The organism is Methanoculleus sp. 10, from assembly GCF_913757945.1.
GTDB lineage: Archaea > Halobacteriota > Methanomicrobia > Methanomicrobiales > Methanoculleaceae > Methanoculleus.
In genome coordinates this window covers 169798-225449 of sequence record NZ_CAJYDP010000001.1, presented here as the reverse complement: position 1 = coordinate 225449, position 55652 = coordinate 169798, and the positions used below count along the sequence as shown (strand labels likewise).

The window sequence follows — 55652 nt, the reverse complement described above, 5'->3', positions numbered from 1 at the left end:
CGGGGTCTGCTGCATGTACGCGATGAAGAACGCCATGCTCATCCGCGAGAAGAACCCCGATATTGAGGTCACCGTCTTCTACAACGACATCCGGGCATACGGCAAAGGTTACGAGGAGTACTACGAACGGGCGAAGAGTCTCGGGGTCCGGTTCGTCCGCGGGTTCCCCGGCGAGGTGCTCGAGGAGAACGACCGCCTGGTGATGACGGCGGAGAACACCGAGACCGGTGAGGTGGAGACGTTCTACCCGGACCTTGTGGTGCTCTCCGTCGGGCTTGAGCCTGCCCATGGAGCGGAGGATGTCAGCCGGATGCTCGGCATCCCGCGGGACGAGTCCGGGTTCTTCGGGGTTGCCGACCAGAAACTCGGCCCCGTGCTCACGGTGAAACCCGGGATCTATGTGGCGGGGACGGCCACCGCGCCCCGGGACATACCGGATTCCGTCGCCATGGGCGAAGCGGCAGCGATGCGAGCGTATCTCGACACGGTCAGGGCGGGATGAAGATGCCGGAACGGGCTGAGCCCTGCACCATCGCGTGGGAGGAAGAGACCGCGAGCATTATATACATTGACCAGACTCTCCTCCCCGGCAGGTACGAGCAGATGCGATGCACCACCGTCGAGGACCTCGCCCGGGCGATCCGGCGGCTTGAGATCCGGGGAGCCCCGGCGCTCGGCATCGCCGGTGCGATGGGAGTGGCGCTCGCGGCCGCCCGGAGCACTGAGGCGGGGCTGGACCGGTTCCTCGCGGAGGTCGGCCGGGCCGCCGACCTCCTCAGGAGCACCCGCCCGACCGCGGTCAACCTCGCCTGGGGGATCGACCGCGTGGCAAGGAAGATCGCGATGGCCGCATCGGTCGGCGAGGCGAAGGCCATCGCCGTCGCCGAGGCGAACGCCGTCGCCGAAGAGGACGAACTGGTCTGCCGGAGGCTCGGTGCGTTCGGCGAAGAACTCTTCCCGGCCGAGTGCACGGTGCTCACCCACTGCAACGCGGGAGCGCTCGCCTGCCGGTGCTGGGGGACGGCTCTTGGGGTGATCCGGTCGGCGGTTGCGGCCGGAAAGAACGTGCGGGTGATCGCCTGCGAGACCCGGCCGCTGAACCAGGGGTCGAGGCTCACCTGCTGGGAGCTTCTCCGCGACGGGATCGACGTGACCCTCATCCCCGACTCATCGGCCGCATACCTGATGCGGAAGGGCGAGATAGACCTCGTCATCGTCGGCGCGGACCGGATCACGCAGGACGCGGTCTTCAACAAGATCGGGACCTACATGCACGCCGTCACCGCCCGCCACCATGGGATACCGTTCTATGTTGCGGCGCCGGTCTCCACGTTCGACCTCGCCCGGACGGAGGCGGAGATCACCGTCGAGGAGCGGGACCGCTCCGAGCTCGCGTACTGCGGGGACCGGCAGCTTGCGCCCGACGGGGTGAACGTGCTCAACTACGCCTTCGACGCCACCCCGCTCGACCTCGTCGACGCGATCATCACCGAGATCGGGGTGCTCCGGCCGCCGTACGCCGAATCGTTCCGGCTTGTCGGGAAAGGAAGGGAGGTCCGGCCACGATGACCTTCTTTGACTCCGGGGCCTGGGTCGGGCTGATGACCCTCATCGGGGAGGTTACGTTCTTCCTCATCCTCGGGATGGTGCTTGCGGCGGTGGCCCTCGCGATCATCGCGACCGCCTCGATCACCCGGGGAAAGTTCTACCTTCCCCGGATCCTGATACCCGGCATGGTCCTCCTCGAAGGGCTCGTGAAGGCGTTCTGCAAACTCCTCGGGCTGGACGATAAAGACCTCATCACGTTCTTCATAACGCTCAGGAACACCATGAACACAAAGGCCTTCGCCGGGACGCCGGTGGAGCAGCGGGCGGTCTTCCTGCCCCAGTGCCTGCGGTCGGCGGAGTGTCCGGCGCACCTGACGCCGGAAGGCCTCAAATGCCGGCGCTGCGGCCGCTGTGCGGTCGGGGAGAACTCGGCGTGGCTGGAGGGGCTCGGGTATCGCGTCTTCATCGTCCCGGGCTCGACGTTCATAAAAAGGATGGTCAAGAAGTATCGCCCGAAGGCGATCATCGGCGTCGGCTGCCTCATGGAGGTGAAAGACGGGATCGACATGTCCGACCGGATAGGGATCACCGCCATCGGCGTCGTGAACTTCAAGGACGGGTGCGTGGAGACGGTTGCAGACTGGGCCGGGGTGCGGGATGCCGCCCTGCTCGGTATCGAGCACCCGTCAGGTGCCGTAGACTTTCACAGCCCTGCCGAATAACCGCTCGCTCGTGACCTTGCCGTAGACGAAGATCGTCTCGGCGCTGTTGACGTCGCCGACCCTGACGCCGGGCCGTATGATGATGTTCCCGCCCGCCTGGACGGAGTGGAGGCAGGCGTTATCGCATATGGTGGCGGTCTCGAGGACCCGGAGCGGCCCTTTGATCCTGGCGTCGTGGCCGATGACGATGCTCTCCGCCTCGACGTAACCGCCGACCGTCGAGTACGGCCCGAGTTCGAGGCAGCCGGCGACGACGATGTTGCCCCAGATGTGCGTCTCCGGAGGGGCGATGAAGTTCCCGTCTATCTTCACGTTTCCGTCAAAAAAGGAACCTTTCGGTGCTATATACGTGTTCCCGTGCCGATAAACTTTCATCCAGATCTCCCGCGATAATAACTCTGCCCCGGGATAGATAAAATGATCACTGAAATTTTCCCGTGTGCCGCGGGGCAATATGGGTTTTTGCCGGCAAAATCCTCCTCGTGATCCCGAAGGGCAGGCCTATACCACCGCGGCGACCGCAAAGACCGCGAGCGCGGCGAACATCCCCATCCGCAGGATCGATGTCGCCCTGGACTTCCTGACGCAGTCCGGCGTCGTGCACCTGACCCCCCGGGCGGCCCCGGCGAGGATGATGATATCGACGACCGCGATGGCGGCGAGGTAGAAGGGGCCCCACCAGTCGCCGGAGGGAAGGAGGCTTGCCGCCACGGCGCCGCAGGCAGAGGCGAACGCGAGCAGCCCTGTCCGCCTGACCCCGATGAGCATGGGTAGCGTGCGTGCGCCCCCTGTAGCATCCCCGTCCACGTCCTCTGCGTCCTTCAGGACCTCCCGGGCGAGGGTCGCAAGGAACGCGATCGCCGCAAGCGACACGTTCTGGACGAGCCCCTCGATGCCCGCAAAGGCCCCGCCGAAGAGGAAGACGCTCGCCGTCAGGTAGGCGACGGCCACGTTGCCGACGCCCGGGGTCCGTTTCAGCCAGGCGGCGTATATGACCAGGATCAGAGAGTTCACGAGAGCGATCAGGAGACAGAGCGCCGTCGTCAGGGTGGCGAGGGCGATGCCCCCGGCAAAGAGCGCCGCCGCGTATGCCTTTGCGCCGGCAAGGCTGATCGCCCCGGACGGTATGGGCCTCTCAGGGCGGTTGATCCGGTCGATCTCGACGTCGTAGACGTCGTTGATCACGTTCCCCGCGGCGGTGATGAGCACGACGACCACGGCAGGCAGGAGGGAGGGGACCGTGAGGGTTCCCGTGGCGACGAGGTACCCGAGGAGGGCGGTAAGGCCGGCAACGACGGCGTTGTGCGGGCGGGTAATCCTGACGAGGGCGGCGGCGCTCATGCTCAACGGATCAGGTTCTCGGGCGGAAGATAAATAACCGGATGGTCTGGATTTCGGAGAAACGACGGGCTTGGGGGGATTCGGACCCCCGACATTCAGCTTAGGAGGCTGACGCCATATCCTGGCTAGGCCACAAGCCCATAGATCGGAGTATTAGTATTACTCATAAGAAGGTATAAGGGTATCGAGCATCCACCTTTTCCGGAAGCATGGATGTCGTTGAGGTTACGGAGGGAAAAACCCGGTTCTTTGCGCCGAGGCAGGATCCTCACCTCCAGTTCCCGCCGGGAAGCGGTCCGGTCTTCTATAACGCACGCATGGAACTGAACCGGGACGCCACCATCCTCCTGCTCTCCGTCCTGCGACCGGAGAGTTACCTCGACGCCATGGGGGCGTCCGGCGTCCGGGGGCTCCGGGTGGCCTGCGAGGTCGGGATCCCGGTGACGATCAACGACTGGAGCCAGCGGGCGGTCGACCTGATCCAGCAGAACGTCGAGGCCCTGGGTCTTGCCGCCGAGGTCACCCGGAGCGACGCAAACGCGCTGATGAGCGAAAGGAAGTTCGATGCCGTCGACCTCGACCCCTTCGGGACGCCGGCGCCCTTCGTCGATTCTTCGGCCCGGAGCGCCGGGAGGTATCTCTTCGTCACCGCCACCGACACCGCGCCTCTCTGCGGGGCGCACCTGAAAGCCGGCATGCGCCGTTACTTCTCCCGGCCGCGGAACACCGAGTACCACGCCGAGGTCGGCCTCCGGACGCTTCTTGGGTTTGTCGTGCGCGAGGTGATCAAGTACGACCGCGGGGTGGAACCGCTCTTCTGCTACGCGCACGAGCATTTCCACCGCCTGCACCTCGGGCTCCGGGAGGGGGCGGCGGCGGCCGACCGGACGCTATCGAGGATCGGCTACGTGATGCAGTGCCCACACTGCCTCTACCGGACGGAGCAGGCCGGGATGCTCCCCGAACCGGAGGAGTGCGCGCTCTGCGGCGCGGACCTCGTGCCGGTCGGCCCCCTCTGGACGGGGGGGATCAACGACGACCGGACGCTCTCTGCGATGCAGGAGGCGCTCGCCGGTGTCACAACCGGGACCGGGCCGCGGATCGCGCGGCTGCTCGATACCTGCCGGCAGGAACTGGATACGTCGAGCCATTACGACTACCACGTCATCGCAAAATCGCTCCGGGTCTCGCCCGGCGGCATCGGGACGGTCGTCGGGCGTCTTGTGGCCCTCGGCTACCGGGCGAGCCGCGCCCACTACTCGGGAACGGCCATAAAGACCGATGCCCCGCTCCCCGTCATCGAGGATGTGATCAGCGGCGGGTGACGACGGTGAGGATGTCCCCGTCCGCGAGTTGATGGGTGATCCCGACACGCTGCGCATCGTGTTTTGCCGATCTGCCCCAGACTTTCGCGTACCGGAACTTGTCCGCGAAGTCCCGGTGAAGGCGGTTGCAGACGTCCTCGACCGTCGCCGGGCTCCGGATGATCAGCGGTTCGTCCATATCCGCCGGGCCGCCGACCGGTTTTAAGTAGACCCGCATGAATCCCAGGTTATCGAATATCGCGTCTTTCAGGTCTTCGATGCGGTAGCCGCTGTGCGCCGATACCATGATGGGCGCTTCACCGAACCGCCCGGTCAACTCCCCCTCGATCTCCGCCCGCATCTTCTCGTCCACCAGGTCGACCTTGTTGACCGCGACGAACGCGGGGACGTAGACCCGGTTGCCGATCATCGCATCGATGAAGTCGTCCTGCGTGACGCCGTCGCGGATCAGGACGTCGGCGTTGACGATCTTGTTCTCCGCGAGGATTGAGCGGACCTCCTCGAGATCGAGGTCGACGGCGCCGACGGTGTTCAGCCGGATACCGCCGTTCCCGGTCTTTTTTATGGTGATATCAGGTTTCTGCTGGTTGACCCGGATGCCGGCGTCGTGGAGCTCGCGGAGGAGGACGTCCGTGTGCTGCTCGTTGAAGACGTCGACCAGGATGAGGATCAGGTCGGCGCTCCGCACCACGGCGATGACCTCTTTCCCGCGTCCTTTGCCCATGGCAGCGCCAGCGATGAGGCCGGGGATATCCAGGACCTGGATCTTTGCGCCCCGGTGCTCCATCGCGCCCGGGATGACGGAGACGGTCGTGAAGGCATAGGCCGCCGTCTCGCTGATGTCAGAGCCGGTGAGCCTGTTGAGCAGCGTGCTTTTACCGACGGACGGGAAACCGACCAGGACAACGGTGGCGTCTCCCGACTTCTTCACGGAGTATCCCTCGCTGCCTCCCGAGGAGGCTATGGCCCGGGCTACCGCTTCGTCGCGAATCTTCGCGAGTTTCGCCTTGAGGCGACCGATGTGCTTCGAGGTCGCCTTGTTGTACGGAGTATTCTTGATCTCGTCTTCAAGTTCCCGTATCTGCTCTTCGACACTGCTCATTGCTGCCGGTATAAGTACGCTGGGCAGCTACTTATTGGTGTCTGTGATGGAAATCGTTGGGTGACGGGGAGATCCCGGCCCGGATAGGGCTCCGATTACCAGGTTGCCGGCAGGGCCGGTGAGAGGCAGGCACGCGACATTTTTAAATAGTATCGGATCAAATTATGTAGAGCACATTGGTGCAATGCGCTGCTATAGTGTAGACCGGCCAATCATGCAGGACTCTCACTCCTGCGACTGGGGTTCGAATCCCCATAGCAGCATACTGTTCTGGGGTCAAGTGCCCTGAATCATTACCGTCGATCCGGCAATGCTCCGGTGGAGCATGCACGGGCTTTTTCATCAGGAGGAGAGCCTCTTCTAACCTGTCAAACCCTCCAAAAACGTGCGTCGCCGCGAGCGACGGGTTCATGCGCCCGTGCATCACGACCCCGGCCAGCCTCTCCGTCCGGACCCTTCCGCCGGGATTGTGGGAACGACCGGTTCTGTGAGCAGGTGTCCTGCCTGCGGCCCGGCTCTTCCGGTGTTTCCGGAAAAACCCCCGCTCTGGTCCCGGATGCAGCGAATACCCGCTGTCCCGGGGGTAGAGATGACCCCGGGGCCGGCCGGCAATCCCCGCCGGGGTGCCTCAACTGCGCAGCTTCGGGGAGTTGAACCAGAGCCCCTGGAGCTGGTGCGATTCGTCGTCCTTCTTGAAGACGAACCGGATGTCCACCCCGTCCTCCCGCTCGAACTTTGCTTTGTAGGTTACGGCGATGTAGTCGTTGGTCTGTGTGACGACAGGGGCCCTTCTGGATTCGTAGAGCCCGATCCGGGATATGATGTGTTCGCGGTTCTGCTCAAACGCGGCCTCATCAAGCGCCTGTCTCATCTCCCCGCTGAAGTCGCGGGAGTACTTCGTGTAGTTGTCTTCGTTGAAGCCGGCAAGGAGGTTGTCGGCGACCGGGTCTGCGTAGGCAAGCACCTGTGCCGCCTCCTCATCGGGGACGACTGATTCCCGGTCCATGCAGCCGCATGCAGAGACCACGAGAAGGAGCAGCAGGGCGGCGGGGAATGGAATTTTGGGGAGATTCATACTACGGAGTCGAACTGAGGAGTGATTAATATTACGGGTGGCATGTCGGGAGGGACGGCGGTATGAGAAGTGGTGTGGAGAGAGGCCTGGGAGAAGAAACTATCGCACGGGATGGGGAGATAGGGTTCGGGCCGATTACTGAAGAGCTGAGGCAATGCCTGTTTTCCCGAGCAATGGCGATGGATATATAACTATTTTGAATATAAGCCAGTATTAACTAAGCATTATGGAGAAATTTTTATGAAGAAACCTGATGTTAGCCAAATTGAAAAGACTATATCATCACTTTTGCCCGATGAAGAATATAGAAAGGTTTGCTTGTCGCTATTTGTAGAATCGCTCTTTAAGGCTAATACATATGGGAGCGACAAGTGGGGCGCATACTGCTATAGTGGAGGCGTTCGACTCTTAGTTGGCAGTCTGATTGTTTTTACCATTCACAAAGAGGGATTATGGCTATCTCTTGATAAACAACTGTTGGGCGAGAGGGAAGATGAGCAGAGCATGTTAGAAAAAAGTAAAGCATGGCGCTGGGAGAGGGGCAAATATTCTGAGTATGAACGAGTTCCATCAATGAATGGATATTATGTTCCTTCAAGGGAGAGTCTGGATATCTGGCCTATAATACGTGATTTTCATTTTGAGTACATAAAAAGAGCTGCAGATAAATACAATCAGTTGAGGAGTGACAGCCAGAAGAAGCACAATCCTGAATTATTAACATATATCAGCAATGAACTTGGACAAAGCATTCCCGGCCCAAATTACGGCAATATACCTGAAACTAATGTCTTTGAAGATGTTGAAGAATTTGAAAGAGCCAGCAAAGAGTTGCCTGAGACGGAACGCAAATCAATAATGCTGAGTCGTATTGGTCAGGGAGCGTTTCGTTCCGGTTTGATAGGTTATTGGAAGAGATGTGCTGTTACGGGGTGCGACTCACTCGATTTGTTAAAAGCATCGCATATCAAGCCCTGGAGAGATTCAGATAATGCAGAACGCCTGGACATCTACAATGGTCTGTTACTTATCCCTAACTTAGATAGTGCTTTTGATAAAGGGTATATTAGTTTTGACGATGGCGGGAAAATAATCATTAGTGATATGATAAAAGATGGGGGATAGAAATAAGCTTGGGATTCATTCAAAAATGAAACTAAGGAAAATAGAAAAGCGTCAGATCGAATATCTGGATTATCATCGGCGGGAGATATTGAAAAAATGAAAAAACGAGGGAAAATCGAGCGATCAGGGAGGAAGGGAAGAGATGCAGGACAATAGGAAGCTCACGATTATGGTTTCCTCTACGGTGTACGGCATCGAAGAGCTCCTGGATCGAATCTATACGCTTTTAACCGCGTTTGGCTATGAAGTCTGGATGTCTCACAAAGGAACCGTCCCGGTCTTTTCGAACCGCTCCGCTTTTGAGAACTGCATCACAGCGACAGAGAACTGCGACCTGTTTCTCGGGTTGATCACTCCTCTTTATGGCAGCGGGAGAGACGGGGACGGGCTATCTATTACACACCAGGAGTTGAAGAGGGCCATCGCGTTGAATAAGCCACGCTGGCTCCTTGTCCATGATCATGTGATTTTTGCCAGACAGCTCCTGAATCATATCGGCCATAAGGGGGAGGCGGGCCGGGATAGGCTCACTCTAGAGAAGAACCGGATCATGGATGATCTCCGGGTCATCGATATGTATGAAGAAGCCATCCTTTCCGAGAAACCTCTGCGGGAACGGAAGGGCAACTGGGTTCAGAAGTTCAGGTCAGACGATGACGCAGCCCTCTTCGCCACCGCACAATTTTCGCGCTACCAGGAAGTTGAAGCGTTTGTGCAGGAGAACTTCCGGGATACTGCCCGTGTCTCCCGGACTGTCCAGGATCGGAGGGGCCGTTCATGAGGACGAAAGCCATCCGAGAGTCCCTGTCGCTTGGAGAAAGGCAGAGCGTTGAGTTCATACCCAATTGTAGGGATATCAGTGCCATCGGCCGGGTAGTCTGCGGCTTTCTGAACACTTCCGGCGGCTATGTTGTCTGCGGCGTGGATGACCAGGGGACGGTTATCGGTATCAAGAACCCCGACGCTATGGTAAAGTGCCTCGAACAGAGGGTGCATCAAGGACTCTCTCCCGGGGCACTGGTTGCGGTTCGGGTACACGAGGTTGAAGGAAAAACCCTGCTCATCATTGAGGTGCCTGCTGGCAAGGATCTGCCATACGCGTTTGAGAATATCATCTATCTTCGCACAGGTCAGACCACCCAGAAAGCAGATATCGAGACCATCCGTGACATGGTGCTCCGCAAGCAGGTGGAGCCTGAGCGATGGGAGCGACGCTTTTCTTCCGCAGATATGAACGAAGATCTGGACCTCAATGAGGTTCGGTCCACTGTAAAGGCAGTGACTGCATCAGGGCGATTCTGGTTCCGGGATAGTGATAATCCAACTGCGATTCTTGAGGATCTCTCGGTCTCCAGATATGGCCGCCTGACCAACGGTGGTGATATCCTCTTCGGAGCCAATCCCGCCATCCGCTATCCGCAGATCCGGGTTCGGGCAGCGGTTTTCAGAACGGACAAAACAGGCGACACGTACCAGGACATGAAATCTTACGAAGGCCCGCTAGTGCCGGTACTGGAAGATGTGTACTCCTTTATTTTGAGGAATACCCCTACAGTATCGCGTTTCGGATCTGCCGATCTTAAACGTCAGGATGAACCCTTCTACCCATCGGACGCCATCCGAGAAGGGTTAGTCAACGCCTTTGCACATCGTGACTACAGCGATTTCTCCGGTGGAATTACCGTCCATATCTACCCCAATCGCCTGGAGATCTCAAATACTGGCAAATTTCCTGAGGGTGTGACACTTGCAAAACTTCAGAAGGGAACACTGTCCGTTCTGCGCAACCCGGACATTGCGCACGTGTTGTACCTGCGCGGGTATATGGAAAAAATTGGCCGGGGCAGCATATTGATCCAGAGGGCCTGCACCGAGCGTGGTCTACCTCTGCCGCAGTGGTCAGAGGACGACCGCGGCGTTACCCTGACCTTCTTTGCCACGGAAGTCACCACGGAAGTCACCACGGAAGTCACCACGGAAGTCATGCAGATCATCGAGGCTCTTGACGGTGAGATGTCGCGCCGGGAACTTCAGGATGTCCTCGGCCTGAGGAACGTCGAACACTTCAGGAAGGTCTACCTGCAGCCGGCAATCCGGGAAGGCCTGGTCGAGATGACCATCACCGACAAACCACGCAGCAGCAAGCAGCGATATCGCCTTACCCGGAGAGGGCATTCTGTGCTCCAAAAATCATAGTATGTGCGGAAATCGACGAACAATTAGTATCCTCCACTCGAATCCTGATGGGACGAGGTTTCCCCTCGTACAACATCGGATGAAACAGGGTTCGCTTCAACAATACTGTGGAGAGATTAGCCACCTGTAACGATCAGGGGTGAACTACCCCACCCTTCAGGCCGGGGGTCTTCCCGCTCATGCCGCCGACGAGCCCCGCAGAGAATAAACTGGTTCGTCCAGATCAGGAGAGCCCATCAAATCAGAGGGCATCATAACTTGGCGGCATGCTTCTCAGCATGGCTGCCTCCGTTACTCTATCAAGTCGCTCTTTCAGATTCTTTCCTCTTTTCCCGCTCTCTCATCTCATTTGGAAGGCGCTGTCCTGGCACTCGGGCGAACCGAGATCCGCCGCAAAAATTGGTTGCTCAGTTCATTCGGCCAGACTCGCCCGTTCTTGTAGCCCATAACGCCGTTGCGATTGCTTGCCTCCTGGTCTACTGCTTGGTCTCGCTTAGCCGTTCGCGAAGCTCCGCCTTTCAAGCACGCGATAGTCCCCCTCACCCCCCCGCCCGTGGCACCGGCTCCCGGGCAGAGAGCGCGAAGAACCCACAGACCGCCACTGCGATGAGGAAACTCGCGAAGAACCCGGGGCCGAACCCGGCGGCGGCAACAATGATCCCGGTGACGAGGGGGCCTGCCGAGTGCCCGATGTCCATGATGGACGACAACGCCCCCATCGAGGCGCCCATCTGTTCCTTCTCTGCAACGTCCGCGACATACGCGCTCGTCGCGACCGTGGAGAGTGACATGCCGAGAGCGAGGAGGGAACTTATGAGGAGGAACGTCGTGAACGCCGACGCGAACGGGATGGCGGCAACAGAACACCCCAGAACGAAGAGCCCGACGACGATCTGGACCCTCTTGTCGACCCGGTCGGAGATCCTGCCGAAGGAGGGTTTCGTCGCCGCGACGATCAGCGTCTGGGCGGCAAACAGGATCCCGGCCTGGTACGCACCCATCCCCCGCGAGAGCAGCACGAGCGGCAGGAACGTCTCAAACGCCCCGAAGGCAAAGTAGGTCGCCATATCCACGAATGCCGTCGCCAGGAGCCTCCTGTTCGTGAAGAACGTCACAAAACTTCTGCGGAATGCCGAGAACGGGAGGACCGTGAGGGGGGCCGGGGTCTCCTCCCGGAAGAGGAGGACCAGGACAACCACCGGCACCGCGGCGATTGCCGCGGCGAGGTACACCATCCGGTACGGGACGAGCCCGGGGTAAACGGCGAAGAACGATATGATGGCCCCGCCGGCGAGCGGGGCAAGGGTCCTCCCGATCAGGGTTGCGGAAGAGTACTGCCCGAGCACCTCCCCCTTCCGTTCCGGGAATCGCGTCGCGATCATCGCGGCGATCACCGGCCCGAGGATAGCGGTCGCCGTCCCGTGGAAGAACCGGACCGGGATCAGCCAGAGCGGATCGGTGATGACGAGGTAGAGCAGGGGGGCCGAGAGGAATACCGCCCCGGACGCGACGAGCAACCTCCGCCTGCCCAGGTGGTCCGAGAGAACCCCCACCGGGAACGAGAACAGGATCCCGGCGAGCGGGGAGACCGCTGCCACGAGGCCGATGACCGCGTCGCCGGCGCCCAGGGCCTGCGAGAAGAGGGGCAGCACCGGATTCTTCGAGACGGTCGTCGAGAAGATTGCAAAAAACCCGATTACGAAGAGGATATACACTGCCCGGCGGTCCGCTGCAGGGTGCTGCCCGATCATGGTTCTTCTCTCCGGTTCCCGGTTAACGTCAAGGACCCCGTATCTGCCGGGATACCGCCGGCGGTTCAATCAGTACAAAGATTGCTCGCAGGCGAGCCTTATACATGCCGGTCGCCGGGTACCCGGGGAATGGCGGAATCGCCGACCGCCTCTCCCGCGATGGTGGCCGCCCCTTCGCACCGGCCCATCGGGGTTCCGTACCGCCCCGCGGGAACCCGCGTTCACCGGGGGGGGCACGGACCTCCCGAACCGCGCCCGTACGGAAGACCCGGGGCCGTTCGTGAGCATGGGCCACCACCGGTTTGCCGCAGTCACCCGCCGTGAGCACGGCGAATTCCGGCGAAGACCCCGGCCTCCGTGGCCGGGCATCCACGGCGGGCACCGCCCGCGAGGCTCCCGGAAAAACGCCATTAATCTACGATATCGACTAACCGGGGGCAAACCGGAAGTATCCTGGACCCCGGTGATGTCCCCCGGATGGATTTGTCATGTAGAATCATTACAGAACCTATAAAACGAATATGAGACCACCCTGTACAGTTCATTCCGACCTGCTGGTCTGGCTTTCCGGGAGATGGGTCATCTGTCAGGAACATGAACTGCAGAATCACAGAGATGCTCGTTAAAGATACTCAAGATGTGAGGAGACAATCATGGCCAAAAGAATGCTGAGCGAGTTCGAATCATACGACCTCCTGAAACAGTATGGCGTACCGGTACCCGACCACATAGTCGTCAAGACCGCCGCCGAGGCAGGCAAGGCGGCAGAGAAGATCGGTTTCCCCGTCGTCATGAAGATCTACTCGCCCCAGATCGTCCACAAGAGCGATGCGGGCGGCGTGATCGTCAGTATTCCCTCGAAGCATGCCGCCGAGGAAGCGTTCGAGAAGATCGTCGGGAATGCGAAGGCCTACAACCCCGAGGCCGAGATCAAGGGCGTCATCGTCGAGCAGCAGGCGGCGCCGGGGCTTGAGTTGATCATCGGCGGGAAGACCGACCCGGCGTTCGGGAAGGTGCTCACCTTCGGCATGGGCGGCACGCTCGTCGAGCTGATGAAGGACGTCACCCTGCGGATCCTGCCGGTCTCCGAAGAGACGATCCGCGAGATGATCCGCGAGATCCACGGCTACCCGATGATCCAGGGCTACCGGGGGGCGAAACCCCGGGACGAGGAGGCGCTTGTCCAGGTCATGTGGGCGGTCAACCGCTTCTTCGCCGAGAACACCAACGTCGTGGAGTTCGACATCAACCCGGTCAGGCTGTATGAGTCCGGGGCCTGCATCGTCGACGCCCGCATCTTCGTCGACGACGAAGCCGTCGAGAAGGTGGCGAAAGAGCGGCCGTTCGTGCCGATCGAGTACTTCACGCCCCGCTCCATAGCGGTCATCGGGGCGTCGTCCGAACCCAAGAAGATGGGCTACGCCGTGATGCACAACCTCCTGCACTTCCCGGGTCAGCTCTACCCCGTGAACAACAAGCGCCCGGAGGTGCAGGGGCTCAAAGCGTATGCCTCCATCCTCGATATCCCAAATCCGGTCGATATGGCGGTCATCACCGTCCCCGCAAAGCACGTGCCCGGCGTGATCGAAGAGTGCGGGCAGAAGGGAGTCTCCATGGTGGTCGTCATCACGGCCGGGTTCAAAGAGACGGGCGATGGCGGAAAGGCGCTGGAAGACCGGATCCTCGAGATAGCAAAGGGTTACGGGACGCGGATCATAGGGCCGAACTGCCTCGGGCTGATCGTCCCCCCGAAGGGCATCGACACCACCTACGTCCACGAATCCCCGAAACCCGGCAACATCGCCTTCATCTCCCAGAGCGGCGCCATCGTCAATACCGTGGTCGACTGGAGCATCAAACATGACATCGGGTTCTCCGCCGTCGTCTCGGTCGGCAACCAGGCGGACCTCAACTTCATCGACTTCCTCAGGTTCGTGGAGCGTGACCCAAAGACCAAGGGCATCATCCTCTACATCGAGGAGATCCAGGACGGCAAGACCTTCATGAAGGTGGCGAGCGAGGTCGCAAAGACCAAACCCATCGTGGCGATCAAGTCCGGTTCGTCCGAGAAAGGCCAGGCGGCGGCCTCGTCCCACACGGGCTCGCTCTCGGGGTCGTACGACGTCTACATGGAAGCCTTCCGCGACGCCGGCGTCATCCCGGTCCACACCCTGACCGGTACGTTCCAGGTCGCGGAGATGCTCTCGCTCCCGAAAGGCTACCCCCGCGGCAAGCGTGCGGTCGTGATCACGAACGCCGGCGGGTTCGCCGTCCTCTCCTCCGACTACGCCGAACGCTACGGCATCGACCTGATCAGCCTGCCGCCGGCGGTCCTCAAGGAGCTCAACGACCTTCTCCCCGACTTCTGGAACAAGAACAACCCGATCGACCTCCTCGGCGACGCCAACGAGAAGAGGTTTGAGCAGACCTTCAGCGTGCTCGCCAAGTACCAGGACTGCTGGGACATCGCGTTCGTCGTCGGGTTCCCGAACCTTGTCATCGGGTCGGATCAGCTCGCAAACCAGATCATCCGGTTCTCGGAGAAGACCGATAACATGATCGTCGCGACGCTCCTCGGCGGCGGGTCCATGGACCGGGGCCGAAAGATCCTCAAAGAGAACGGCATCCCGCTCTTCGATGAGCTCGACTTCACCTTCCGGGTGATGGGGCGGATCCTCTGGCAGAGGTTCCGGTAGATCTCCTCCCTGAACAAATATTTTTCTCGTTATTGAGCCCGTACCGGAGCGGGCCGCAGGAGGGAGAACGCGCCCCACGCTCTTTGCGGCGACGGGAGCGACCGTGCCGCCTCTCGTGAAGGGGCGACCGCACCCGGAGGCACCGGGCAGTCCGAACGCCTCACGCATCCCGGTCCCGGGACAGGTGTCGGTCCGGGCGGTCCCCGGGCACCCGTCTCCCATCCCTCCACCAGACCACGATGAACGACGAGAGGACGAGCAGCGTGTAGCAGGCCCAGAAGAGCGGGATGGCCGTGCCGGAGTCCGGGCCCCGGGAGACAAGCCGCACGATGCCGGCAAGCATCGATACCAGGACGGCCGCAATCACGATGAGGACCGGCGCTATCCTGACGCGGGGGCTCCCCGGGGATGCCGGCACCCCTTTCGGCGTCACCACAAACGGCAGTCTCTTCCCGGAGACGGCGTACCAGACCGCCCGGGCGTATACGAAGGCGAGCGTGTTGAAGATCGCCTGCGAGAACGCGAGGTCGCGCAGGGGGTAGTGCCGCTCACGGATGCTGATAACGACCTGGATGGCGATCACCACGGCGATCACCACGGCAAAGATCGGGGGGAGCCAGACCGGCAGGATAGGGATGCCGAAGAGCAGCGTGGCGACAGGGAGGAGGAAGAGCGCGACGTTCACCCCGCCGAGCAGGTAGATCGAGACGATCACGGTAAACTCAAGCCACTGGACCGGGGCCAGGCTTGTGGGGTGCGTTACGAACTGTCTCATCATCGTCCCGAGGAGCCGGGTGTTCCCGTACGCCCAGCGGAGCTGCTGCGTGAAGTATGCCGCGAGGTTCGGGGGCGCCATGCCTTCTGCATACACGGCGTCGAGGTAGACCCCCCGGCATCCCCGGGTGTGGAACGCAAAGGCAGTGGCGATGTCTTCGGCGATGGAGGTCTCGTCCATCCCCCCGATAGCGAGAAGATGGCTGACGCGGAAGATGCAGTTTGAGCCGGTCAGCACGGTGGTCTGGTTGACGGAGAGCCCCCTGCAGACATGCTTGTTGTAGATGTGCTGCTGGTAGGAGAACGTGACGCTTATGGGGTCGTCCGGCTCCGACCGGAAGAACTGGGGGGTCTGGACGAACGAGACGGACGGGTCGGCCTCAAGGACCGGGATGAGGTCGGCGAGGATCGCCGGTTTTACCTTCTGGTCGGCGTCGATCACCAGAAGATACGGCGTATCGCCGTCAAGAAGCGAGAGGGCGTGGTTGATCGCTCCCGCCTTGAACCCCTTCCTGTGATCGCGGTGGACGTAACGGAGATGATGACGGCGGCTGATCTCTTCCATCGATGCGCGAAGACGCGGGTTGGTCGAGTCGTCGAGGAGGAAGACCGAGAAGTCCGGGTAGGCGACCGACGTGCATGCCCGGACGCAGGACTCGACCACCCGGGGCTCCTCGTTGTAGACGGGGATGAAGACCGCGACGCGGCTGGTGGGTGCAGCCTCCCGCCGCGGTGTTATGGGGCGTTCGGGGTAGGCGTAGAGCGACCGCAGGAGGTGATCGGCGTAACTCATGAACTGGATCACCCCGAACGCGGTGACGACGACGAGGAGGAGAGAGAGTGCTCTGGCAACGAGGCTCCATTCGGCCCCGGCGAGTATCAGGCGGATATCGCGGAAGAGGACGAACAGGAGCAGCGCCACGAGCGTGGCGGTAAAGAACGATATACGCGCTGCCGTCGTCATTGGAGTGTCCACCACTGTCGTGTGCAGGACGCCTCGCGGGTACACGGTACCGGGTGCCGGCACCGGACTCCCTACAACGGAGAGTGCACGAGGCAATTCAGCTACCACCCACTCTACCGGATTATTTAACTCTTATGGTCCCGATTGCCCCCGGGGCCAGAAAAGCCCCTCCCGCGAAGAGATATCCGCCAGCACGGGAGAACAGCCGTTCCGGTGCCGCACGGGGCCCTGGACGGCGGCATGGGTGCGCTCCGGTCTTCCTCCGGGACCCGGATCGTGCACGCGGCCGCCTGGAGTGAGGGAGAGGGATCGCGGCACGGCCGCCCGGCAACCGACACCATGAAATAGGTTGCTCTCCTTCTGTCAACTGATACTTATGGCTGTGAAGACGACAACTGCATCGTTGAAGAAGTACGAACTGCCGCCGCTGCCCTACGCGCCTGACGCCCTCGAGCCGTATATCTCCAAAGAGCAACTCGCCCTCCACCACGACAAGCACCACCAGGCGTACGTGACCGGGGCGAACGCCGACCTTGAGAAACTGGAGAAGGCGCGGCAGGAAGGAGCCGAGATCGATATGAAAGCGCTCTTAAAGGAGCTCTCGTTCAACATAGGCGGCCAGGTCCTGCACACCTTCTTCTGGTCGAACATGGCGCCGGCAGGCTCTGGCGGCGGCGGAAAGCCGGGCGGCGCTCTCGCAGACCGGATCGACCAGGAGTGGGGTTCCTTTGACCGGTTCAAGGCGGAGTTCACGAAGGCTGCCGCGAGCGTCGAGGGGTCCGGCTGGGCGGCACTGGCGCACTGCAGCATGACGGATCGCCTCATGATCATGCAGATCGAGAAACACAACAACAACGTCTACCCGGGGTTCGCGATCCTGATGGTGCTCGACGTATGGGAGCACGCCTACTACGTCGACTACAAGAACAACCGCGGCCAGTTCATCGACGCGTTCTGGAACGTCGTGAACTGGGATACGGTGAACAGGAGACTGGAGAACCTGTAACCTCCTCTCTTTTCCTCCCGGCGGGAGGCGCCTCTCGCCCGGATGGTTCTTTTCAGCCGCCCCGCGGCCGCAGCCGTCGGGCTATCTCACCTTATTTTGAGTCTGAGGAGGGGATCTCGCCGTTCGCGTCGCCGCAGAAGAGGTGCGAAACACCAGATGCAGCGGTGTGATGCCCTGCCTTCCCGCTTCAGGAGGCCGCAGCGGGGGCACGCCCGGGCACCGTCCCCGGCGAGGGCGATAGCCGCCACGGTTCATTCTCCGGAAATTGCCCGGGGAAAGGCCGTATGCATGCACTGCATGGTCACGTATCGGGTATCCCCACGAGGAGCGGACGTCCGGCGCCGCCGGGATGGGGGACGGGGAGGCCCGCGCATCCGGGGCCTGAACGGGGTACCGGGCAGGAACGGCCCGCAGGTGCCGGCCTCCCCATCTACCGTGGAGAAGGGGGACGGTCCATGCCCCGGGGGAGCCGGGTGCGGGATGCAGGAGGAACGGGTCGCCGGGAGGGCCGAAAACACGTTTGCGCGGCCCGCGAAACGGCGGAAAATCCGGCATCAGGCGGGCTGGAACCGCAAATCTCTTATCACCCGGAGCCTGATTTAATTATATAATCCCAATTTTATAATAAACACTGAGGGGGGAACAAGCCACATGAGCACAGCAGATCCGGTATCCATCCGACCAGAAGAGACGTTCCAGATCCTTGACGAGCCCGGCGTGGGTATCCTCGTGCTCGACCGCGACATGCGGGTGGCCTGGGTGAACGCCTATGCCGCGGAGATCCTCTCGGCCGGGAGCGAGATCCTCGGCGCCGATGCCCGCCGGGTCCTCGGCACCCGCCTGGCGCCGCTCCTGCAGGAGCGGGGAACCGCCCGTGAACTCCTCGCCGCCGTCGACGACGGGAGCGAGATACCCGGCCTCGACCTCCCGGTGCAGGACCCACGGGGAGGAGAACGGCGGTATCTCTACTCCAGCCGGAAGATGGAGCAGGGGCCGTATGCAGGGATGTGGGTGCTCCGGCTGCGGGACGTCACCGGCGGGGAGGCAGGCGCAGCATCCCCTCTTCCCCGGGTCCGCGAAGAGAAAGAACAGGTGCGGGGGCTTCGCACCCTGCACAGGATCTCGCGGCTGGCGGATAGGGATGAGACTCCACTAGAAGAGATCTTCCGGGGCGTCGCCCGGGCCCTTTCCGCCGGGTTCCGCCGTCCCGAACGGATCGGGGTCCGTATCACCCACGGCGATGCGGTGTACGCCCACCGTTACCGGGAGACGCCCCAGAGCATCGCAGCCGATATCCGGGTGGGCCGGCGGCGGGCAGGAAGGATCGAGGCCGTCTACCTTCCGGACACTCCGGGCGCCTTCCTCGCCGGCGAAGAGTACCTCCTGCAGGCCGTGGCGGAGATGCTCGGGCGGGCCGCCGAGAAACGGAGCAGCGAGGAGCGGTACCGCTCGTTCTTCCGGGACTTCCAGGGTATCGCCTACCGGACGACGGTGGAGTCTGACCCCGTCCTCTTCCACGGCGCGGTGGAGGCGATCACCGGGTATACCGGGGACGAGTTCCTTGCCGGGGCCGTACGCTGGGACGCGATCGTACACCCCGACGACCGTCCCGGCCTCCAGGAGAGCGCCGGCCAGCTCCGTGCGGTTCCGGGCCTCTCGACCGAGCGGGTCTACCGGATCGTGCGAAAGGACGGCACGACCCGGTGGGTCCGGGACTTCGCCCGGAACATCTGCAGCGAGGACGGCACGCCCGTTCTCATCCAGGGCACCATCCACGACGCCACCGAACGGAGAGCGACAAACGAAGGGCTGCTCTCCTCAAACAGGCAACTCTCGGTCCTGAACCGGATCATGGGCGTCTCCGCGTCGTCGCTCTCGCTTGACGAACTGCTCGAGGAATCGCTCTCGATGACGATCGACCTGCTCGGTTTCGACGTGGGCCTGGCCTACCTGCTCAACCCGGAGCGGACACTGGCGCTCACGCGCTACCACCACGCCGTCCCGAAGAGCTACCTCACCCGCAACAGGACGATCAAGGTCCACCACTGGCCCTGGAACTTCGTCTTTGTCGCCGGGCAGCCGCGTTACATCGAACGGCAGGGTGATCCGGGCACGGTCGAGGAGGAGATCCTCGCATCGCTCGATGTCTCCGCCCTCGCCTGCATCCCGGTCCTCGCGGAGTCGGTCGTGGTCGGGGCGCTGTTCCTTGGGAGACGGGATCAGCCGCTGGTCCGGGACGAGGAGCGTCGTCTCCTCGAAGCGATCGGGAGGGAGATCGGCTCGGGCGTCCTCCGGAGCATGCTCCACAAACGGCTGGAGGCAGCCCACCGCGAGACGAACCTCTACCTGGACGTCATGACCCACGACCTCAAGAACGCAGGAAACGTCGCGAACCTCTACTGCGACCTCCTCATCGAGGTGCTGGGAGGAGATGCTGCAGGCTACGCGAAGAAGCTCAGGGGGAGTATCCGGAAGAGCACCGGCATCCTCCAGAACGTCTCGACGATCCGCCGGATTCACCAGGAGCCGCCCGATCTCAGACCGGTCCACCTCAGCCACGTCATCCGTGCAGAGATCGAGCGTGTCCCCGAGGCGGCCGTCGCGTTTGAAGGGACGGCGGCGGAGGTCTGGGCGGACGACCTGCTCCCGGAGATCTTTGCAAACCTCATCGGGAACGCCGTCACGTTCGGCGGGCCGGACGCCGGGATAACGATCCGGGTGGAGGATTGTGCCGAAGAGGGCCGCATGGTGGTGGTGACCGTGGAGGACACCGGCCCCGGCATCCCCGACGGCATGAAAGAGACGCTCTTTCAACGGTTCAGCCGGATCGAGAACCAGGGGTGCGGGGAAGGGCTCGGCCTCTCCATCGTCGGGATGCTGGTCGAGCGCTACGGCGGCCGGGTCTGGGTCGAGGACCGGGTCTCCGGGAGGCCGGACCTCGGGGCGGCGTTTCGGTTCACGCTCCGCGAGGTTGCCCGCACACCGACCGGCGACGGCGATCCGGAGTGAAGAGGGCAGATCCCCCTCACGCCGCTGCCGCCGCTCCGGTCTGCCGGACCCTGAGCCCCGCCGTGTACCGGCGCGCCCAGACGTAGCCGAGCATCGCGCCGATTGCGTTCCCGGCGGCAACGCCCCACCAGACGCCGGAGAGGCCGAACCCGAGTTCCATCGCGAACACCCAGGCAAGCAGGGTCGAGAGGACGACGTTCTGCAGGACCGTGATGGTCAGGGAACGTGCCCCAAGCCCGGTCCCCTGGAAGAACGACGCCGAGAAGAGGCCGAACCCGACCACCGGGTAGACGAGGCTCATGACCCGGAGGTACGACGTCAGTTCCGGGGTGATCCCGGCAGCGTCGCCCGGCGCCGCGAAGAGCGCGGCGATCTGGGGGGCAAAGACGAACGTGGCTGCGGCAAGCCCGATCCCGATCCCGGTCCCGAGCCTGATGGCGAACCGGAGGGCGGACTCCATCCGGGCATACGCCCGCGCCCCGTAGGAGGCGCCGGTGACCGCGACCACCGCCGTCGCGATGGCGAGGATCGGGGTTAAGCCGATGCTCACGACGCGCCACCCGGTCGAGTAGACGGCGACGCCGTCGGTGCTCGATATGAGGACGATGATCCCGTTCAGGACCAGGGTCATCAGGGCAAGCGAGAGCTGTTCGGCGGCGGCCGGAAGGCCGACCCGCAGGATCTCCCGCGCGACGGCGGGATCGGGGGCAAACTTGCAGAGGGAGAGGGAGATGTAGGTGTCCCTCTTCACGAAGAGCCAGTAGACCATCGGGACGGCGGCGATGACCTCGGCGATGATGGTCGCAAAGGCAGCTCCCGCGATCCCCATGCCGAACGTGTAGATCAGGATCGGGTCGAGGATGATGTTCGCCACCGCTCCTGCAGCCATCGCGTACATCGTCCGCTTCGCGTCGCCCTCCCCGTGCATGAGCGCGTAGGCGACCTCGCCGAAGAGGAGGGCGAACGTCCCCATAAAGAGGATCCGGGCATACGCGGTGGCAAGGCCGACGGCGCTGCCCGCCCCCATGAGGGCGAATATCTCCCCGGTGAAGAGGGAGAGCGGGATGGTGACGACGACGGCAAGGGCGGTCATCATGAGGATGGTGTGCATGGCGACGCTGCTCGCGCCGTCGCGGTCGTGAGCGCCGATCATCCGCGCGAGCGCCGCTTCACCGCCGGTGCCAAGCCCGCTCGCTAATCCGATGGTGATGATGAAGAGCGGGAATGAGAACCCGACCGCAGCAAGAGCATCGGCACCGAGGCCCGCGACCCAGAACGCGTCGACGACGTTGTAGAGGGTCATGAGGGTCATCGCGACCATCATCGGCAGGGAGAGCCTGAGGATCGCGGTCTTCGGATCGGCAAGGAGTAACTTTGTTCCTTCTGTTTCGTTCTGGTTATTATTTGAGGGTATATCGTCTTCCAAGACGCCGATTGGCATACATATCGCCTGCTGGCGTGCCCGCGCCGCGGGTTCCCGGTTCAATCGGGACGACCTTTGAGTGCGGCTGGGGCATCGCACCTATCTGTGAATGCTGATCATCGAATGTGCCCAGGATATGAGGTTGGACTGAAAACGGCCTGTTATTGGCCTTCCCAATTCTTCGATTTCCGGGGTGCATAGGACAATACAGGACAGTTGTGAGCGCGGATTGTAAATATAGCTTCGCACGGGGAGGGGGAGCCGGCAAAAAAAGCGACGGGTCAGCGGGCGGGCAGCCCCGCGACCGCTGCCGCCCCGCGTTTCTTCACGGCGCGGTCATACATGAGCCAGTTCTCCTCCCAATCGGGGTTCCGGGCGCGGAGTTGCTCAAGCACCCGCTGCCGGATCTCGGCGGCCGGTATACCGTCGTAGGCGGCCCGTTCGACGGCCTCCCCGATCGCCCGCGCCTCCTCGAGCGGCGCACCCGCCTTCATCGCGCTCACGGTCACCTTCTCCCGCGCAAACGGCTCTCTCCTGCCATCGGCCTTGACTACATTGACCAGTTCGATCGCCTCCGGGCGACGGGAGGCGCCGGAGGGCTATAAGCTTTCCGGTCGCCGCCGGCGCCGGGGGAGGGGGGCCGTCAGGGTTCGCGCAGACCGCCGTAGACGATGACGTTTCTCATGCCCCGGCCCCCGAGAACCGCCATCGTCCGCTCGAGCAGGAAGTCGGAGCCGAGGATCCGGTCGGCCATCCTCTTCGTTCTCGCGGCGGCGAGGAGTTCGCGGCCCACCGCCGCCCGCCACGCCTGCTCGTAGGCGTGAAGGGGGTCGCCGTGCAGCAGGTGGCGGGCCGCCGCAAGCCCGGCGAGCCTCCCGCAGATCATCGCGGTCGCGATCCCCCCGCCGTTGGAGGCGACGACGTGGCCGGCGGCGTCGCCGACCGCGATGACGTTCTCCCTGACCGTCTCCGGGATGGGGCCGGAGACGGGGACGAACCCGGCCTGGACGTCCCGGCCGGTAAACCCCATCCGGGTAAGGAAGGCTTTCAGGAGAACCGGGACGGGGGTTTTCCGCCCCTGCACCCCGAGCCCGACGTTGGCGCACCCCTGCTTCGGGAAGACCCACGCATACCCGCCCGGTGCGACGCTGTTCCCGAAGAAGAGCCGGAGGCGGTCGCCGAACTCCCCGTCGACCCGGCAGGTGATGGCGGGGGCGAGGACGGCGCTCCGTTCCATCCCGGCGGAGCGGCAGACGGGGGAGAGCGGGCCGTCTGCGGCGACCACGACGCCGGCTTCGACGGTGCCACGGCCGGTGATGACCCGGCGGCCGTCCCGGCCGCGGAATGTCGTCTCCAGCGAGAGGACGGCGCCCGCGCGGACGGCGGCATCCGCGAGGTGCCGGTCGAACGCGTCCCGGTTGACGGTGTAGCCGGGAAGGTCGAACTCGTACTCCCGGCCGCCGGGGGAGATGGCGACGGCGCCCCGGATCGGCCGCTGGACGAGGCCGGGGTCGACAGGGAAGAGTTCGTCGAGCCCCGGGGCGCCGGGAAGCGCCTTCGCGAGGACCTCTCGCGATGCGTTGAACTCCCCGCAGCAGACGGGCAGGCCGATCTCCGTTCGTTTGTCGATCAGGAGGACGTCGAGCCCTGCCTCCGCCGCGTAGCGTGCGGCGGTGCTGCCGGCGGGGCCCGCACCGACGACGAGCACGTCACAGTGGTTCCGCATCACTGATCGGATGGAGAGCACAAAGTATAAAGGAGAGGGGTGGCGGCGGGCGGAGTTAGTGCAGTGATTCCAAACTAACGGACCATATCCGGCCTTCGCCCCATCTCGCCCGCCGCCCCCGCCGCAGGAAGGGGGGCAGTGCATGGGGATAAAGCCGTATCCGGTTCTCCTCCGGGAATCTCCCCACGGAGTGGACCGTAGTGACTATCGCCATGGGGGGAGGGGACCGGGGAGGGGGTTTCCCCCTTCCCGCAGGTGTGAACTCATACGTTCTTCTCCGGCACCCCCACTCCGCCCGGCCTTCGGCCTCCTCCCCCGCCCCCTCCTGGGGGCGAGGGCAGTCATGGCGATACCCGGTGGGAAGCCGTGCCGGGGATAGTGCTGGCGGCGGTTTCCCGAAAGGGCGGGCAGAAAAGAACCGGCAGTAGCCGGTTCGATCCCGGGAACTCCCCCTGGAGTGGACCGTGGAGATATCGCCATGGGGAGGGGGCGGGGGCAGTCATGGCGATATCCGGTGGGAAGCCGTATCAGGTTCTCCTCCGGGATCTCCCCGGCCCAACCTATTTGCCCCTGCCGGACAGAATGATGGTGTGATCGGCAGCCTCGACCCCGACCAGAACGAGCGCGAACAGCGAATTCTCGAAGAAACCCGGGTGCACGGGAACAGCCCGGAGGCCGTCCGCCTCTTTCGCGACCTCATCCTCTCGCACTTTCGCGCTTACGGCCGCGACCTTCCCTGGCGGCACACCACCGACCCCTACCGGATCCTCGTCTCCGAGATCATGCTCCAGCAGACGCAGGTCGAGCGGGTCGCGGTGAGGTACCGGGAGTTTCTCGACCGATTCCCGGACTTCGCGAGCCTCGCCCGCGCCTCGCAGAGCGAGGTGCTCCTCGCCTGGCAGGGGATGGGCTACAACCGCCGGGCGATCGCCCTCCAGAAGACCGCGCAACGGGTGACCGACGACTACGGGGGCCGGCTCCCGGCCGACGTTGAGACGCTCGCGACCTTCTCCGGCATCGGGAAGGCGACTGCGGCGGCCATCTGCGCCTACGCCTTCAACATGCCGGTCGTCTACATCGAGACGAACATCCGGCGCGTCTTCATCCACTTCTTCTTCCAGGACCGGGAGGGGGTCAGGGACGACGAGATCCTCCCGCTCGTCGAGCAGGCGCTCGACCGTGGAAACCCGCGGGAGTGGTATAGCGCACTGATGGACTACGGCACGGTCCTGAAGAAGCGGACGACGAACCCGAACCGGCGGAGCGCGTCCTACTCCCGGCAGAGCCGGTTCGAGGGCTCCGACCGGCAGGTCCGGGGGCGGATACTCGCGCTCGTCCTCGAGGAGGGCACCGTCACGGGGGAGGCGGCGGCGGCCCGGGTCGCTGAGGATCCCGGGCGGGTGAGGAGGATCCTCGGGGACCTCGTGCGGGAGGGGTTCATCGCGGAGACCGGGGGGACGTATACGTGCCGGTGAGGTGGGGAGGCCCAGGGGCAGGTTGATGCCGGCCCCGGACCACCTTACTGGAGCGATGAAGATCGGCTACCCCTGCATCAACCGAAGCATCGGCTGCTCCAGTGGCCGCACGTTCAGGCTCGCCTCCTACTCCGGCGAACGGCTGGAAGAGACCGTCCGGGAGAACCTCCGCTGCCTTCAGGAGATCCTCCGCTTCAACCTCCGTGAGTGCATCCTCTTCTTCCGGATCACCTCGGACCTCGTCCCGTTCGCATCGCACCCGGCCTGCACCGCCGCATGGGAGGAGACCTTCGCCGGGGCGTTTGCGGATCTCGGCCAGTTCATCAGGGGGCACGGGATGCGGATCTCCATGCACCCGGACCAGTTCGTCATCATCAACGCGAAAGACCCGGGTATCGTCGAGCGGAGCGTCGCGGAACTCCGCTATCACGCCGCGGTCCTTGACGCCATGCACCTTGACGGGACGGCAAAGATCCAGGTCCACGTCGGCGGCGTCTACGGAGACCGGGAGGCGAGCATGCAACGGTTCTGCCGCGAGTACTCCCGTCTCGACGAGAGCATCCTCCGCCGGCTGGTCATCGAGAACGACGACTCGCGCTACACCGTGGCCGACTGCCTCCGCATCCACGAGGAGACCGGCATCCCGGTGCTCTTTGATGCCTTCCACCACGAAGTCAACCCTTCGGGCACCGGGGTGGCCGAAGCGGCGGACCTGTGCAGCGCGACCTGGCGGGGAAAGGACGGTATCCTGATGACCGACTACAGCACCCCGTTCCCCGGCGGGCGGAAGGGTCGGCACGCAGAGAGCCTGGATGCCGCGCATTTCAGCGGATTCCTCGCCGAAACCGCACCGACGGATATGGACATCATGCTTGAGATCAAGGACAAAGAGGCGAGCGCTCGTTTAGCCGTCGGGATCGCCTGCCGGGACGGGCGGTTCCGCCCGCCGGCAGGGTGACGGAACGGGCCGCCCGCTCAAGCCGCGGCGATCTCTATCGCCGGGGGGACGAGTGCCGATGCGATCGCGTGACAGATCCCGTTTGTGCAGAACGCGTCGGCCTCGACGATCGGGACGCTGTTGACGGTGATGCCCCGGTCAGACGAGCGTATGACGAGATCCGTCCCGAGGCTCGACCTGACGGCGGCGATGCCCCGGAGGTCCTCCGAGGTGAGGTGCCCCGGCACGACGTGGTAACTCACGATGAGCAGGAGCTTATCCGCATCGTGCCTGATCTCGTCCATCCGCTCTTTCCTGACCCTCGAAAACGCCTCGTTTGTCGGGACGAAGACCGTGAACGGCCCCCGCTCACGGAGCATCGGCTCCATGCCTGCTATCCGGATCAGGTCGAGGAACACGGAGAGGTCCTCCGAGTCCTCCAGGGTCTCAATGATGTTCTTCATACCGTTCTCCCCACTGCATCTGCCGGGTTATGTATCTTTTGGGGTGAAGGCGGCACGAGCGGGAAGGCCCCCTGTGCACGCCGGGGAATGGGAGCGGCGTCCCTTTGCCGGATCCCCCGCACGGCAGAGGGGACCGGACACGATCAACGCGCCGCCGAGATTTGAGGGCCTTCCCCCCCCGGGAGGGCGGTTGGTTCACGCGTCCTCCCGGGGCTCATCCGCCCGGCTCTGGTGCATCGATTCCAAACGAACAGGCCATATCTGGCCTTCGTCCCATCCCCACCCGCCCGCGCTTCACCCGGGTGGCATACCCATGCGCTTCTCCGGCACCCCACCCCGCCTGCGCTGCGCCCTCCCCGCCTCCCGGGGGCGAGGGCAGTGCGTGGGGATACCCGGTGGGAAGCCGTATCCGGGAGCGGCGCTGACGCCGGTTTCCCGGAAGGGCAGGCAGGGGAGAGCGGGCTCGGACCCGGTACTCCTCTGAGATCCCCTATAGAGTGGACCGTGGGGATGCCGTCATGGGGACGGTGCAGGGAGGTATCCGGAAAACGCCGTCTCCCGGGGTGCAAACCCCTGGAGAGTGTGAAAAAGATCGATACTCTCCTCCGTTGAGCGTGCCGGTAATTGGGAATCGTTGCACCAGTGCTCCAGGGCATCCGAATGAGGTGCCCCGGACCGCTATGCGGCGACCTTCCGGGCGCCGGGAGGGAGGAGCAGCGCGTAGATCGCGTGGCAGATGCCGTTCGTGCACCACGCATCCGATTCCACGATCGGGACGTTGTTGATCAGCACTCCCTCCCGGGCTATCTCCACGGCCAGGTCTTCCCCCTGGAGCGACCGGAGGGCCCGTATGCCGAGGAGGTCTATCATGGAGTGCACCCCCGGGACGATATGATAATTGAGCACCTCAGCGAGCCGGTCGGCATCCTCCCGGATCGCGTCGAGCTCCCGCTGCGGCACCGCCCTGAACGCATCGTCGTCCGGGACGAAGAGCGTGTAGGGCCCTTCGACGCTCAACCGCTCCTCCATGGCGGCTGCCTGCACGAGGTCGAGGAACGTGGCAAACGATCCCGACTCTCGCAGGGTCGCGAGGATGTTCTTCATACCGCCCTCTTCACCCGCGCCTCGACCGCGCGCGGCAGGAGCACCCTGTCGATGATATGGTAGATGCCGTTTGTGCACCTGACGTCGGGCTCGATGACGGTAGCGTCGTTCAACCGCACCGCTGCCGGAGGCCCCGTGATGTCCAGGTGGTCCCCCTGCAGGGTCCTGATGGCCTCCATCTGCGCGAGCTCGTGCGTGGTGAGTTTGCCCTGGACCACGTGGTACCCGATCATGCCGGCAAGCTTCTCCCGGTCGCCCGCGATAGCGTCCAGCATCTCTCCGGGAAAGATAGAAAACGCTTCGTTCGTCGGTATAAAGGCCGTGAACTCCCCCTCTCCCCCGAGGGTCCCTGAGAACCCCCCGGCCTGTATCATCCGTACGGAGGTGCTCAACCGGTCGTCTTCCCGGGCAGTCTCAAATATACTCTTCATCGATGATCCTCCGGATGGCCGTCTGAATTATTTACTGTGCTATATAAAATTACGCCAATGCTCCGGGGACAATGGCCGGGTGCGGCGGCGCCGGATTGCGTTCTCCCTCCGCCGGCGGGGAGCGGGGGCCGCCCCGCACCCGGCGGCAACGCCCGTTCCCCGCCGGACCGTGGGGTCCCCGCCCGTCCGGGACTATCCCGCCGCGTAAGCCTCGAAGGCCTGCGAGAGCGTCACGAAGGGGACGCTGTCAAGGACGTGGACGATGCCGTTGTCCGCCTCCAGGTTCCCCTCGAGCACGACGGCCTCGTCGACCTGGGTGCCCCGCTCGGTCTTCCTGACCGCGATGGGGTTCCCCTCGACGGTCTCGACGACATTCTTTGCAAGCAGCGCATCGAGCGTGCACTTATGCCCGCCGATCGTGAAGAAGTCGATGAGGTGCGAGAGCATCTGTTTGTCATTCAAGATCATCGCCCGGTTCGGTTCGGGGATCGCGTCCCAGGCCGAGTCGACCGGGGCAAAGAACGTCATCGGCCCCTCGCCCTGCAGTGTCTTCTCCTCGCCGAGCGTCTGGATGATATCGATGAGCCGGCCAAACCTCCCATCGTTCTTCAACATGTCAAAGATCTTCGCCATACCGGATACCTCCTTGCAGGCGCCTTTCGTGGCATGTCATGGTATATATCGGTTATTATGCCGGGAAGAGAATGAAAATCTGGGAGAGAAAATAGGCGTCTCCAGTCCCGCAGGAGCGGGGGCACCCCGTCAATCGCGGGTCGGGTCGCCGATATACCGCCGGAGGAGGTCGAGCGCCTCCCACTCCCGGGGGCCGCCGCACTTCCGGGCGAGGCCGGCATGGTGCTCGATCAGCCGGCCGAGCCACGGGTCGCGGCTCCTCACGTAGCGGGTGGCGTGAACCGTAGCATCGATGATACTCGAGAACCCCCGGTTCACCGGGTGCAGCCGCAGGTCGAGCACCTCCTCCTTCAAGGGGGCGAGCCGGACGACGATCGACTCGTCGCCCGCCCGCTCCACGTCCGCGGCAAACGCGGCCCAGGCCTCAACGTCGCGGAGGCGGCAGACGGCCGTCCCGTCGATCTCCTCCCGGACGAAGGCCTCCCCCGGGAGGTCGTCAAAAGCGGTCCGGACGTAGAGGACCGGGTCAAAGACGAAGTTCGCCACCACCCAGCGGTCCCGCACGACGTTTTCGGCGGTATGGCTCCCCCGGAAGAGGACCATGTGCAGGGCGCCGCCCCGGTTGATGATCCCCATGGGGGCGGCGTTGCCGTCGGTGGTCGCGATCACCTCGTTGATCCCCTCGGTCAGGAGTCCCACTGCCACCCCTCTCCAAGGGCCACGTAGATCCCGGCGATGGTGATATCGGCGACCGAGCCCGGGTTGATGCCGCCCTCGATGCACTCGGCGTCGAAGGACCGGATGTCGCGCCCCCCGCGGCGCACCTCCGCGGCGCACCGCATCGTCCTCTCCGCGACCGCCGCCCCGTGCTTCTTCATGATGAAGGTGTCCGGCTCCGTCGCGAGGAGGTCGAGGAACGCCCCGGCGATCGCCTCCCGGCCGCGCCCGTGCGCGTGCAGCAGGTCCGCGCACCGGCGGGTCAGGCGAAATCCGTTCGTCCACTCCCGGGCGACCATGTCCCGGTCCGCCGAGTAGGCCATGATGTCGGCAAGGGTCATCCCCCGCTCCCGTATTGCGGCGATGGAGGCCGGATCGTTCACGTCCAGGTCGTCGCTCTCCCCCACCCTGACCCGGGTGAGGCCGAAGGCCGTATAGAACTCGACCGCGTCCTCAACGTCGGTCCCGGCGACGACCCTCTGCGCCCCCTCGATGTCTCCCCCGAGGACAAGGGGGATGAGCAGGATGAACGCCCCGAAATGGGTGTTCCCCCCGGAGTGACCGTTCGTCCGCATGACCGCCTCCCGGATCAGGCTGCCGACCCGGCCGCCTGGCCCCTCAGCCGCATCAAAGACCGGCCGCACGAGGATGGTCGAGGCGAGGAAGTGTTCGAGGCGTGTGTCGGCGTAGTCGTGGCACCGGTCCACGTTCCCGGGTTTCGGGTAGGCAGAAACCTCGAGCATCATCGCCATCTGCGCCCGTTCAGCTCGATTCATCGGCGGTCTCTTCCTCATCAAACAGCCTGTGCAGGATCTTCTCGGCCAGGCGGTGCTTGCACTGCATGTACTCCCGCGCCGAGAGGCCCTTCTTCTCAAGCGTCATGTTCCGGAACATGCAGGGGGAACTGATCTTGCAGCACCAGGCGAGGCTCCCGAAACAGGTGCTCTTCCCGTCGTCGAGCGGGGTGCCCTTCGCCGCCTCCTGCTTGAGTTTGAGGTACGCGTTCCGGGAGAGCCCGATCTTCTCGAGGGCCGGGATGAGCGGGCAGGCCTTCACCGGCATGCAGCAGAAGGCGAGCGCCCTGATGTCGCCGCCGCGGCAGAGCTGTTTTGGGGCGTTGTACCAGCCGCCTTCGTCGGCGAACCGGGTGATGGCGGCATCGAGGCCGGCGAGCGTCCAGGGGTCGGAACGCCGTGCGAGCGAGACGAGGTCCGCCCCGTGGGAGAAGGCGTCCATCGCCTTATCAAAGGTGTTGATGGAGTTGTTCGCGATCAGCGTCAGGGGAGAGGCGTTGCGGATCTGGCGGACCTTGGCGTGCCCGTAGTCCATCAGGTCCACGTGGAGGATGTCCGCTCCCGCCTTCCAGACGGCGCGGGCGAGGTCACGGTCGTCGGCGGCGACGCCGGCCCGGATCTTGACCGAGACGGTCACGTCCGCCGACTTTAAGGCGCGGACGATCTCCATGAGTTCTGCCGGGTGCTTGAGGAGGTGCTCACCGCACCCCGCCTCGATCATCGCCGGCTGCCGGCAGTGGGCGTCGATCTCGTAGACCACCCGGTCCTCAAGCGCCCGGGCGACCTCGACGTACGCGGCCGGCGTGCTCCCGCGGAGGTTGATGCCCAAAACGACGTCGCTTTCGCCCAGGGCGTCGACCTCTCTCTCCAGGGTTTCCAGGGGGTCGTCGTACAGGAATTCTTTGCGCCCCTCCTGCGCCATCCGCCGGCTTGCGTCAAGGGTTGGGCCGTCGATGGAATAGCCGCCGATGAAGGCGGCCCCCACGTGATCCGCCCGCTCAAGAACATAACCCGCATCCACGATCCCGGCCATGGATGCTATTGCCACCGGTGTTTTTACGATCCGATCGTTTATGAGGAGTTCAAAACGATCATAAGCTTCCATCATACTTCTCCATCCGTTGGCGGTGTGAAGGGATATTGATTTGTGTCGGGTCCGGGAAGGTCGCGCTCCCCGCCGGGGCGGGCGAGCGCACAGCAGGGCCGGATCTCGGCGATGAGGGCTCTCGCGACGGCCCCGGAGTGTCCGGGCGCCGTACGCCGGAGCCTTGCGGTGCGCCTCCCCCGCGCCGCCCCTTCATCCCCGGAGGTTGAGACAATCGGTAATTATTTTAATGTAGCATCGTAGTACCATGTAACATATGGGTAAAAAAGGAATGTTACTGGTCGGACACGGCAGCAAGCTCCCCTACAACAAAGAACTGATCGAGACGACCGCAGCAATCATCGCCAAAAAGACCGATGAGTACCTCGTCAAACCCGGTTTCATGAGCATCAACACCCCGACGGTCGAGGAACAGCTCGAGGCGTTCCGGAGAGAGGAGATCGATATGCTGGTTGTCGTCCCGCTCTTCCTTGCGCGGGGCGTCCATATCGAACAGGACATCCCCGAAATCCTCGGGCTCTCCCCCGGGGCCAGGAAAGGCGAGTTCCGGCTCAACGGGAAGATGGTGCCGCTCGTCTACGCAAACCCCATCGGGAGCGACCCGCTCCTTGCCGAACTGATGCTGAAGAACGCGTCCAACGCGGTCGCCGAACTGAACCACTGAGGCTATGCGAGTCCTGGTGCTGGATACCATCCACGGCGGGGCGGAACTCGCTATAGCGCTCCGGAATGCCGGCCACCAGGTGGACGAGGTGGACGTCTACCGCGGGAAGGCCGGCATCCCTGTTCCCGAGGCGCTCGTCCGCACCTACGACCTTGTCACCGCACCGGTCCACCTCGACCCGGACCACCCTCTCCTCCGGCGGCACGGGCCCGCGGTCTCCCACCACGAGATGGTGAAGTGGGTCCTCAGGGCCCATCCTCCCCGCCCGTTCATCGAGATCACCGGCGCACGGGGAAAGACCACCACGGCTCACGCGCTCGCCTCGCTGCTGCCGGGCCCGGGCGTCCTGCACACCTCGACCGGGACCTACCGCTACCCGGAACGAGACCTCCTCTGGAAGAGGAGCATCACGCCCGCCTCCCTGATCCCGGCGGCGCACGAGGCCTGGCGGATCGGGGGCTGGCTGGTCGCGGAAGAGTCGCTCGGGGTCACGGGGGCCGGGGATGTGGCGGTGCTGACCTCAACGGACGACTACCCGATCGCGGCGGGAAAGAAACACGCGATCGCCGAGAAGTGCCGGCTGCTCGTCCGGGCGCGGACGGTCGTGGTCCCGAGCAGGATCGACCTCCCGCGGTCGGCGGTCGCCGCCGACGGGATGGTCTCCTTCGACGGCCCGGTCTGCCGGTACGCGGGACGCGGGATCGCCGGCACCTTCACAAACCCGCTCTGCACCCTCGCCGGCTACCGGACGGCGCTTGCGCTTGCGGCCGCGACGGCCTGCGTGCTCGGTGTCGATCCCGCGCCGCTTGCGGAGTTCGCCGCTCTGCCCGGCCGGATGGCGGCCCGGCGGGAGGGCGGCCTCCTGATCCTCGACGACGCAAACAGCGGGACGAACACGGCCACCGCCATTGAGGCCGCCCGCTACGCGAGAGAACTCTCGGGGAACGGCGCCCTGACACTCGTCATCGGCGAGGAGGCGCGGGCTGTCTGCGAGGGGTTCTCCCCGGAGGACGTCCGGCGTGCGGTATCGGCCGTCGGGCCGACGGGGGTCGTCTACGTCGGGGAGGCGTGGCGCACGGCCGGAAAGGAGCATACGGCGGCCTCGCTCGACGCGGGGCTGGACCTCGCCCGGAGGATCACCCCGGCGGGCGCGATCGTCCTTGCGGTAAAGACGTGGAGATGACTATGCACTATATTCAACCAAGACCGAGTTCCATTGTAGCGGCGCTCTATACCGCCCGCGACCTGGGGGTGGACGTGGCAATCCTCCACGGCCCGTCAGGCTGTTCGTTCAAGCACGCCCGTCTCCTCGAGGAGGACGGCATGCGGGTGCTGACGACGTCGCTTGCCGACAACGAGTTCATCTTCGGCGGGCACGACCCCCTCATGCGGGTGCTCCGCTACGCGGAGAAGGAGTTTTGCCCCCGGCGGATGGCAGTCGTCGGGACGTGTGTTGCGATGATCATCGGCGAAGACCTCCAGTCCGCGATCCACGACGCCGGGACCGCGACGCCCGCGATCGCCGTGGACATCCACGCCGGGTTCCGCGAGAACATCGACGGAGTGCTCGCGACGCTTGAGCCGGCGGCTGCCGCGGGCTGGATCAGCGACGACGAGCTGGAGCGGCAGCGCTACCTCCTCCGGCAGGCAAACGAGGTGGAGCGGTTGCGCGGCGCGGCGTCCCGGAACTACATCGAGCCCTCCCGCGGCGACCTCAAGCACGTCGCGGCACGACGCCTCGTGGATCTCGCCGACGGCGGTGCCGCGGGCGTCGCGGTCATGAACGCGAAGAAGGAGACCGCGTATATGTTCGCCGACGAACTCATCGCCCTCCACGATACCTGCCCGGACGCCGCGGTCACCTACGTCGCGAACCTTGAAGATCGGGGTCTCCCGAAGGTCCGCGAGGACGCCGCCCGGATCCTTGCCGGTATGCGGGAGCGGGAGGTCGACCCGGAACTCCTCGGGGCGCTGGACGAGTACGGCGCAAACGGGACCGCGATCGGGGAGCGGATACGGGAACTCGCTCCCGACTTCGCCCTCCTTGTCGGGGTGCCGCACGCCGTCCCGCCGGAGTACACCGAAGGCATCGAGGTCTTCTCGATCACGAACGGGCCCCGGCAGGTGGCGCCGCTCCGCGAGATGGGGCACCGGCACGTCATGGTCGAGATCGACCTGCACCCAAAGACCCTCGGCGTCCGCGAGATCGTCGCAAGCGAGTTCGGGGCGGTCCTCCGGAGCATGCGATGAAGTCCTTCCTCGTCGCCGGCGACCGTTCCGGGAGCGGGAAGACGAGCATCACCCTCGCGCTCTCCGCCCTCCTCTCGGCCGACCGGGCCGTCCAGACCTTCAAGGTGGGGATGGACTACATCGACCCGTCCTACCTTGCGGGGGTGACGGGCCGGCCCTGCCGGAACCTGGACGGCTACGTGATGGACCCGGGCGTGGTCCGGGCGGTCTTTGCGCACGGGTGCCGGGGAGCGGATATCGCCGTCGTCGAGGGGGTCCGGGGGCTCTTTGAGGGCGCGGAGGCGCTCACCGACCTCGGGAGCACAGCCGCGATCGCAAAGCAGCTCGATCTGCCGGTAATCCTCGTCGTCAACGCCCGGAGCATCACCCGGAGCGCGGCGGCGATCGTGAAGGGTTTCCAGGCCTTCGACCCCGACGTCGCGATTCGGGGGGTCATCCTCAACCAGGTGACCGGGACCCGCCACCGGGAGAAGGCGGTCAGGGCAATCGAGCACTACTGCGGCATCCCGGTCGTCGGCGCCATCCCCCGGACGGCGGAGATGGAGCTTGCGATGCGCCACCTCGGCCTCGTCCCCTACCGGGAGGGGCAGGGGCACGGGGAGTTCCTCGCGCGGATCGAGGCGGTGAAGCGGATGATCGGCGAGCATGTCGACCTCGACGGACTGCTCGCGCTCGCCCGCGACTCCGCGCCGCCGGCGGGGGAGGGGTCCGTCTACGCGGCCGCCGGGGAGGCGGACGTCCGGATCGGCGTCGCGCTCGATGAGGCGTTCAACTTCTACTACGCCGACCTCTTCGACGTGCTCGCGTCGCTCGGGGCACGGGTGGTCCCGTTCTCCCCGGTTCATGACCGGCTGCCGGAGGCCGACGGCTACATCCTCGGCGGCGGCTACCCGGAGCTCTTCGGCGCGGAACTCGAGGCGAACACCGCGGTGCGGGAGGGGCTCCGGGAGGTCTCGCGGAACGGCACTCCGGTCTACGCGGAGTGCGGGGGGCTCATCTACCTCACCGAGAGGATGGTGCTCGCCCCCGGGTTTGCGGGCTCGAAGGGGGAGGAGGCCTACGACCTCGCCGGGGTCTTTGCCGGCGAAACCCGGATGCCCGGGCGGCGGATGCTCGGCTACGTCGTGGGGACGAGCGCGGGCGAAAGCCCCATGGGGGCGGCGACGTTCCGGGGCCACGAGTTCCACTACAGCAGCGTCCGTCTTCCCGCCGGGACCCGCTACGCCTACCGGCTGACCCGGGGGAGCGGGATCCGGGACGGGCTTGATGGTGCGGTCCGGGACCGGACGATCGGGAGTTACACGCACCTCCACCCGGTGACGAGCAAGGGGATGCTCGCGCACTTTGTGGCGAGTTGCCGGGGCTGACGGAGGGGAGCGCTCCGTGGGGATAGGACGAAGGCCGGATATGGTCTGTTCATTTGGAATCGATGCTGGAGAGTTGTCGGGCATCGAGGTGTGAACAAAAGCGAGCGTGAGCATCGCGGGGCTTTCGCTCGCGAAGTCTGCGCCGACTGCCGGTCGGCCCCGGCAGCCCGCGTTCCGGTAGTGCTCCAGCAGAGAACTGATAATCGATCTCGGTGGATCCGACCGAAAATTTCCGTTATCGGGCTCGGGTAAAGCTCACCCTATTCCGGCTGTCGTTCATCCCTGACAAGATTGGTGCCGGACCCGGCCTGTCCCTGAGTTCGACCTTTTCTCGCAAGCATGGCCTCATGCTGTGGACCGGGTGGCTATCGCCATGGGCTGACGGGAGGGTCTTCCCTCCCCTGTCTCCAACGCGTAAAGATCCGTGCCTGTCATCAACCCCACCCCACCCGCGCTTCGCGCTCCTCCCCGCCCCTCAAGGGGCGGGGGCAGTCATGGCGATACCCAGGGGAAAGCCGTGCCCCGGATTGCATGCAAGCGGGAACATCAGGATGGGATCTCAGATGACCAGTTGTTTCGTAGGGCACTACCCGCGTTCCCGGCCGTCTCAGGGCGCCCGGCGGCATGAAACGCAAAGCATACTAACGAACCGCTACCACACTAATTCCATGATCATTTATCTTGACGGCAGATACGTCCCGGAGGAGGAGGCGAAGGTCTCGGTCTTCGACCACGGCCTCCTCTACGGCGACGGCGTTTTCGAGGGGATCCGCGCCTACAACGGAAGGGTCTTCCGTCTTGACGAGCATCTCGCACGGCTCTACGACTCGGCAAAGACGATCGACCTTGCCGTCCCGATCTCAAAAGAGGAGATGGCCGAGGCCATCAAGGAGACGCTGCGGCGGAACAACTTAAAGGATGCCTACATCCGCCCGATCGTGACCCGGGGCAAGGGCGACCTCGGCCTCGATCCCCGGAAGTGCAAGACCCCGACGGTCATCGTCGTCGCCGTCACGTGGGGCGCGATGTACGGCGACCTCTACGAGAAGGGCCTCCGGGCGATCTGCGTCTCGGTCAGGCGCACCCCGGCGGAGTCGATGCCGCCGAACGTCAAGAGTCTCAACTACCTAAACAACATCCTCGCAAAGATCGAGGCGAACCACATGGGCGTCGATGAGGCGATCTTCTTTGACACCCACGGTTACATATCCGAGGGATCGGGGGACAACATCTTCGTCGTCAAGAACGGCGCCATCATCACCCCGCCGACCTTGAACAACCTGCGCGGGATCACGCGGGCCGTCGTGCTCGAGATCGCGCAGTCGATGGGGATCACCCTGCTTGAGCGGAACCTGGGCTACTACGACCTCTATGCGGCGGACGAGGTCTTCGTCACGGGGACCGCGGCGGAGGTCGCGCCGATCCGTGAGATCGATGGGCGCGTCATCGGGAACGGCAAGCCCGGCCCCATCACCCGGCAGCTGATGGCGGCCTTCAAGGCGGTCACCCAGAAGGAAGGGTCGCCGGTCTACGGGTGAGGACGGGAGTCTCCCGGCAGACATCTTTTTTCCGATCCTTTTTCGATCCTGCGGCTCCTCGCAGATGTATAAGTAGTATGCAGGGCAAGATCGGGATGTCCGCTTCCTGCCCCATGCGGTGAGGCCGGGGTCGGACCCAACCGATGAAGGGTATCTTATGAAGACCACCAGGGCAGTGAAGATCCCCCGGGCGACATGCAAACTCTTCGGTGCGATTAAGGCGCTCGCGACCATCAAACGGTGCGTGGTGCTCGTGCACGGGCCGAAGGGCTGCGTCTACCATATCAACTACATCCTCGGGATGCGGGGCGATCGCCCGTCCGAGATTTACTCGACGTGCCTTGACGAGCACGACGTCATATTCGGCGCCGAAGAGAAACTCAAAGAGGCGATCGAAGAACTGGATGCGAACCTGCGGCCCGACCTCATCGCGGTCCTCTCCTGTTGCGTCTCAAGTGTCATCGGCGAGGATATTGCCGCCGCGGTGAAGGCTGCTTCGACCGGTGCACGGGTCGTCGGGATCGAGGCCGGGGGGTTTGAGGGCGATTTCCGGACGGGCTACAGCGAGACCCTCTGCCGGCTCGTCGAGGAGTTCGTCCGGGAGCCGTGCGAGGTCACGGAGCGGTCCGTCAACCTGATAGGCCTTCTCCGGGGCGGACCGGACCTGCGGGAGCTCGTGCGCATCCTCGAGCTCGTCGGCGTCCGGGTCAACGCGGTGCTTACCGCCGACACAACGGTCGAAGACCTCGAACGCCTGGGCTCTGCGGCGCTCAACGTCGTCGTCTGCGAACCGGCGGGGAAGGCGGCCGCGGAGTTGCTCGAGCGGATCTGCGGCACCCCGTTCATCATCGCCGACATCCCCATCGGGGACGCCGCCACCGTCCGGTTTCTCGACCGCGTCGCCGCATCCCTCGGGCTTCCACGCTACGCGGAGGAGGGCCCCGGCACCGCCGGCGCCTGCCGCGCGGTCCTCGCCGGCCGGCGGGTGGCGATCGTCAGCGGGCCGACGCGGGCGATCTCCATGACCCTCTTCCTTGCGGAGCTCGGCCTTGCGCCGTCTCTCATCGTCGTGGACTTCGACTCGGATACCCTCAAACGGCTGCAGGACCTTGCCGGCCCGGAGTGCGAGATCCTGATCGAGCCGGAGCAGGAAGAGATCCGCGAGAGGCTCAAGGCCTGCCGGATCGACCTGGTCTTCGGCGGCATGCTTGAGAAGTCTCTCGCCGCATCGCTCGGGATCGAGCACCTGGACATGATGCACGGCAGCCAGAGGACGCTCGGGTTTGCCGGCGCAGAGCACCTCATCACGGCGCTCGGGAAGCAAAAACCCCGCCGCCCCGGCGGATAGACAGGGCTCCGGCATGCTCCCGGTCCGGGAGGACCCGCCGGCCGGCGCCGCCGCCGGCTGCCCGGGGGAACGGGGGGAGACGGGCCACGGACTGAATCCGCCCGGTTCCATCCGGCACAACTTTTTTATCCGCTCACGTCCAAGTTGTATGGCACATCGCATGGGCTGCTATAGTGTAGGGGCCAATCATGTCGGCCTTTCACGCCGACGACTGGGGTTCGAATCCCCATAGCAGCATCTTGTTTTCAGGCTCGAATCTGTCGCCAAATGTTTATATATCCCCGTTCCGACCTCCCTTGCATGGGAGCGTTCACAGCACCGACCCAAACCGACAGAGGGTTCCATCGCATCGATAGAACCTTTGCCAGCACAGCCGTCCAGAAAGCATTGGCCAAAGGCACACTCACTCGCGACGACGCCAACCTCATCAACGAGTTCGTGACCGAACTCCAGGCATCGCACGGGATCACCCTGAGCAGGGTGAACAAGATCGTATCGCACCTGATCAACTGGCGCCTCTACATCTGCCCGTACCGGACAGCGACCACCGGCGATCTCTTCTCGGCCATAGCTACCATCAAGGAAGCTAAAAACCAGCGTGGCAGACCGTTCAAACAGAACACCCTGCACGACTACGTCATGTTTCTCAAACGGTTCTACCTCTGGCTGATCGAAAACGGATATTCGGACGTTCCAGAAAAGAAAGTCCGGAAGATTCGGCCACCGCGGGTAGACCGCTGCACCAAACTCCCGGATCAGATGCTCACGCCGGAAGAGATCGAAGCGCTCCTGCGGGCCTGCCAGTCCTCACGCGACCGGGCGATCATCGCACTCCTCTACGAGTCCGGGTGCCGCATCGGCGAACTCGGCCGACTCACCTGGCAGCGCGTGCAGTTCGACGCCTACGGGATAGTGGTTTCCGTCGAGGACACCAAGTGCCACACCCAGCGCTATGTGCGGCTGGTCATGGCCACCCCCTATCTCGCGACCTGGAGAAACGACTACCCCTTTGAACCCGCCGGCGACGCCCTGGTCTTCATTACCTACCGGAAAAAGCCGCTTCAGCATGCCACCGTCTATCAGCAGTTTCATAAAATCGCAAAACGGGCCGGCATCACCAAGAAGATCACCCCGCACATCTTCCGGCACTCGCGGATCACGCACCTCATCAACCAGGGGATGAAGGAGTCGGTCATCAAGCTGATGATGTGGGGGAACCTGAACACCGATATGTTTGCAACCTACGCCCACCTCACCGGCCAGGACATCGACAGAGAAGTTCTCGGGAAGTACGGCCTCATCCAGCAGGAGGAAGCGGAGGAGCGGTACCTGGAACCGGTGCAGTGCCCCGATTGCAAGACCATCAACGCCCCACGTGCGAACTACTGCATCACCTGCGGTCGGTCGTTCACCGACGACAGGGAGGATGTGCAGGAGGCGATGGGCAAGGACGTGCTCGAGAACCCGGAGCTCGTGAGGAAACTGCTCAACGAGTTGATCGAGGAGAAGAAGCGGAAGGGTGAGCTCTGATGCTCACTTCTTATCCCTAGGGACAACCCTCACCATCTCCTCATTTATTAGGTATAATCAAAAGGCGATCTTGCCTGACAGTAGAAGAGTGGCAAGAACTCTGTGGAAGGAATATGTGAAGGTGATTCACAGAGGGAACCGAAATGTGAAGTGTTATATAAATGGATTTTCTCATTTAACGATATAGATCTCAATCGTTAAATGGCAGACTTCCTGCACTCCGAAGAGGTTTGATATGAGGATCGCTTTAGCATGCAATGAGGGTAATAGAATGCCCTTTAAAGCCACTTTTGCCTTCTATGAGAGATGCCTAGAAACTGGACCCAATGGAAGGATTCTATTGCAGGATGTAAAGTATGGAACTGAAGAACTAATTGCGGATCATATTTGGATTCATGATAATCCATCTATCAAAAAGATGGCTGATTTGGATGAAGGAGATATAATCCGGTTTACTGCATTGGTGTATAAATATAGTAGGGATTATCGGCAAAATAAAGAGGACGAAGAAAGTTCAGACTACGGACTTAAGGATATCCAGAATCTGGCCATCCTGACTAAAGGACAAAGAACGTCCTCTAGAATCCTTACTGAAGGACAAAGAACGTCCTCTAGAATATTTACCGAAGGACAAAGAACGTCCATTAGTGGGACCTACTTTGCGTATGAGGTAAACATAGATCTTGGGCCAAGTATCCTACTGAAAGATATAAGTGATACCCAAGGGAACCGAATCACATCTTACGGATCGATTCCTGGTACTATTAAAGATGTTTTCCCTGTGAAACAAGGGGATCAAATCCGGTTCACTGCAGTTGTTAGAAGACGCATAGATTATCCTTGGCTGAGAAATACTTCCAGAGAAAACTACGATTTTGAGGATGTAGAAGATCTAGAAAATCTGACAAATAAGCCCGGATGTTTATCATAACCGTTTGATATTCTCACATTACACCTTCGATAACGCACCCTGAAGTTCCCGCTTTCACTTTCACCCCGCCCGCGGCGCGGGTTCATATACCCCCGTTTCCTGATCGCTTACCTATGAGGCAGAGAGAAACCCTTCGCTACGACCAGACGCTCTTCCGGGACCACGAGGTCTTCGAGTTCACCTACATGCCCGACGAGCTCCACCACCGCGACGCCCAGATCCGTGAACTCGCCCTCCTCGCCCGGCCGGCCCTCCGGAGCGGCAGTCCGAGGAGCGCGATCCTCCGCGGACCGCCGGGGACGGGGAAGACCACCACCGTCCGCCGGCTGTTTGCCGAGATCGAGGAGACGACACAGCAGATCGCCCCGGTCTACATCAACTGCAAGCAGCAACGGACGCCGTTCGCCGTCTTCGCGTGCATCTTTGAGGCGGTCGTCGGCTACGCGCCCCCGGCGACCGGCAAGCACCTCGACGAGGTCGTGCGGGTGGCGGCAAAACGCCTCGGCGAACGGGAGGCCGCGTTGCTCGTCTGCCTGGACGACGCCAACTACCTGCACGAAGCCCGGCAGCTCAACGATCTCCTCTACCGGATCCTCCGCCTCTACGAGGCGTGGGATGTCAGGAAGCCCGGCGTCTTCGCCATCTCCAGCGACCTCCGCCTGAACCTCTACACCGCGGTCGACGAGCGTGTCCGGTCGGTCTTCCACCCGACCGAGGTCTTCTTCTCGCCGTACGCAAAGTCGGAGATCCAGGAGATCCTCGGCGACCGGATCCGGCAGGGGCTGTACCCGAACGTGGTGCCGAAGGCGAGCGCGAACCTCATCGCGGACCTCACCGCAAAGGAGCAGGACATCCGGGTCGGGATCGACCTCGTCCGGACGGCGGCCGAGAACGCGGAGGGCGCCGGGCGCCGGACCGTCACCCGAAAAGACGTGATGGACGCCTCCCGGTCGATCATCACGCCCACCCTGCAGAAGCGGGCCGCGGACCTGAACGAGGGCGAACGTGCCCTGCTCTACCGGATCGCGGAGATGGCGCAGAAGACCGATGCGACCATGACGTCAGGAGCGGTCTTCGAGGCGACGCAGGAGTATATCCCGAACGGAGTGACGACCTACCGGACACGGTTGAAGCGGCTCGAGGAAGCGGGTCTCGTCGACCTGCCGCTCCGCACCGACCGGGGACGGACCCGGGAGATCCTGCTCCGCTTCGCCCCCGATCAGGTGCTCGCCGCCTGCGAAAGGATCGGGAAAACCAGCGCGGCATAAGGTAGTGTCCTAATTAATCATACTTAATAACCGTATGAAAAAATACGCTCCACGTGATCCTCCGGTCAATAATGCCTTCAACCATTCCAGGTGTTGATTTTCCATCCATTTCCTTCATGAAGTTCCAGTAGAACTGGAATACTGCCACCGCTGCTTCTAACCGGCATTTCAGTTTTGAGAAACACTTTGTTTTTCGGACGAGGCGACCGATCCGTTCTCGGAAGATGCCATTTGAATTTTCGATATCAGTCGTTTCGATCTCAGAGAGATCCGGTGATCCGATGACTATGCGTTTCAGCTTCTCAATGACTTTACCCTGCTTCCGAATCTTTATACTTTGGCCATAATTCACACAGGGGGATGCATAACGGTCGTTTAGGGCCTCCTCGTATTGATTGTTCCCATCTGAGTAGATAACAAGTTTTTCGTCGGGATACGGCAACGCGATCCGTTCATAGAGTTGATCCATCATATGATCGCATGTTGTTTTCGCTCATTTAATTTTGATCCACTTGGCTCACCTAAAACTGATCCACCTTAGCTATCACTTTTGTCTTCTCGCTGATGAATCCTTTGGTGATCCCCGCTGGCGGAAACTGGTTCCTGTCATGTTCAGGACAAGGGCTCGATGCGTGATCCGGTCAAGCAAAGCAGCCGTCAGTGCCTTGTCATGAAAGATCTTCCCCCACTCAGAGAACACCAGGTTTGACGTTATCATCGTGCTCGCGGCCTCATACCGGGACGCAAGCAACTGGAAGAGCAGTTCCGCTCCTGCCAGGTCAAAGGTAATATACCCCAATTCATCCAGGATCAGGAGATCCACTCGTTTCAACTGCCGGAGAAGATACGTCAGCCGCCGCTCCTGTTTTGCTTCAACCAGTTCGTTGACGAGTCCCGCCGTCGTCTTGAACATCACCCGATACCCCTGTTCACAGGCCAGGACCCCCGTGGCGATCGCAAGATGGGTCTTTCCGGTTCCCGAGTTCCCGATCATCAGGATATTCTGATGCTCTTCGACGAACTGTAACTGGTTCAGAACCGAAAGATACGCTCGTCCATCGTCCGGCAACAGATCAACCACCACCTCATCAAATCGCTTCATTGTGGGAAACCCCGCTATTCGGATGGCATTCAACCGTTTTCGTGCTAATCTCAACTCGTATTCAGACTCCAGAGCACGAAGGAGAAACCCCAAAATCTCCTCGGAGCACGGACCCGGTTCAAGTTCCCGTACTGCCGCAGCAAGCCCCGAGAGACGCAGGGTATGACAGAGATCTTCAATTGCGGCAGGCATCAGAGAACACCCCGGAGATAGCCATCATAGTGAGAGAAATTCGGTTCCTCTATGATGATACGGTCCAGAGGAAGCGGGGTGTCCGGCAGCTGAGCGGCCTGGTGCATGATGACGCAGCGCAGGGTCTCATAGGTAGGAACCATGCCATGATCTTCCAGGAGTCGGATCGCGGCAACGAGTTCCTTTTCCGATGTTTCGCGGAACAGCGAGAGGATCGGCAGGAAGTCTTTGTGTCTCCCGGCATAGTGCTGATGGAGCAGGTGCTGAATTGCTTCGTCTAACTGCCGGAATACCCGGGAATGCTGGAGGACACCTGGTTTTCGTGAAAAGGTTTTGAGAAAGTGCATGAGGTCGTAGGCCAGTTCTCCTTTTCCGAATCGGCGTTTGTGGCGTGCAAGCAACTCATTGCCACCGACCAGCTCAACGGTGTCGGGAGAGTAGTTCAGGGTGACATAATTCCCGGGATACGTATCCGGCACCGAATAGTAGTTTGACTCGAAGACAACGTGCGAGTATTTTGAGATCCTGGCGGAACGGGATTGATACGTTGAAAATTCAAGAGCAGGCAGAGGAGCAAATGTTTCTTGCTCGTGAAGGAGTCCTTGACTGGGAGGCAACGAACGACGATACACGAAACCATCATTGATCTCGTTGACCGTTGCTGCCAGGTACTGGTTTGCTTCCTCCAGAGATGAGAACGCGGTTCGCTCACTGAACGCCCGCCGTCTCACGTAGCCAACCGTCTGTTCATCGGTTCCTTTCTCGTGCGGGGACCGGGCATTACAGGCATGTGATTCAAACCCATAATGGAGAGAAAAATCAAGAAACCGGGGATTCCACTCTTTGGTTCGGGGATTGATGATGGCAGCCATATTGTCATAGAAGATGGTCTCCGGTACGCCATCGATCTCGTTAAAGAACCGGATGTGAGCATCAATAATCTCAAGAAAGGTCTCACGATGGTAAAGATAGGAAAACCGATACAGAGAGTTGTTGAGCACCATGGAGGCCATGGGATACTTGCCCCAGCGGGCACTGATCTGGAGATCCGTTTTGCCAAAGTCAAATTCTGCGCGGCACCCGGGATCCGTTTCCTGAGCGATGTAGACATCACGATGGCCATACTGGCGTTTCCAGGAAGCGATCTCTCGCTTGACGGTGCTATAACTGATGGTATAGCCTTCGGTGACGAGATGATTCCAGATTTTCTGTCCGTTCCATCGTTGTTTCTTCGGGAGGTCAGCATTCTTCTCCAGGATCGAGTGGATCTGTTCTCGGATCTCGGGGGTGAGGGCAGTGCAGGGACGCTGAATCTGACGGTCCTTGGGAAGAATTGTCTCTTCGACGCCGTCCTTGACATCCTGAACCCGCTGGAGATACTGGGATACGGTATTCCTGGAGATCTTGAGTTCCCTGGCGACTCGTCGCTTGGATCCATGGAGATTATAGAGTTCTACAATGCGTTGGATATCGCTCATCGATTTCACCTACTGGGTCCCTCCAGATCCAAGAATGGAGCAGGAGGGGGTATAGGGTGGATCAATTTATGGTGAGCGTTTTGGGGAAAAGTGGATCAGTTTATGATGAGCGAAAACACATGTCTCCTGGGTGTGTTTCCCGACCGCAGCGGCAATGAGGAAATAGGTGCCTCGCTTTATGCTCGTGTAGACCCATGCATCACCTGCGAAATCTGATTCTGAGCCGTTGTTGACAACATGTTTTTCTTTTTTTTTACGAACGTCCAGAACTCATCACATTCAACCGGGGTCAATTCTAACTCCCGGATAAGGATGTCATTCATCTGGGTCGCATGTTCTGCAACGGCGGTCAGGAGGTTCCCGATGGTATCCCTGTGGTGGCCGGTAAGCCGTTCAATACTCCGAATGCCATTCTTTTCAACAAAGTGCTTACAAATCGTAAGGATCTCAGCCTCTGAAAGGTGCTTCCTGAAGAGGAGAGTGCCTTTCGTTTCCATAAAGAACTTCTTGCAATGCTTGCAATAGTAGCGTTGCCGGGACGTTTTTACGTCTTTCCCGCGTTTAACAATGTCTTTTCCTTCTTCCCGACGATAATAGTGACAGGCAGGGTTTTGACAGACGACATCGATACGTCCACGCGGTCTGGCCATCGAGATCACAAGAAGGTGATACGACGTGATCCAATATAAAGTATGCTATTTTAGGACATTACCAAATTTTTCTCTTTTGGCGACATATTACAGATCAGCAATACGGACAAAAACCAAATCGGAAGCAGAATCTATCTCCGATCGGGAAAACTCCTTAGCAGCATTCTGTTTTTGACTTATTCCATTATCTTCTTGGGCTCTTTTTGAATACACTGATTTCTGATTATGCGTTCATTGTGATTAAACTCTGTTAGTAAAGACAAGGTGAGATTGATAAATATATCCTAGACTTTTTATTTTCTATTATGTGATAACTCAAAAACGAAAAAGAGAAGATCATCTTCGTCGTTAGCACATAAGATCTAGTCAAAGAAAGCTTTATCGTAATATCAGGAAAATTTGAATTCAGGTGATTTGTTTATGGCGAATGGCTATGAATTTACTCCTGAGGAAATAGAACAGGCATTTAGGAAAGCTGGGGGTAGATGCGAATGTTGTGGGAAGCAACTTAGTTGGTCAAGCAGTCGAGTTAATGGGGGCCGCGGCCAGTGGGAAGCCCATCATGGTAGCCGATCCACACCAGTCATTCTATGTACCGGCGGGCCGGAAAATTGTCATCTCAATTGCGGGCATAATGGCAATTATCGGAATCGTGGCATCACACCTCGTGTTCATAAGGGCGGCTGACATCAGAGACCGGATGGATCCCATGTCATAGTGATTGTCCTAGGGGTAGTCCTAAAAACATGAGATCACTCAAATAAAATCTGAGAGTGGTGCATTTCAAGAAATCGAAGATGATCTCAGGGAGATTGTTCAGAAATCCCTCCCATCAATGAAGCCACATCTTGGCCGACGGCCGACCGCGGTGTGACCCAGTGGGCTGTTCAACGGTATCCTGTACGTTCTCACGACCGGGTGTACCTGGTTCGCTGTACCAGCGAACGAGGGTATGAAATCAACGGTTCGCCGGTACCACCTCAAACTCTGTGAGAAAGGAGTGTACCAGGCGATCTTCCTCGACCTACTCCGGCCCAGGTACGAGATAAAAAATCGATCTCTCCCGTTGTACTACGGATACGAAGGATATCTCGGCGAAAAAAAGGGATCGACAGGCCATGAGGCTATAAAAAGTAAATTGGAACAAATCGAGTGCTCTGATCAATCGAAACGGCCTTCCCCCTGCCTGTCAACTTCCCCTGCCAACGTCCACGATTCCCGACTCTATGAGCAAACCTTCGAAGCGTTTGAGATTCCCGAAATGCAAGAGCATCCTGCAATCATCTCCATAGATGCAGCTATGACACCCAAGAAATTCGCCAGTACAATTGGAAACGAAGAATAAAGAACAATCTCGGTCAATCAGAGATCCCGGAAACACCTGAAGCAAAGAAGACCTATCTAATTCGATCCGAAACTCTACAAACAAGAAGCACAGTGCAGTAGAACGGTTCTTCAGTTGGACTGAGGCGTTCAAGATGATCACTCACCGATAGGAGCGATATGAGCGCTCATTCACGGGATTGATTCACTTGGCATGTAGCGTCATGATCAGGAGAATATTGGGATGGCCTCAAGGTTGCTGGATATTAATTATATCAGTACTTTGATGTTGTATGGCGCAGATATTGCTTATTCTCTTCATACCATTCCCGATCCTGTAAATCCTTAGATTGATACCAATTCAGTCTTGAATGAAGATAGGTTATTTTCTCGACGAGGCTACGATCTGTCTCGAATATGCAACTTAATTCTTCGTTAAGCGTCTTTATCTTATCAAAAAGCACACCTACTATAACTATCGCATCATCGTTCATCGGTGTGCATTCTAATGTATATCGTATTTTTGAAATATCGGCTATAATCATTTTAGTTCGATCTTTAATCAGTTCTCTCGCCACCGCGTTTTCAATAACACCGCAATTGGTGATGAGATCTTTATACTCGTCCATATGAGTGCGACTAAAATTTATGCGGTGCACAGTACTTTGTTGAATCCTTCCCTTTACATATGTCTTAACAAATCTCGGAATTAAATCAAAAAGCCTCTCTTTCAATTGGTATAATTTGTTTTCGTATCGCTGGATCAGCGCATCATATAACTGACACAAAAATTGATACTCGTCAATCAAATCTTGCGCACAGATGAGTGGTTGGGCCTTTCGTTTTAAATCAGAAACCAACAAATCTCTAATCTGCTGTCCAATATCACTTTTTGCACAGCTTAGCGTTTCAATTCGCTTTTTGTTGGCGTTATGTTGATTGCTGTAATCCTCAAGTTGCCTCCTCCAATCGTCAATAGGCGGTCTCTCCAATTCCGATGTTATGTTACGTAGTAAGATCTGCTCTATTGATCGTTGAACTAACTGCAGGTACTTCCCAGCTTTTGCAATGCTTGATAAGGCTTCTATTGCAGTTATATCTCCAATTTCCCCAAGTGCATTAACGGCTAAACGTTGAGTACCGTGATCTTCGATACGTAACGCATCAATCAGTGGTTTGATCGCCCGATGTTCGTTTAGATCGACAATAGTCTTTATGGCTGCATTACGCTTGCGGAAGTCTGGATCATTCAATGCCTCAATTAACAATTCGAGCGATGCATCGTCCATCAAAATCTCCACATTCCTTGGGTGTCTTAGGGTGGATTACTGTTGCAACCTTCGGTAATTTCCACGTTCATATTGTGCAATGCCAAGCAGTTCAAATATACCGCCAATCGTTGTGAAGTTGCATCCGCCTTCTTTCATGCACGGTTCCATGTACTCATTGAACCACTCTCTGCCGAACGAACCCGTCTCCATCAATTCATAGAATGCTTGTTCCCATTCGGACACTGTGATTCCTTTTTGGTATGGCTTATTGGGGTTTTGATGATTGGGTATGTAGTAGATCAGAGCATCTTCACCACGACGTTTGCCCCAACCTTTGATAACGAAGTCTGACTTTGCATCTGGTTTTGGAATAACCGTACCGGGTTTCACCATCGACTTAATCTGGTGCACAATCATCCTTTCATGCCTCCCCGCATTGTGCATGATAAGTTAAATCCGAATATAAAGTCTTCTTTAATTGTTGGCACGACAAAGACTATTTCATTGGATAGTTAACGACCTAGTTTCGGAACGTGGCCGTTTAATGTGTTTTAACGCATAATAAACTATTATTATGCTCTTCTGTCCGGCAACCAAAATATCTCATCAACCCCATTCAGGGTTTGCAAAGTGAGTTATAAAGCTCGATCGAGCTCCCACACCGGCGTGACTAAATACAAACAGATCGGTCATGCGGATACGTTCTGGAGTCTGAAAGCATGCTTCAAAACAGTTATGGAAGTAATTATATCGAAATATTTAATTTTGTCCATTGTAAAGAGTAGCCTATGTGCTATAGATCAATTGCTTGTATTATATTGATTATCCTATTATTATCCGCAGGGTGCGCTTCCACAGCAGAAAAAGGTTCCATAGCGGAAAAAACAGACGGCAAAGATATTGCACCCCATTTCTCAATAAGTGATGCAGAGTATATATTGACATATGGGAAATGGGATGACGGTGTAACTATAGATGTTAATTTTAAAACAGCCGATCATAAGGAAATTCCCATTGAATCAACAGATTTTCCTTGGGCTGTGAAAATCTACAGAGTCGAAAAACGTGGAGAGGTTTTTGCAAAGTATAAAGGCCTTAATATAGGAGAATTTAAGGGCGAGAGTATGGCAAGTTGCGAAGGAAAACTATGTATTCGAATTGCAAAAAATATTATTGATGTTGATAAAATAAAATCAGAAAGCGGTAATCCTTATGAGCAGTTGGTACCGTTAGGATACGATTTGGAAGTATTCCTCCCAGATGGGAGAACAATGATAGATGAGGGTTTGTTCGCATTTTGGTTATCAGAAAAATAATAGTGATCACCGTCCCTGTGGAAAACCTCGATCACGATCTCCCCTTTTCAGGATCCCTATACTCCGATGATTCATAACGAGTCGTATTCAAAAATCGCCGTATCCAACTAAATTTTAAAACAGAATAAAAATCATTGATAGATACAACTATACTCGTTATGTGTTAACACATAGCGATGAACGAATCCAATATTTTGCTCTTCCCGACAGATCACTGAATTCACCGCCATGTCCTTTGTCCAATAATGAATCTAGGTTTGCATGTAGCACTATTTTCTAATTCCTAATATTTCTTTTGAGATTTTGGAGAAGTATCAACTAAAAAAAGGGATTATTCATTTATTCTACTGTTTATAAGCTTCGCGTATGGTTGTAATGTATAAATCGAATATGCTGGATATGTATTGGTATTCACCGAGACAATTATGTTTCGATTTCTAAACACAACAGAGGTATAGGCCGGTTCCTGGAAACCGAAACCTTCGTTACCAATCTTTAATGTATCCACTCTTACTTCAGTTACTTTGTTTTTCCTTAAATTGAGTTCCTCTTTTGCCGCATCAATGGTCGCATAGCGTTCCATTGAAACTGTTAGTAGGACAGCATTTGAGCTGGGATAGATAAATTCCGCTTCGTACTTAGTGTCGGTTACCACCGGAGTACCCTCTTTAATCCAACCGTGGGGCAGATCATTGATTGTTAAAGCCATTTTTTCAAAGTCTTTAGTCACAACAGTCTCAGTTTGAGATATAGTGGTTGTGGGTGATTGTGTCACAGGTGGAGAGTTTGGCGAGCTCGAATATGCCTCGCTTGATGAACTGCAACCACATACTAGTACTAACGTAAGGGCAACAAGGAAAACTAATATAGCGTTTAGTGCACGTCTCATTTGCATTTAAAGTTCCTCCCGCAACCCTAAAAGTCAATCTGGCTGCTTAGGTAAACCCTTATTTTATACGATCATAATAAGATTTCGAAACTTTCGCAGGGCAGTAAAGCAGGTTAGGATTAGTTACACTTATCTTCTGAGTAAATGAATTGTTTTACCGCTTTGCAGTGATCTATATCCCATATACAATAGCGGCAAGCATGAATGATGCGAAACCTGTGCCGAACAGTATCCCTGTTATTATTCTTAATATGTTATTGCTCTCGCGAAATCCAAAATTTTGGCTAAATCCATCCATCAACATTGGAAATAGCATAAATATTGACACTTGGGGGGAAATCCGAAAATTCAAAGTGAATATACTTGCGCCGAGCAAATATCCAAGCCAGATACCTGGAATTGTTGGAACGTTTATCGCAGCTGTTGCGTTAGCTTGGGTACTTGTAAGGTACACTCCGATTCCAGACGATTGGATTGGTGGAATAGTAATTGTGTTTCTAATATTGGGGATCGTGGCACAAGCTGTAAATTATTGGAAGCGGTTGAGACAGGGTTATTAAAATATGGGATCGTGCTCTAACATATGACTGATAATCGATCACAGGGGTCAAAACCAGATCGCAGCGAAAGTGCAGAGAGAACGGCTTTGAGGCGAGAGAATTTGTCGACTCAATCGGACAGGATTACATTCGCCTATACCGTGCCGGCGGTGGGGACAAAGTCATCAAACTTGAAAAGCCCGTGTGGGCGGATCAATGGATGACATACTACGACCTCGAAGTGCCCCATCACCGGCACTGGACCAAACTGAAAGAATAAATTCTGTATCAGAACATTTTTTTACCATCACTCACTACTGCTTACTACCAGTGAGAGCACCCATAGCGCTCCTGATGGGAGCACGGGTGCTGCAGTTGGAGGGATGATTATGTCAGGGAAGAAACTGCCGGAACTTCCTGGAGAACTCGAAGAATTCCTGGACAAACCGTATGGCGGCTTATTCGGGAATACCGTTCTCGCTCAGGTCGTCGAAGAGATCGTCGCCGATCCGACGATGGACTATCGACCCGGGTACCTTGAGGAGATGACAGGCAAAAAGGCCCCCAGCATCAGAGAGGCGCTCAGGGTGCTCGTCAGACTCGGACTGATCGAGAACGTGTCCAGTGACGCCCAGCATCCGGTCTATCGAGTCGTCGTCGAGTCGAAGAAGTTCATTGCTCTCTCCCTGCTGGCCTATGCCATGATCGACGATCGGGACGGGACGGACTGCATGAACACAGCGATCCAGGACTACTACAACAGATCGCTCAGGGCAAAGGCGGAACCGCTTGCAGTCGCGACGAACTATGCCGGCGAATGGACAACGGGAGAAGATTGCTCTGCACGGGAGGCAGAGTCAAAGTATTCGATCTTCTCCGTGGGGGCGTAACCATGGGGGAGGAGCAGAATGAGACAAAAGACGGAGCAGCCGCCGTCGATCTCCGCAAACTCTATCGGTTCGAGCCGGAGGAGCTGCAGCTGGACATCACGCACAGTTCCTACTCAAACCTTGCGTATGTGCAGGTAGCGCACAGAGATGTCTGCATCGACTTCCTGGAGATGCCCGGCGTCCGCCGGGAGGGGAGAGCGCTGGTAAACGGGACACGCGTCTACATGTCGCACGCTGCCGCACAGAAACTCGCTGAAGCGCTAAGCGGGATTCTTGAGAGGGTGCATACGGAGGAAGGCATGGAGAAGTACGTCCCCGGGGGCCTGGAGGTGAGAGCATCCTCAACAAAAGTTGAGCGGAAGTAAGAAAAACGGCCCGTATAGAGTTCCTGTGCGTTGCCTGCTGATTGCATTTCATACCCGAAGATGTGCCCGGCAGCACAGATACGCCACGCCTCCATCTCCCGCAAGGGCGGTCTTCCCGGTGAAGGCGTTCTGGTACAGCCGGTCAGGGCCTCTCTTTAACAGAGGGGTGCACCAGCGTGAGGAAATCTACCCGGTCAAAATCCCGGTCATTCGTCACGAAGTAGTTAATGTGGTGCCGGCGTGCAGACGCGGCATGAAGCGCATCGGAGAAGAGTAGTCCATACTGCTGCGAGATCCTGAGCGTATCCTCCAGGACATCAGAAGTATCGAGGACCCTGAGGTTGTACTGCTCCAGCACTTCCCGGGTCACGGTATACGGGGCATCAAGCGTATTCAAGATCGCCGGTGCTTCTTGACGTATGCAACCGCCTCCCGTGGTGAGAGACGCTTCTCGATGTAAATCTGGGTGAGCAGGGCTTTGTGAAAGAACTCATCAACGACCGTGGAATTGACGTAACCCGTAACGTCTTCAGCCTGCACCTTTTCGAGAAGTGTTTCGCACGACTGAGAAAACTGTGTGGTCGTGTAGGCGTAGAGGAGGATATTGGTATCAAGAAATGCCGATCCTTCCTCCAATTCGGAGATGTCCATCAGTACAACTCTTCAAGATCCTGTTCGGCCAGTTTCAGGACATACTCTTCCGGGGCGTTGAGCTTTGTCATCTTACCGGGCTGCTTCTTCAACCGGACTATCACGCTCTCCTCCCCCCGCCGCAGGGGCTGATCGAGCAGAATCGTCGTATCATCGATCAGCCTTCCATCGACTTCTACCGGCATCGGACCACTCCTCGGATCACTATTGCCGTCAGGGATAAAAGGTTCTTCGCTCAGGTGTGTGGGGATCCGTGATACTCTGGTCGTCTTTTATAAAAGAGCAGGTCGGGGGAAGATGGCAGGGTACCTCCCTCCCCTACCGCGCCTTCCAGCAGCAGATCGTCCCATAATCGCACCGGGAGCAGAACGGCCCCGGCTTCGCGGGGAAGTCCCGGCTGTTGATCCCCCGGATATAGTTCCGGGCCGTCGCTCTCGCGGCGGCGAGCTCGTCCACCTCGACGCTGACGGGGACCACCGAGGAGTCCTGGAGGAACACGAGAGATGCCAATCCCACCGTTTTGCCGCAGGACAGGAGGCCGAGCACGTAGAGCCGGATCTGCAGTGCAACTTCATCCACGTCAACTTTAGCACACGATCACGACCCTACGATCAGCCCACCATTGGGACCTTACGGTCGCCGGTTACCGGCATCGGACCGCCGATCCAGCCAAACTATAAGGGCAGGCTGCGAAACTGCCGGCTCTACCGCCCCCCCTCTTCCCGGATCATCGCCTCTACCGCGTCCTCCAGGGGCCCGAGTTTGGTCCGGATGATGTCCCAGAGGATCGTCGGCTTCACCGCATAATAGGAGTGGACGCTGATGTCCCGGAGCCCGGCAATCTTCCGCCACTCGATCTCCGGGTGGCGGGCGGTGGCGCTTGCGGGAATCTGCTTTGTCGCCTCCCCGATAGTGATGAACCGGAGCACGACGGCGTCGAGGCACATGCGGTCGCCTACGACCTCCTCAAACGTCCGGTCCCCGACATAGGAGCGGATGGAGGCGACAGCGTCGCGGATATCCTCTAAGTAGAGCAGAAGGTCCCTAGGCATAAACGACCTCACCGAGAACAGCATCCCGGATCCGGGGTTTTAAGGTGTCGGCGATGACGAGGTCCGTCTTTCGTCCCAGGAGATCCTCGAGGTAGAACTTGAGATCCATAAAGTGGTCAAAGGTCTCCTCCCCCTCCCGGAACTCCACCAGGATATCGATGTCGCTTGCCGGCGTCTCCTCGCTCCGTGCAACAGATCCGAAGATGCCGATGCGGGCCACGCCGTAGCGCTCCCGGATGGTGCGGAGGTTCTGCCGGATCTGGGCAAGGGGATGCATCGTTACTCTTGAGTACTCCATCCAATGTCTTATATCCTCCGATACCCGGGAGCACCTCGTTCGTGCTCCTCCGGTCCCAGGGGAGGCATTACCGCGACGGGCATCACCTCCTGAAGATCCCGGAGGAGTAGGAGATGTGCAGCACCAGCACGATCAGGAACGGGCCCCAGAGATGAAAATGGATCTGCTGGGAAAGCGCCCTGTCAAGAAGGCCGAACGTCAGGGACCGCACGAGCCATGGCTTCGTGATCCCAAAGCCGTTGATCAGGAAGAGGAGCGTAAATGCGAGGAGGGTCCAGGAGATCAGTTTCCGGTAGGTGAACCGCACCATCCCCATCCCTCCCTATCCTTGATCGAAGAAGGATCGGTCAATACTCCCGTTGTTCGCATACCCACGGCTCTCCCAGTAGCCGCGGTAGTTCTCATCATCGGACACCTCGATCCGGGTCACCTATTTCACCCACTTATAACCCCAGCGATCCTCGGCCACCAGCTCGAAGGGGAAGCCCCGCTCCGCCGGCAGGGTGACGTCGTTCATGGCATAGGCCAGCAGGATATCCCTATCCTCGATGTAGGTGAGGGGAAGTGAGGAGGAGTAGCCGTCCTCCGCGTAGAAGATGACTGTATTCGCCCCCGGTTTCACTCCCGCCTCCAAAAGGAGACCGTTCACCCGCACCCCCTCCCAGAGGATAGTGACGTCCCAGCCTTCTACGCAGTAGAGGGTAACGACCTTGCGGTAGTGAGGGAACCTTTCTATGAGCGCATCGTAGGAGTATTCCTTTCTGTTCTCCACCTGCCCGTCGATGGTGAGCGTATACGTGCTTGCATTTACGTATTGCGGGCCACGGATCGAGTTCTCACGAAAATCCGCAATCGAGGAGAGCTGCTCCCCCCGGTACTCCCGCACCTCCGCAGGTGCAAGCTCCGTCACTCCCGGTCTGTTCCCCGCCAGGTCGAGGGCATAGAGGACGGCGATGGCGCCGACCAGCAGTATGACCACGATCTGACCCGTGCGGCGTCCTCGTCGCATGAAGGTTCCCTCATATGATTCTTATAACTGCTGACGTGTGGCACCGAGTTCGTATAAAAACTGCAGTTCAGATGAAAAACAGGGGGTTGGGGCCCGGGATCGCCTCACCCGGGGGCCGGCGGCGGTGCCTCCTCGGCCTTCAGGGGAGTCGAACGTTTCCTGTAGCCAAACTGCCTCCCCTCCGGTTCCAGGAGCCGCTCCGGCGTCATATACCCGTACGCCTGGATCAGCCGGGCGATGACGCCGGTCCACCCGGTTTGATGGCTCGCGCCCAGCCCTGTGCCATCA

58 protein-coding genes and 3 tRNA genes (2 of these 61 only partly in view) are annotated in these 55652 nt (G+C 60.0%); 27 read left to right on the top strand and 34 right to left on the bottom strand.

Annotation, left to right across the window (positions count from 1 at the left end):
• The 3 genes in view from QZ408_RS01125 to QZ408_RS01115 are tightly spaced (at most 2 nt apart) and all read left to right on the top strand, a layout consistent with a single transcriptional unit that may run on beyond the window.
• Positions 1–502, top strand: partial view of a CoB--CoM heterodisulfide reductase iron-sulfur subunit A family protein gene (locus QZ408_RS01125; protein WP_292488970.1) — the end only. It extends 773 nt beyond the left edge of the window; 502 of the gene's 1275 nt are visible here — the last part of the coding sequence; its start codon lies off the left edge, out of view; it ends in the stop codon at positions 500–502.
• A 2-nt stretch (positions 503–504) separates the two neighbouring features.
• The gene (mtnA, locus tag QZ408_RS01120) at positions 505–1569 is read left to right on the top strand and encodes an S-methyl-5-thioribose-1-phosphate isomerase (RefSeq protein WP_292488968.1); all 1065 of its coding nucleotides are present in this window, start codon (positions 505–507) and stop codon (positions 1567–1569) included.
• Complete coding sequence (locus QZ408_RS01115) at positions 1566–2270, top strand: DUF116 domain-containing protein (RefSeq protein ID WP_292488966.1); 705 nt, start codon at positions 1566–1568, stop codon at positions 2268–2270. The genes mtnA and QZ408_RS01115 overlap by 4 nt, the downstream gene beginning before the upstream one ends.
• On the opposite strand, the gene QZ408_RS01110 is transcribed toward QZ408_RS01115, so the two are convergent.
• The 3 genes from QZ408_RS01110 to QZ408_RS01100 form a co-directional block, all read right to left on the bottom strand.
• A complete protein-coding gene (locus QZ408_RS01110) occupies positions 2235–2645 on the bottom strand; it encodes a polymer-forming cytoskeletal protein (RefSeq protein ID WP_292488965.1) in 411 nt (136 codons plus the stop codon). The two genes, QZ408_RS01115 and QZ408_RS01110, sit on opposite strands and share 36 nt — an antisense overlap.
• Positions 2646–2771: 126 nt before the next feature.
• Positions 2772–3611, bottom strand: a complete 840-nt coding sequence (locus QZ408_RS01105) for a geranylgeranylglycerol-phosphate geranylgeranyltransferase (protein ID WP_292488963.1) — start codon at positions 3609–3611, stop codon at positions 2772–2774.
• A 65-nt stretch (positions 3612–3676) separates the two neighbouring features.
• Positions 3677–3751 (bottom strand) — tRNA-Arg (locus QZ408_RS01100).
• Between the two features lie 69 nt (positions 3752–3820).
• On the opposite strand from QZ408_RS01100, the gene QZ408_RS01095 reads away from it, so the two are divergent.
• A complete protein-coding gene (locus tag QZ408_RS01095; protein WP_292488961.1) occupies positions 3821–4936 on the top strand; it encodes a tRNA (guanine(10)-N(2))-dimethyltransferase in 1116 nt (371 codons plus the stop codon).
• Here the strand turns inward: QZ408_RS01095 and QZ408_RS01090 are convergent.
• Positions 4923–6038: a GTP-binding protein gene (locus tag QZ408_RS01090; protein WP_292488959.1), complete on the bottom strand. Its 1116-nt coding sequence runs from the start codon at positions 6036–6038 to the stop codon at positions 4923–4925. The two genes, QZ408_RS01095 and QZ408_RS01090, sit on opposite strands and share 14 nt — an antisense overlap.
• 188 nt (positions 6039–6226) lie before the next feature.
• Between QZ408_RS01090 and QZ408_RS01085 the strand changes: the two genes are divergently transcribed.
• Positions 6227–6301, top strand: a tRNA-Glu gene (locus QZ408_RS01085).
• A gap of 365 nt (positions 6302–6666) precedes the next feature.
• On the opposite strand, the gene QZ408_RS01080 is transcribed toward QZ408_RS01085, so the two are convergent.
• The gene (locus tag QZ408_RS01080; RefSeq protein WP_292488957.1) at positions 6667–7113 is read right to left on the bottom strand and encodes a DUF3887 domain-containing protein; all 447 of its coding nucleotides are present in this window, start codon (positions 7111–7113) and stop codon (positions 6667–6669) included.
• Positions 7114–7353: 240 nt separating this feature from the next.
• Between QZ408_RS01080 and QZ408_RS01075 the strand changes: the two genes are divergently transcribed.
• The 3 genes from QZ408_RS01075 to QZ408_RS01065 all read left to right on the top strand — a co-directional run bounded on the left by QZ408_RS01075 (position 7354) and on the right by QZ408_RS01065 (position 10434).
• Positions 7354–8238, top strand: coding sequence for an HNH endonuclease signature motif containing protein (locus tag QZ408_RS01075; protein ID WP_292488956.1), 885 nt, complete (start codon positions 7354–7356; stop codon positions 8236–8238).
• Positions 8239–8380: 142 nt separating this feature from the next.
• Positions 8381–9019, top strand: a complete 639-nt coding sequence (locus QZ408_RS01070; protein ID WP_292488954.1) for a DUF4062 domain-containing protein — start codon at positions 8381–8383, stop codon at positions 9017–9019.
• The gene (locus QZ408_RS01065) at positions 9016–10434 is read left to right on the top strand and encodes a Fic family protein (RefSeq protein WP_292488952.1); all 1419 of its coding nucleotides are present in this window, start codon (positions 9016–9018) and stop codon (positions 10432–10434) included. Before QZ408_RS01070 ends, QZ408_RS01065 begins: the two co-directional genes overlap by 4 nt.
• A 539-nt stretch (positions 10435–10973) precedes the next feature.
• Here the strand turns inward: QZ408_RS01065 and QZ408_RS01060 are convergent.
• The gene (locus tag QZ408_RS01060) at positions 10974–12185 is read right to left on the bottom strand and encodes an MFS transporter (protein ID WP_292488950.1); all 1212 of its coding nucleotides are present in this window, start codon (positions 12183–12185) and stop codon (positions 10974–10976) included.
• Positions 12186–12838: 653 nt separating this feature from the next.
• Between QZ408_RS01060 and QZ408_RS01055 the strand changes: the two genes are divergently transcribed.
• The gene (locus tag QZ408_RS01055) at positions 12839–14881 is read left to right on the top strand and encodes an acetate--CoA ligase family protein (RefSeq protein ID WP_292488948.1); all 2043 of its coding nucleotides are present in this window, start codon (positions 12839–12841) and stop codon (positions 14879–14881) included.
• Positions 14882–15041: 160 nt separating this feature from the next.
• On the opposite strand, the gene QZ408_RS01050 is transcribed toward QZ408_RS01055, so the two are convergent.
• The gene (locus QZ408_RS01050) at positions 15042–16619 is read right to left on the bottom strand and encodes a glycosyltransferase (RefSeq protein ID WP_292488946.1); all 1578 of its coding nucleotides are present in this window, start codon (positions 16617–16619) and stop codon (positions 15042–15044) included.
• Between the two features lie 382 nt (positions 16620–17001).
• On the opposite strand from QZ408_RS01050, the gene QZ408_RS01045 reads away from it, so the two are divergent.
• Together QZ408_RS01045 and QZ408_RS01040 are read left to right on the top strand one after the other, a co-directional pair.
• Entirely contained in the window at positions 17002–17625 is a 624-nt protein-coding gene (locus tag QZ408_RS01045; RefSeq protein ID WP_292488944.1) for a superoxide dismutase, read from the top strand.
• A gap of 651 nt (positions 17626–18276) precedes the next feature.
• Complete coding sequence (locus QZ408_RS01040; protein ID WP_292488942.1) at positions 18277–20634, top strand: ATP-binding protein; 2358 nt, start codon at positions 18277–18279, stop codon at positions 20632–20634.
• A 16-nt stretch (positions 20635–20650) separates the two neighbouring features.
• Here the strand turns inward: QZ408_RS01040 and QZ408_RS01035 are convergent, their stop codons facing one another.
• From QZ408_RS01035 to QZ408_RS01025, 3 genes are all read right to left on the bottom strand, one after another.
• On the bottom strand, positions 20651–22075 hold the full coding sequence (locus QZ408_RS01035; protein ID WP_292488940.1) for an MATE family efflux transporter: 1425 nt from the start codon (positions 22073–22075) through the stop codon (positions 20651–20653).
• Between the two features lie 263 nt (positions 22076–22338).
• Positions 22339–22620, bottom strand: coding sequence for an ATP cone domain-containing protein (locus QZ408_RS01030; protein WP_292489231.1), 282 nt, complete (start codon positions 22618–22620; stop codon positions 22339–22341).
• 80 nt (positions 22621–22700) lie between these two features.
• The gene (locus QZ408_RS01025) at positions 22701–23783 is read right to left on the bottom strand and encodes an NAD(P)/FAD-dependent oxidoreductase (RefSeq protein ID WP_292488938.1); all 1083 of its coding nucleotides are present in this window, start codon (positions 23781–23783) and stop codon (positions 22701–22703) included.
• Positions 23784–24373: 590 nt separating this feature from the next.
• Between QZ408_RS01025 and QZ408_RS01020 the strand changes: the two genes are divergently transcribed.
• Complete coding sequence (locus tag QZ408_RS01020; RefSeq protein ID WP_292488937.1) at positions 24374–25258, top strand: A/G-specific adenine glycosylase; 885 nt, start codon at positions 24374–24376, stop codon at positions 25256–25258.
• A gap of 55 nt (positions 25259–25313) precedes the next feature.
• Positions 25314–26216 carry a UV DNA damage repair endonuclease UvsE gene (uvsE, locus tag QZ408_RS01015; protein ID WP_292488936.1) on the top strand — a complete coding sequence of 301 codons (903 nt, stop codon included), beginning with the start codon at positions 25314–25316 and terminating at the stop codon, positions 26214–26216.
• A 17-nt stretch (positions 26217–26233) separates the two neighbouring features.
• Here uvsE and QZ408_RS01010 read toward each other — a convergent pair whose 3' ends face one another.
• From QZ408_RS01010 to QZ408_RS00980, 7 genes are all read right to left on the bottom strand, one after another.
• Positions 26234–26659, bottom strand: coding sequence for a fasciclin domain-containing protein (locus tag QZ408_RS01010; RefSeq protein WP_292488934.1), 426 nt, complete (start codon positions 26657–26659; stop codon positions 26234–26236).
• Between the two features lie 678 nt (positions 26660–27337).
• Positions 27338–27763, bottom strand: coding sequence for a fasciclin domain-containing protein (locus QZ408_RS01005; RefSeq protein ID WP_292488932.1), 426 nt, complete (start codon positions 27761–27763; stop codon positions 27338–27340).
• Positions 27760–28194 carry a fasciclin domain-containing protein gene (locus tag QZ408_RS01000; RefSeq protein WP_292488930.1) on the bottom strand — a complete coding sequence of 145 codons (435 nt, stop codon included), beginning with the start codon at positions 28192–28194 and terminating at the stop codon, positions 27760–27762. Before QZ408_RS01000 ends, QZ408_RS01005 begins: the two co-directional genes overlap by 4 nt.
• A 192-nt stretch (positions 28195–28386) precedes the next feature.
• Complete coding sequence (locus QZ408_RS00995) at positions 28387–28827, bottom strand: fasciclin domain-containing protein (RefSeq protein WP_292488929.1); 441 nt, start codon at positions 28825–28827, stop codon at positions 28387–28389.
• 129 nt (positions 28828–28956) lie between these two features.
• Positions 28957–29526 (bottom strand): DUF447 domain-containing protein, encoded by a 570-nt coding sequence (locus QZ408_RS00990; protein WP_292488927.1) that lies wholly within the window; start codon positions 29524–29526, stop codon positions 28957–28959.
• Positions 29514–30320 (bottom strand): triphosphoribosyl-dephospho-CoA synthase, encoded by an 807-nt coding sequence (locus QZ408_RS00985; RefSeq protein WP_292488925.1) that lies wholly within the window; start codon positions 30318–30320, stop codon positions 29514–29516. Before QZ408_RS00985 ends, QZ408_RS00990 begins: the two co-directional genes overlap by 13 nt.
• Positions 30307–31446 (bottom strand): methanogenesis marker 9 domain-containing protein, encoded by a 1140-nt coding sequence (locus QZ408_RS00980; protein ID WP_292488923.1) that lies wholly within the window; start codon positions 31444–31446, stop codon positions 30307–30309. Before QZ408_RS00980 ends, QZ408_RS00985 begins: the two co-directional genes overlap by 14 nt.
• Positions 31447–31699: 253 nt before the next feature.
• Between QZ408_RS00980 and cfbA the strand changes: the two genes are divergently transcribed.
• The 10 genes from cfbA (at position 31700) to QZ408_RS00930 (ending at position 42339) form a co-directional block, all read left to right on the top strand.
• Positions 31700–32107, top strand: coding sequence for a sirohydrochlorin nickelochelatase (gene cfbA / locus QZ408_RS00975; protein WP_292488920.1), 408 nt, complete (start codon positions 31700–31702; stop codon positions 32105–32107).
• A gap of 4 nt (positions 32108–32111) precedes the next feature.
• The gene (cfbE, locus tag QZ408_RS00970; protein ID WP_292488919.1) at positions 32112–33290 is read left to right on the top strand and encodes a coenzyme F430 synthase; all 1179 of its coding nucleotides are present in this window, start codon (positions 32112–32114) and stop codon (positions 33288–33290) included.
• 2 nt (positions 33291–33292) lie between these two features.
• Positions 33293–34357, top strand: coding sequence for a Ni-sirohydrochlorin a,c-diamide reductive cyclase catalytic subunit (gene cfbD / locus QZ408_RS00965; RefSeq protein ID WP_292488917.1), 1065 nt, complete (start codon positions 33293–33295; stop codon positions 34355–34357).
• A complete protein-coding gene (gene cfbB, locus QZ408_RS00960) occupies positions 34354–35724 on the top strand; it encodes a Ni-sirohydrochlorin a,c-diamide synthase (RefSeq protein ID WP_292488915.1) in 1371 nt (456 codons plus the stop codon). Before cfbD ends, cfbB begins: the two co-directional genes overlap by 4 nt.
• 668 nt (positions 35725–36392) lie before the next feature.
• A complete protein-coding gene (gene ilvE, locus QZ408_RS00955; RefSeq protein ID WP_292488913.1) occupies positions 36393–37262 on the top strand; it encodes a branched-chain-amino-acid transaminase in 870 nt (289 codons plus the stop codon).
• Positions 37263–37419: 157 nt separating this feature from the next.
• Positions 37420–38610 (top strand): nitrogenase component 1, encoded by a 1191-nt coding sequence (locus QZ408_RS00950; protein ID WP_292488911.1) that lies wholly within the window; start codon positions 37420–37422, stop codon positions 38608–38610.
• Between the two features lie 164 nt (positions 38611–38774).
• Positions 38775–38847: transfer RNA gene (locus tag QZ408_RS00945), tRNA-Glu, on the top strand.
• A 63-nt stretch (positions 38848–38910) separates the two neighbouring features.
• On the top strand, positions 38911–40140 hold the full coding sequence (locus QZ408_RS00940) for a site-specific integrase (RefSeq protein ID WP_292488910.1): 1230 nt from the start codon (positions 38911–38913) through the stop codon (positions 40138–40140).
• Positions 40141–40375: 235 nt separating this feature from the next.
• Complete coding sequence (locus QZ408_RS00935) at positions 40376–41071, top strand: hypothetical protein (RefSeq protein WP_292488908.1); 696 nt, start codon at positions 40376–40378, stop codon at positions 41069–41071.
• Positions 41072–41184: 113 nt separating this feature from the next.
• Positions 41185–42339 carry an ORC1-type DNA replication protein gene (locus tag QZ408_RS00930; protein ID WP_292488906.1) on the top strand — a complete coding sequence of 385 codons (1155 nt, stop codon included), beginning with the start codon at positions 41185–41187 and terminating at the stop codon, positions 42337–42339.
• 13 nt (positions 42340–42352) lie between these two features.
• On the opposite strand, the gene QZ408_RS00925 is transcribed toward QZ408_RS00930, so the two are convergent.
• From QZ408_RS00925 to QZ408_RS00910, 4 genes are all read right to left on the bottom strand, one after another.
• Positions 42353–42811, bottom strand: a complete 459-nt coding sequence (locus QZ408_RS00925; protein ID WP_292488904.1) for a hypothetical protein — start codon at positions 42809–42811, stop codon at positions 42353–42355.
• A 72-nt stretch (positions 42812–42883) separates the two neighbouring features.
• Complete coding sequence (istB, locus tag QZ408_RS00920) at positions 42884–43633, bottom strand: IS21-like element helper ATPase IstB (protein ID WP_292488902.1); 750 nt, start codon at positions 43631–43633, stop codon at positions 42884–42886.
• Entirely contained in the window at positions 43633–45111 is a 1479-nt protein-coding gene (gene istA / locus QZ408_RS00915; RefSeq protein ID WP_292488900.1) for an IS21 family transposase, read from the bottom strand. Before istA ends, istB begins: the two co-directional genes overlap by 1 nt.
• Before the next feature lie 176 nt (positions 45112–45287).
• Entirely contained in the window at positions 45288–45608 is a 321-nt protein-coding gene (locus QZ408_RS00910; protein WP_292488898.1) for a hypothetical protein, read from the bottom strand.
• 1036 nt (positions 45609–46644) lie between these two features.
• On the opposite strand from QZ408_RS00910, the gene QZ408_RS00905 reads away from it, so the two are divergent.
• Positions 46645–47106 carry a transposase gene (locus tag QZ408_RS00905; protein ID WP_365995336.1) on the top strand — a complete coding sequence of 154 codons (462 nt, stop codon included), beginning with the start codon at positions 46645–46647 and terminating at the stop codon, positions 47104–47106.
• A gap of 253 nt (positions 47107–47359) precedes the next feature.
• Here the strand turns inward: QZ408_RS00905 and QZ408_RS00900 are convergent, their stop codons facing one another.
• Both QZ408_RS00900 and QZ408_RS00895 read right to left on the bottom strand, forming a co-directional pair.
• On the bottom strand, positions 47360–48373 hold the full coding sequence (locus tag QZ408_RS00900) for a HEAT repeat domain-containing protein (protein WP_292488896.1): 1014 nt from the start codon (positions 48371–48373) through the stop codon (positions 47360–47362).
• Positions 48374–48409: 36 nt separating this feature from the next.
• Positions 48410–48766 carry a hypothetical protein gene (locus QZ408_RS00895; RefSeq protein ID WP_292488895.1) on the bottom strand — a complete coding sequence of 119 codons (357 nt, stop codon included), beginning with the start codon at positions 48764–48766 and terminating at the stop codon, positions 48410–48412.
• A 377-nt stretch (positions 48767–49143) separates the two neighbouring features.
• Between QZ408_RS00895 and QZ408_RS00890 the strand changes: the two genes are divergently transcribed.
• Positions 49144–49671 (top strand): hypothetical protein, encoded by a 528-nt coding sequence (locus tag QZ408_RS00890; RefSeq protein WP_292488893.1) that lies wholly within the window; start codon positions 49144–49146, stop codon positions 49669–49671.
• Positions 49672–50002: 331 nt separating this feature from the next.
• Here QZ408_RS00890 and QZ408_RS00885 read toward each other — a convergent pair whose 3' ends face one another.
• A complete protein-coding gene (locus QZ408_RS00885; RefSeq protein WP_292488892.1) occupies positions 50003–50401 on the bottom strand; it encodes a hypothetical protein in 399 nt (132 codons plus the stop codon).
• Positions 50402–50732: 331 nt separating this feature from the next.
• Entirely contained in the window at positions 50733–51014 is a 282-nt protein-coding gene (locus tag QZ408_RS14795; RefSeq protein ID WP_365995273.1) for a DUF2085 domain-containing protein, read from the bottom strand.
• 474 nt (positions 51015–51488) lie between these two features.
• On the opposite strand from QZ408_RS14795, the gene QZ408_RS00875 reads away from it, so the two are divergent.
• Together QZ408_RS00875 and QZ408_RS00870 are read left to right on the top strand one after the other, a co-directional pair.
• Positions 51489–51989, top strand: coding sequence for a hypothetical protein (locus QZ408_RS00875; RefSeq protein WP_292488888.1), 501 nt, complete (start codon positions 51489–51491; stop codon positions 51987–51989).
• A gap of 2 nt (positions 51990–51991) precedes the next feature.
• Positions 51992–52354, top strand: coding sequence for a DUF3467 domain-containing protein (locus QZ408_RS00870; protein ID WP_292488886.1), 363 nt, complete (start codon positions 51992–51994; stop codon positions 52352–52354).
• A gap of 142 nt (positions 52355–52496) precedes the next feature.
• Here QZ408_RS00870 and QZ408_RS00865 read toward each other — a convergent pair whose 3' ends face one another.
• From QZ408_RS00865 to QZ408_RS00825, 9 genes are all read right to left on the bottom strand, one after another.
• Positions 52497–52751: a PIN domain-containing protein gene (locus QZ408_RS00865; protein WP_292488884.1), complete on the bottom strand. Its 255-nt coding sequence runs from the start codon at positions 52749–52751 to the stop codon at positions 52497–52499.
• Positions 52748–53005 (bottom strand): hypothetical protein, encoded by a 258-nt coding sequence (locus QZ408_RS00860; protein ID WP_292488882.1) that lies wholly within the window; start codon positions 53003–53005, stop codon positions 52748–52750. The genes QZ408_RS00865 and QZ408_RS00860 overlap by 4 nt, the downstream gene beginning before the upstream one ends.
• Positions 53005–53190 (bottom strand): hypothetical protein, encoded by a 186-nt coding sequence (locus tag QZ408_RS00855; RefSeq protein ID WP_292488880.1) that lies wholly within the window; start codon positions 53188–53190, stop codon positions 53005–53007. The genes QZ408_RS00860 and QZ408_RS00855 overlap by 1 nt, the downstream gene beginning before the upstream one ends.
• 133 nt (positions 53191–53323) lie before the next feature.
• Positions 53324–53584 (bottom strand): PD-(D/E)XK nuclease family protein, encoded by a 261-nt coding sequence (locus QZ408_RS00850; protein ID WP_292488878.1) that lies wholly within the window; start codon positions 53582–53584, stop codon positions 53324–53326.
• A gap of 125 nt (positions 53585–53709) precedes the next feature.
• A complete protein-coding gene (locus QZ408_RS00845; RefSeq protein ID WP_292488877.1) occupies positions 53710–54057 on the bottom strand; it encodes a DUF86 domain-containing protein in 348 nt (115 codons plus the stop codon).
• Complete coding sequence (locus QZ408_RS00840) at positions 54050–54355, bottom strand: nucleotidyltransferase family protein (RefSeq protein WP_292488875.1); 306 nt, start codon at positions 54353–54355, stop codon at positions 54050–54052. Before QZ408_RS00840 ends, QZ408_RS00845 begins: the two co-directional genes overlap by 8 nt.
• An 82-nt stretch (positions 54356–54437) precedes the next feature.
• Positions 54438–54665, bottom strand: coding sequence for a hypothetical protein (locus QZ408_RS00835; RefSeq protein ID WP_292488874.1), 228 nt, complete (start codon positions 54663–54665; stop codon positions 54438–54440).
• A gap of 120 nt (positions 54666–54785) precedes the next feature.
• The gene (locus QZ408_RS00830) at positions 54786–55334 is read right to left on the bottom strand and encodes a molybdopterin-dependent oxidoreductase (protein ID WP_292488873.1); all 549 of its coding nucleotides are present in this window, start codon (positions 55332–55334) and stop codon (positions 54786–54788) included.
• 134 nt (positions 55335–55468) lie between these two features.
• On the bottom strand, positions 55469–55652 hold the end of the coding sequence (locus QZ408_RS00825) for a glucosidase (RefSeq protein ID WP_292488871.1). Its footprint extends 2594 nt past the window's final position; 184 of the gene's 2778 nt are visible here — the last part of the coding sequence; its start codon lies beyond the right edge, outside the window; its stop codon occupies positions 55469–55471.

Excerpts from the sequence above, each read along its gene's own strand:
- mtnA (WP_292488968.1), top strand. The coding sequence starts at position 505 with ATGCCGGAACGGGCTGAGCCCTGCACCATCGCGTGGGAGGAAGAGACC.
- QZ408_RS01115 (WP_292488966.1), top strand. The coding sequence starts at position 1,566 with ATGACCTTCTTTGACTCCGGGGCCTGGGTCGGGCTGATGACCCTCATC.
- QZ408_RS01110 (WP_292488965.1), bottom strand. The coding sequence starts at position 2,645 with ATGAAAGTTTATCGGCACGGGAACACGTATATAGCACCGAAAGGTTCC.
- QZ408_RS01105 (WP_292488963.1), bottom strand. The coding sequence starts at position 3,611 with ATGAGCGCCGCCGCCCTCGTCAGGATTACCCGCCCGCACAACGCCGTC.
- QZ408_RS01095 (WP_292488961.1), top strand. The coding sequence starts at position 3,821 with ATGGATGTCGTTGAGGTTACGGAGGGAAAAACCCGGTTCTTTGCGCCG.
- QZ408_RS01090 (WP_292488959.1), bottom strand. The coding sequence starts at position 6,038 with ATGAGCAGTGTCGAAGAGCAGATACGGGAACTTGAAGACGAGATCAAG.
- QZ408_RS01080 (WP_292488957.1), bottom strand. The coding sequence starts at position 7,113 with ATGAATCTCCCCAAAATTCCATTCCCCGCCGCCCTGCTGCTCCTTCTC.
- QZ408_RS01075 (WP_292488956.1), top strand. The coding sequence starts at position 7,354 with ATGAAGAAACCTGATGTTAGCCAAATTGAAAAGACTATATCATCACTT.
- QZ408_RS01070 (WP_292488954.1), top strand. The coding sequence starts at position 8,381 with ATGCAGGACAATAGGAAGCTCACGATTATGGTTTCCTCTACGGTGTAC.
- QZ408_RS01065 (WP_292488952.1), top strand. The coding sequence starts at position 9,016 with ATGAGGACGAAAGCCATCCGAGAGTCCCTGTCGCTTGGAGAAAGGCAG.
- QZ408_RS01060 (WP_292488950.1), bottom strand. The coding sequence starts at position 12,185 with ATGATCGGGCAGCACCCTGCAGCGGACCGCCGGGCAGTGTATATCCTC.
- QZ408_RS01055 (WP_292488948.1), top strand. The coding sequence starts at position 12,839 with ATGGCCAAAAGAATGCTGAGCGAGTTCGAATCATACGACCTCCTGAAA.
- QZ408_RS01050 (WP_292488946.1), bottom strand. The coding sequence starts at position 16,619 with ATGACGACGGCAGCGCGTATATCGTTCTTTACCGCCACGCTCGTGGCG.
- QZ408_RS01040 (WP_292488942.1), top strand. The coding sequence starts at position 18,277 with ATGAGCACAGCAGATCCGGTATCCATCCGACCAGAAGAGACGTTCCAG.
- QZ408_RS01035 (WP_292488940.1), bottom strand. The coding sequence starts at position 22,075 with ATGCCAATCGGCGTCTTGGAAGACGATATACCCTCAAATAATAACCAG.
- QZ408_RS01025 (WP_292488938.1), bottom strand. The coding sequence starts at position 23,783 with ATGCGGAACCACTGTGACGTGCTCGTCGTCGGTGCGGGCCCCGCCGGC.
- uvsE (WP_292488936.1), top strand. The coding sequence starts at position 25,314 with ATGAAGATCGGCTACCCCTGCATCAACCGAAGCATCGGCTGCTCCAGT.
- QZ408_RS01010 (WP_292488934.1), bottom strand. The coding sequence starts at position 26,659 with ATGAAGAACATCATTGAGACCCTGGAGGACTCGGAGGACCTCTCCGTG.
- QZ408_RS01005 (WP_292488932.1), bottom strand. The coding sequence starts at position 27,763 with ATGAAGAACATCCTCGCGACCCTGCGAGAGTCGGGATCGTTTGCCACG.
- QZ408_RS01000 (WP_292488930.1), bottom strand. The coding sequence starts at position 28,194 with ATGAAGAGTATATTTGAGACTGCCCGGGAAGACGACCGGTTGAGCACC.
- QZ408_RS00995 (WP_292488929.1), bottom strand. The coding sequence starts at position 28,827 with ATGGCGAAGATCTTTGACATGTTGAAGAACGATGGGAGGTTTGGCCGG.
- QZ408_RS00985 (WP_292488925.1), bottom strand. The coding sequence starts at position 30,320 with ATGAATCGAGCTGAACGGGCGCAGATGGCGATGATGCTCGAGGTTTCT.
- QZ408_RS00980 (WP_292488923.1), bottom strand. The coding sequence starts at position 31,446 with ATGATGGAAGCTTATGATCGTTTTGAACTCCTCATAAACGATCGGATC.
- cfbA (WP_292488920.1), top strand. The coding sequence starts at position 31,700 with ATGGGTAAAAAAGGAATGTTACTGGTCGGACACGGCAGCAAGCTCCCC.
- cfbE (WP_292488919.1), top strand. The coding sequence starts at position 32,112 with ATGCGAGTCCTGGTGCTGGATACCATCCACGGCGGGGCGGAACTCGCT.
- cfbD (WP_292488917.1), top strand. The coding sequence starts at position 33,293 with ATGCACTATATTCAACCAAGACCGAGTTCCATTGTAGCGGCGCTCTAT.
- cfbB (WP_292488915.1), top strand. The coding sequence starts at position 34,354 with ATGAAGTCCTTCCTCGTCGCCGGCGACCGTTCCGGGAGCGGGAAGACG.
- ilvE (WP_292488913.1), top strand. The coding sequence starts at position 36,393 with ATGATCATTTATCTTGACGGCAGATACGTCCCGGAGGAGGAGGCGAAG.
- QZ408_RS00950 (WP_292488911.1), top strand. The coding sequence starts at position 37,420 with ATGAAGACCACCAGGGCAGTGAAGATCCCCCGGGCGACATGCAAACTC.
- QZ408_RS00940 (WP_292488910.1), top strand. The coding sequence starts at position 38,911 with ATGGGAGCGTTCACAGCACCGACCCAAACCGACAGAGGGTTCCATCGC.
- QZ408_RS00935 (WP_292488908.1), top strand. The coding sequence starts at position 40,376 with ATGAGGATCGCTTTAGCATGCAATGAGGGTAATAGAATGCCCTTTAAA.
- QZ408_RS00930 (WP_292488906.1), top strand. The coding sequence starts at position 41,185 with ATGAGGCAGAGAGAAACCCTTCGCTACGACCAGACGCTCTTCCGGGAC.
- QZ408_RS00925 (WP_292488904.1), bottom strand. The coding sequence starts at position 42,811 with ATGATGGATCAACTCTATGAACGGATCGCGTTGCCGTATCCCGACGAA.
- istB (WP_292488902.1), bottom strand. The coding sequence starts at position 43,633 with ATGCCTGCCGCAATTGAAGATCTCTGTCATACCCTGCGTCTCTCGGGG.
- istA (WP_292488900.1), bottom strand. The coding sequence starts at position 45,111 with ATGAGCGATATCCAACGCATTGTAGAACTCTATAATCTCCATGGATCC.
- QZ408_RS00910 (WP_292488898.1), bottom strand. The coding sequence starts at position 45,608 with ATGGAAACGAAAGGCACTCTCCTCTTCAGGAAGCACCTTTCAGAGGCT.
- QZ408_RS00900 (WP_292488896.1), bottom strand. The coding sequence starts at position 48,373 with ATGGACGATGCATCGCTCGAATTGTTAATTGAGGCATTGAATGATCCA.
- QZ408_RS00890 (WP_292488893.1), top strand. The coding sequence starts at position 49,144 with ATGTGCTATAGATCAATTGCTTGTATTATATTGATTATCCTATTATTA.
- QZ408_RS00875 (WP_292488888.1), top strand. The coding sequence starts at position 51,489 with ATGTCAGGGAAGAAACTGCCGGAACTTCCTGGAGAACTCGAAGAATTC.
- QZ408_RS00870 (WP_292488886.1), top strand. The coding sequence starts at position 51,992 with ATGGGGGAGGAGCAGAATGAGACAAAAGACGGAGCAGCCGCCGTCGAT.
- QZ408_RS00860 (WP_292488882.1), bottom strand. The coding sequence starts at position 53,005 with ATGGACATCTCCGAATTGGAGGAAGGATCGGCATTTCTTGATACCAAT.
- QZ408_RS00855 (WP_292488880.1), bottom strand. The coding sequence starts at position 53,190 with ATGCCGGTAGAAGTCGATGGAAGGCTGATCGATGATACGACGATTCTG.
- QZ408_RS00845 (WP_292488877.1), bottom strand. The coding sequence starts at position 54,057 with ATGCCTAGGGACCTTCTGCTCTACTTAGAGGATATCCGCGACGCTGTC.
- QZ408_RS00840 (WP_292488875.1), bottom strand. The coding sequence starts at position 54,355 with ATGGAGTACTCAAGAGTAACGATGCATCCCCTTGCCCAGATCCGGCAG.
- QZ408_RS00835 (WP_292488874.1), bottom strand. The coding sequence starts at position 54,665 with ATGGTGCGGTTCACCTACCGGAAACTGATCTCCTGGACCCTCCTCGCA.